58 protein-coding genes, 1 tRNA gene and 1 pseudogene (1 of these 60 only partly in view) are annotated in these 56,084 nt (G+C 58.4%); 22 read left to right on the forward strand and 38 right to left on the reverse strand.

Translation table 11 applies throughout. The annotated features are described in order from the left end of the window. Positions 1-441 precede the first annotated feature (441 nt). Positions 442-2,532: an Ig-like domain-containing protein gene (locus tag QRN38_RS04915; protein ID WP_044393079.1), complete on the forward strand. Its 2,091-nt coding sequence runs from the start codon at positions 442-444 to the stop codon at positions 2,530-2,532. An 888-nt stretch (positions 2,533-3,420) separates the two neighbouring features. Here QRN38_RS04915 and QRN38_RS04920 read toward each other — a convergent pair. From QRN38_RS04920 to thrS, 9 genes are all read right to left on the reverse strand, one after another. After that, positions 3,421-3,497, reverse strand: a tRNA-Pro gene (locus QRN38_RS04920). A gap of 84 nt (positions 3,498-3,581) precedes the next feature. After that, positions 3,582-3,938, reverse strand: a complete 357-nt coding sequence (locus tag QRN38_RS04925) for a MerR family transcriptional regulator (RefSeq protein WP_003382396.1) — start codon at positions 3,936-3,938, stop codon at positions 3,582-3,584. Continuing rightward, on the reverse strand, positions 3,919-4,221 hold the full coding sequence (gene ihfA / locus QRN38_RS04930) for an integration host factor subunit alpha (protein ID WP_002553164.1): 303 nt from the start codon (positions 4,219-4,221) through the stop codon (positions 3,919-3,921). The genes QRN38_RS04925 and ihfA overlap by 20 nt, the downstream gene beginning before the upstream one ends. Before the next feature lie 3 nt (positions 4,222-4,224). Then, positions 4,225-6,603 (reverse strand): phenylalanine--tRNA ligase subunit beta, encoded by a 2,379-nt coding sequence (gene pheT, locus QRN38_RS04935; RefSeq protein WP_057419218.1) that lies wholly within the window; start codon positions 6,601-6,603, stop codon positions 4,225-4,227. Positions 6,604-6,631: 28 nt separating this feature from the next. Then, complete coding sequence (pheS, locus tag QRN38_RS04940) at positions 6,632-7,648, reverse strand: phenylalanine--tRNA ligase subunit alpha (protein WP_003382398.1); 1,017 nt, start codon at positions 7,646-7,648, stop codon at positions 6,632-6,634. A gap of 103 nt (positions 7,649-7,751) precedes the next feature. Continuing rightward, complete coding sequence (gene rplT / locus QRN38_RS04945; protein ID WP_002553161.1) at positions 7,752-8,108, reverse strand: 50S ribosomal protein L20; 357 nt, start codon at positions 8,106-8,108, stop codon at positions 7,752-7,754. Positions 8,109-8,137: 29 nt separating this feature from the next. Beyond that, complete coding sequence (rpmI, locus tag QRN38_RS04950) at positions 8,138-8,332, reverse strand: 50S ribosomal protein L35 (protein WP_002553160.1); 195 nt, start codon at positions 8,330-8,332, stop codon at positions 8,138-8,140. A 60-nt stretch (positions 8,333-8,392) separates the two neighbouring features. After that, positions 8,393-8,944: a translation initiation factor IF-3 gene (gene infC / locus QRN38_RS04955; protein ID WP_170846037.1), complete on the reverse strand. Its 552-nt coding sequence runs from the start codon at positions 8,942-8,944 to the stop codon at positions 8,393-8,395. Continuing rightward, the gene (thrS, locus tag QRN38_RS04960) at positions 8,944-10,866 is read right to left on the reverse strand and encodes a threonine--tRNA ligase (protein WP_005738829.1); all 1,923 of its coding nucleotides are present in this window, start codon (positions 10,864-10,866) and stop codon (positions 8,944-8,946) included. Before thrS ends, infC begins: the two co-directional genes overlap by 1 nt. Positions 10,867-11,228: 362 nt before the next feature. Here thrS and QRN38_RS04965 point away from each other — a divergent pair, with 362 nt between their 5' ends. Together QRN38_RS04965 and QRN38_RS04970 are read left to right on the forward strand one after the other, a co-directional pair. Then, positions 11,229-11,534 carry a hypothetical protein gene (locus tag QRN38_RS04965; protein ID WP_044393072.1) on the forward strand — a complete coding sequence of 102 codons (306 nt, stop codon included), beginning with the start codon at positions 11,229-11,231 and terminating at the stop codon, positions 11,532-11,534. A gap of 305 nt (positions 11,535-11,839) precedes the next feature. Further along, positions 11,840-12,052, forward strand: a complete 213-nt coding sequence (locus QRN38_RS04970) for a cold-shock protein (RefSeq protein ID WP_002553156.1) — start codon at positions 11,840-11,842, stop codon at positions 12,050-12,052. 65 nt (positions 12,053-12,117) lie between these two features. Here the strand turns inward: QRN38_RS04970 and QRN38_RS04975 are convergent, their stop codons facing one another. Further along, entirely contained in the window at positions 12,118-12,453 is a 336-nt protein-coding gene (locus QRN38_RS04975) for a lipoprotein (protein WP_007246354.1), read from the reverse strand. Positions 12,454-12,770: 317 nt separating this feature from the next. On the opposite strand from QRN38_RS04975, the gene QRN38_RS04980 reads away from it, so the two are divergent. Further along, positions 12,771-12,965, forward strand: coding sequence for a hypothetical protein (locus QRN38_RS04980; RefSeq protein WP_080898792.1), 195 nt, complete (start codon positions 12,771-12,773; stop codon positions 12,963-12,965). Between the two features lie 23 nt (positions 12,966-12,988). On the opposite strand, the gene QRN38_RS04985 is transcribed toward QRN38_RS04980, so the two are convergent. The 8 genes from QRN38_RS04985 to QRN38_RS05020 form a co-directional block, all read right to left on the reverse strand. Next, a complete protein-coding gene (locus QRN38_RS04985) occupies positions 12,989-14,014 on the reverse strand; it encodes a nucleoside hydrolase (RefSeq protein ID WP_007246356.1) in 1,026 nt (341 codons plus the stop codon). A gap of 39 nt (positions 14,015-14,053) precedes the next feature. Then, positions 14,054-14,458, reverse strand: coding sequence for a D-ribose pyranase (gene rbsD / locus QRN38_RS04990; protein WP_285362371.1), 405 nt, complete (start codon positions 14,456-14,458; stop codon positions 14,054-14,056). Next, the gene (gene rbsK / locus QRN38_RS04995; RefSeq protein ID WP_007246357.1) at positions 14,455-15,375 is read right to left on the reverse strand and encodes a ribokinase; all 921 of its coding nucleotides are present in this window, start codon (positions 15,373-15,375) and stop codon (positions 14,455-14,457) included. Before rbsK ends, rbsD begins: the two co-directional genes overlap by 4 nt. 30 nt (positions 15,376-15,405) lie before the next feature. Then, a complete protein-coding gene (locus QRN38_RS05000) occupies positions 15,406-16,422 on the reverse strand; it encodes a substrate-binding domain-containing protein (RefSeq protein WP_007246358.1) in 1,017 nt (338 codons plus the stop codon). A gap of 1 nt (position 16,423) precedes the next feature. Then, the gene (locus QRN38_RS05005; RefSeq protein ID WP_003382415.1) at positions 16,424-17,416 is read right to left on the reverse strand and encodes an ABC transporter permease; all 993 of its coding nucleotides are present in this window, start codon (positions 17,414-17,416) and stop codon (positions 16,424-16,426) included. Further along, positions 17,413-18,966: a sugar ABC transporter ATP-binding protein gene (locus QRN38_RS05010; RefSeq protein ID WP_005765642.1), complete on the reverse strand. Its 1,554-nt coding sequence runs from the start codon at positions 18,964-18,966 to the stop codon at positions 17,413-17,415. Before QRN38_RS05010 ends, QRN38_RS05005 begins: the two co-directional genes overlap by 4 nt. A gap of 53 nt (positions 18,967-19,019) precedes the next feature. Then, positions 19,020-19,940 carry a sugar ABC transporter substrate-binding protein gene (locus tag QRN38_RS05015; protein ID WP_375232249.1) on the reverse strand — a complete coding sequence of 307 codons (921 nt, stop codon included), beginning with the start codon at positions 19,938-19,940 and terminating at the stop codon, positions 19,020-19,022. A 222-nt stretch (positions 19,941-20,162) separates the two neighbouring features. Continuing rightward, on the reverse strand, positions 20,163-20,387 hold the full coding sequence (locus QRN38_RS05020; RefSeq protein WP_005765645.1) for a YgdI/YgdR family lipoprotein: 225 nt from the start codon (positions 20,385-20,387) through the stop codon (positions 20,163-20,165). Between the two features lie 136 nt (positions 20,388-20,523). Here QRN38_RS05020 and QRN38_RS05025 point away from each other — a divergent pair, with 136 nt between their 5' ends. From QRN38_RS05025 to QRN38_RS05035, 3 genes are all read left to right on the forward strand, one after another. Then, the gene (locus tag QRN38_RS05025; protein ID WP_005765646.1) at positions 20,524-20,775 is read left to right on the forward strand and encodes a DUF1654 domain-containing protein; all 252 of its coding nucleotides are present in this window, start codon (positions 20,524-20,526) and stop codon (positions 20,773-20,775) included. A 4-nt stretch (positions 20,776-20,779) separates the two neighbouring features. Further along, positions 20,780-21,481, forward strand: a complete 702-nt coding sequence (locus tag QRN38_RS05030; RefSeq protein ID WP_005765647.1) for an endonuclease — start codon at positions 20,780-20,782, stop codon at positions 21,479-21,481. A 205-nt stretch (positions 21,482-21,686) separates the two neighbouring features. Next, positions 21,687-21,926: a DUF6555 family protein gene (locus QRN38_RS05035; protein ID WP_007246362.1), complete on the forward strand. Its 240-nt coding sequence runs from the start codon at positions 21,687-21,689 to the stop codon at positions 21,924-21,926. A 76-nt stretch (positions 21,927-22,002) separates the two neighbouring features. On the opposite strand, the gene map is transcribed toward QRN38_RS05035, so the two are convergent. The 4 genes from map to QRN38_RS05055 all read right to left on the reverse strand — a co-directional run bounded on the left by map (position 22,003) and on the right by QRN38_RS05055 (position 24,464). Then, positions 22,003-22,794, reverse strand: coding sequence for a type I methionyl aminopeptidase (gene map, locus QRN38_RS05040; RefSeq protein ID WP_005765650.1), 792 nt, complete (start codon positions 22,792-22,794; stop codon positions 22,003-22,005). Further along, positions 22,791-23,048, reverse strand: coding sequence for a ParD-like family protein (locus QRN38_RS05045; protein WP_005617470.1), 258 nt, complete (start codon positions 23,046-23,048; stop codon positions 22,791-22,793). The genes map and QRN38_RS05045 overlap by 4 nt, the downstream gene beginning before the upstream one ends. An 85-nt stretch (positions 23,049-23,133) precedes the next feature. Further along, complete coding sequence (locus QRN38_RS05050; protein WP_005765651.1) at positions 23,134-23,331, reverse strand: hypothetical protein; 198 nt, start codon at positions 23,329-23,331, stop codon at positions 23,134-23,136. A gap of 101 nt (positions 23,332-23,432) precedes the next feature. Then, positions 23,433-24,464: an Ldh family oxidoreductase gene (locus QRN38_RS05055; protein WP_057419217.1), complete on the reverse strand. Its 1,032-nt coding sequence runs from the start codon at positions 24,462-24,464 to the stop codon at positions 23,433-23,435. A 229-nt stretch (positions 24,465-24,693) separates the two neighbouring features. Here QRN38_RS05055 and QRN38_RS05060 point away from each other — a divergent pair, with 229 nt between their 5' ends. Both QRN38_RS05060 and QRN38_RS05065 read left to right on the forward strand, forming a co-directional pair. Further along, the gene (locus QRN38_RS05060) at positions 24,694-25,722 is read left to right on the forward strand and encodes a FecR family protein (RefSeq protein WP_007246365.1); all 1,029 of its coding nucleotides are present in this window, start codon (positions 24,694-24,696) and stop codon (positions 25,720-25,722) included. A gap of 202 nt (positions 25,723-25,924) precedes the next feature. Beyond that, positions 25,925-26,314 carry a hypothetical protein gene (locus QRN38_RS05065; RefSeq protein WP_005765654.1) on the forward strand — a complete coding sequence of 130 codons (390 nt, stop codon included), beginning with the start codon at positions 25,925-25,927 and terminating at the stop codon, positions 26,312-26,314. A 29-nt stretch (positions 26,315-26,343) separates the two neighbouring features. Here the strand turns inward: QRN38_RS05065 and QRN38_RS05070 are convergent, their stop codons facing one another. Further along, positions 26,344-26,532, reverse strand: coding sequence for a hypothetical protein (locus QRN38_RS05070; RefSeq protein ID WP_005765655.1), 189 nt, complete (start codon positions 26,530-26,532; stop codon positions 26,344-26,346). Between the two features lie 244 nt (positions 26,533-26,776). On the opposite strand from QRN38_RS05070, the gene QRN38_RS05075 reads away from it, so the two are divergent. Continuing rightward, positions 26,777-28,585, forward strand: a complete 1,809-nt coding sequence (locus QRN38_RS05075; protein WP_057419216.1) for a monovalent cation:proton antiporter-2 (CPA2) family protein — start codon at positions 26,777-26,779, stop codon at positions 28,583-28,585. A 47-nt stretch (positions 28,586-28,632) separates the two neighbouring features. Here QRN38_RS05075 and QRN38_RS05080 read toward each other — a convergent pair whose 3' ends face one another. From QRN38_RS05080 to moaB, 3 genes are all read right to left on the reverse strand, one after another. Continuing rightward, positions 28,633-29,559 (reverse strand): glycosyltransferase family 2 protein, encoded by a 927-nt coding sequence (locus QRN38_RS05080; RefSeq protein WP_007246368.1) that lies wholly within the window; start codon positions 29,557-29,559, stop codon positions 28,633-28,635. An 89-nt stretch (positions 29,560-29,648) separates the two neighbouring features. After that, positions 29,649-30,860, reverse strand: coding sequence for a molybdopterin molybdotransferase MoeA (locus tag QRN38_RS05085; protein WP_024666483.1), 1,212 nt, complete (start codon positions 30,858-30,860; stop codon positions 29,649-29,651). A 6-nt stretch (positions 30,861-30,866) separates the two neighbouring features. Next, positions 30,867-31,406: a molybdenum cofactor biosynthesis protein B gene (gene moaB / locus QRN38_RS05090; protein ID WP_005617455.1), complete on the reverse strand. Its 540-nt coding sequence runs from the start codon at positions 31,404-31,406 to the stop codon at positions 30,867-30,869. A gap of 75 nt (positions 31,407-31,481) precedes the next feature. Here moaB and mobA point away from each other — a divergent pair, with 75 nt between their 5' ends. Further along, entirely contained in the window at positions 31,482-32,087 is a 606-nt protein-coding gene (gene mobA / locus QRN38_RS05095) for a molybdenum cofactor guanylyltransferase MobA (RefSeq protein ID WP_007246369.1), read from the forward strand. Positions 32,088-32,182: 95 nt separating this feature from the next. Further along, positions 32,183-32,407, forward strand: coding sequence for a YgdI/YgdR family lipoprotein (locus QRN38_RS05100; protein ID WP_003315600.1), 225 nt, complete (start codon positions 32,183-32,185; stop codon positions 32,405-32,407). Between the two features lie 76 nt (positions 32,408-32,483). Here QRN38_RS05100 and QRN38_RS05105 read toward each other — a convergent pair whose 3' ends face one another. Beyond that, positions 32,484-33,374, reverse strand: a complete 891-nt coding sequence (locus QRN38_RS05105; protein WP_011103962.1) for a pseudouridine synthase — start codon at positions 33,372-33,374, stop codon at positions 32,484-32,486. 185 nt (positions 33,375-33,559) lie between these two features. Here QRN38_RS05105 and QRN38_RS05110 point away from each other — a divergent pair, with 185 nt between their 5' ends. After that, positions 33,560-34,414, forward strand: coding sequence for a shikimate dehydrogenase (locus QRN38_RS05110; RefSeq protein WP_057419215.1), 855 nt, complete (start codon positions 33,560-33,562; stop codon positions 34,412-34,414). A gap of 3 nt (positions 34,415-34,417) precedes the next feature. On the opposite strand, the gene QRN38_RS05115 is transcribed toward QRN38_RS05110, so the two are convergent. After that, entirely contained in the window at positions 34,418-35,089 is a 672-nt protein-coding gene (locus tag QRN38_RS05115) for a TetR/AcrR family transcriptional regulator (protein ID WP_057419214.1), read from the reverse strand. A gap of 104 nt (positions 35,090-35,193) precedes the next feature. Next, positions 35,194-37,101, reverse strand: coding sequence for a 3-dehydroshikimate dehydratase QuiC (gene quiC / locus QRN38_RS05120; protein ID WP_005738807.1), 1,908 nt, complete (start codon positions 37,099-37,101; stop codon positions 35,194-35,196). Positions 37,102-37,718: 617 nt separating this feature from the next. Between quiC and QRN38_RS05125 the strand changes: the two genes are divergently transcribed. Then, positions 37,719-39,038, forward strand: coding sequence for an MFS transporter (locus tag QRN38_RS05125; RefSeq protein WP_007246373.1), 1,320 nt, complete (start codon positions 37,719-37,721; stop codon positions 39,036-39,038). A 107-nt stretch (positions 39,039-39,145) separates the two neighbouring features. Here QRN38_RS05125 and QRN38_RS05130 read toward each other — a convergent pair. Further along, positions 39,146-40,034 (reverse strand): annotated as a pseudogene (locus QRN38_RS05130) (DMT family transporter). Between the two features lie 222 nt (positions 40,035-40,256). Between QRN38_RS05130 and QRN38_RS05135 the strand changes: the two are divergent. Further along, positions 40,257-41,513, forward strand: coding sequence for an OprD family porin (locus QRN38_RS05135; protein ID WP_007246374.1), 1,257 nt, complete (start codon positions 40,257-40,259; stop codon positions 41,511-41,513). A gap of 489 nt (positions 41,514-42,002) precedes the next feature. Here QRN38_RS05135 and pcaC read toward each other — a convergent pair whose 3' ends face one another. The 8 genes from pcaC to QRN38_RS05175 all read right to left on the reverse strand — a co-directional run bounded on the left by pcaC (position 42,003) and on the right by QRN38_RS05175 (position 49,021). Next, a complete protein-coding gene (gene pcaC, locus QRN38_RS05140; protein WP_057419213.1) occupies positions 42,003-42,401 on the reverse strand; it encodes a 4-carboxymuconolactone decarboxylase in 399 nt (132 codons plus the stop codon). Beyond that, positions 42,398-43,759, reverse strand: a complete 1,362-nt coding sequence (locus QRN38_RS05145; RefSeq protein ID WP_005765672.1) for a 3-carboxy-cis,cis-muconate cycloisomerase — start codon at positions 43,757-43,759, stop codon at positions 42,398-42,400. The genes pcaC and QRN38_RS05145 overlap by 4 nt, the downstream gene beginning before the upstream one ends. Positions 43,760-43,783: 24 nt before the next feature. Beyond that, entirely contained in the window at positions 43,784-45,133 is a 1,350-nt protein-coding gene (gene pcaK, locus QRN38_RS05150) for a 4-hydroxybenzoate transporter PcaK (RefSeq protein ID WP_007246376.1), read from the reverse strand. Positions 45,134-45,200: 67 nt separating this feature from the next. Then, on the reverse strand, positions 45,201-45,803 hold the full coding sequence (pcaG, locus tag QRN38_RS05155) for a protocatechuate 3,4-dioxygenase subunit alpha (protein WP_057419212.1): 603 nt from the start codon (positions 45,801-45,803) through the stop codon (positions 45,201-45,203). A gap of 11 nt (positions 45,804-45,814) precedes the next feature. After that, positions 45,815-46,534, reverse strand: a complete 720-nt coding sequence (pcaH, locus tag QRN38_RS05160) for a protocatechuate 3,4-dioxygenase subunit beta (RefSeq protein ID WP_003373348.1) — start codon at positions 46,532-46,534, stop codon at positions 45,815-45,817. 127 nt (positions 46,535-46,661) lie between these two features. After that, positions 46,662-47,591 carry a pca operon transcription factor PcaQ gene (gene pcaQ, locus QRN38_RS05165; RefSeq protein WP_005765677.1) on the reverse strand — a complete coding sequence of 310 codons (930 nt, stop codon included), beginning with the start codon at positions 47,589-47,591 and terminating at the stop codon, positions 46,662-46,664. Between the two features lie 38 nt (positions 47,592-47,629). Next, positions 47,630-47,878 carry a glutaredoxin family protein gene (locus QRN38_RS05170; RefSeq protein WP_007246378.1) on the reverse strand — a complete coding sequence of 83 codons (249 nt, stop codon included), beginning with the start codon at positions 47,876-47,878 and terminating at the stop codon, positions 47,630-47,632. Between the two features lie 72 nt (positions 47,879-47,950). Next, complete coding sequence (locus QRN38_RS05175) at positions 47,951-49,021, reverse strand: acyltransferase family protein (RefSeq protein WP_007246379.1); 1,071 nt, start codon at positions 49,019-49,021, stop codon at positions 47,951-47,953. A gap of 397 nt (positions 49,022-49,418) precedes the next feature. Between QRN38_RS05175 and QRN38_RS05180 the strand changes: the two genes are divergently transcribed. From QRN38_RS05180 to QRN38_RS05210, 7 genes are all read left to right on the forward strand, one after another. After that, positions 49,419-49,733: an ElaB/YgaM/YqjD family protein gene (locus tag QRN38_RS05180; RefSeq protein WP_003373339.1), complete on the forward strand. Its 315-nt coding sequence runs from the start codon at positions 49,419-49,421 to the stop codon at positions 49,731-49,733. A 4-nt stretch (positions 49,734-49,737) separates the two neighbouring features. After that, positions 49,738-50,130: a phage holin family protein gene (locus QRN38_RS05185; protein WP_003373338.1), complete on the forward strand. Its 393-nt coding sequence runs from the start codon at positions 49,738-49,740 to the stop codon at positions 50,128-50,130. Beyond that, positions 50,127-50,483, forward strand: a complete 357-nt coding sequence (locus QRN38_RS05190) for a hypothetical protein (protein WP_005765681.1) — start codon at positions 50,127-50,129, stop codon at positions 50,481-50,483. The genes QRN38_RS05185 and QRN38_RS05190 overlap by 4 nt, the downstream gene beginning before the upstream one ends. 166 nt (positions 50,484-50,649) lie before the next feature. Beyond that, on the forward strand, positions 50,650-51,981 hold the full coding sequence (locus QRN38_RS05195; protein ID WP_005765682.1) for a deoxyguanosinetriphosphate triphosphohydrolase: 1,332 nt from the start codon (positions 50,650-50,652) through the stop codon (positions 51,979-51,981). A 251-nt stretch (positions 51,982-52,232) separates the two neighbouring features. Further along, positions 52,233-52,625, forward strand: a complete 393-nt coding sequence (locus tag QRN38_RS05200; RefSeq protein WP_003373331.1) for a response regulator — start codon at positions 52,233-52,235, stop codon at positions 52,623-52,625. Positions 52,626-53,028: 403 nt separating this feature from the next. Next, positions 53,029-53,655 carry a response regulator transcription factor gene (locus tag QRN38_RS05205; protein ID WP_005765684.1) on the forward strand — a complete coding sequence of 209 codons (627 nt, stop codon included), beginning with the start codon at positions 53,029-53,031 and terminating at the stop codon, positions 53,653-53,655. A 56-nt stretch (positions 53,656-53,711) separates the two neighbouring features. Continuing rightward, positions 53,712-56,084 carry the 5' portion of a transporter substrate-binding domain-containing protein gene (locus QRN38_RS05210; protein WP_057419211.1) on the forward strand. It continues 768 nt past the right edge of the window, so only the first 2,373 of its 3,141 coding nucleotides appear in the window; it begins with the start codon at positions 53,712-53,714; its stop codon lies beyond the right edge, outside the window.

The raw sequence follows: 56,084 nt of genomic DNA on the forward strand, positions 1-56,084 counted from the left end.
AGTTTAATTCTTATATCTCTAAAATCTCCATTCGAGCTAACGCTCATTCCATATCGGTCCATTTCGTGTCGCGGGCTCAGCTATTGTCCACATACGAAGTGCAAAGCAAGCTGAAAACCGCCGAACAATACTACTGCACCCGTTGATGGCGGCTCAAGCAAGAGTGACCTCAGTTTGTAGGCAAAGTTTTTGCGTAAATTAGTCTAAGATCTCAGGCCTAAAATAAAACAATCGCAAAAAAAATAGATACCTTAAGTGCAATTAAAAACCTACGAATAGTTATTGCCTTTATTTGAGCTTCAAAACTCAAAAAACAACGACGATTTGTCGTACTGACGACACCAGCAAATACTAACGCCGTAGAGAGGCCAGTAATAGAAATACTGCAAAAAACTTACGTACGAGTAGACCTTGAACACCACCCAAAAAAGGAATTTATTCATGACCGCCACACCAACCAACGAGAACAACTTCAGTATAGATGTTCCCACCATAGGCTCCATTATATATATATCGCGCCCTGAATTTCTTGGAAAAGGTGATAAAAATTCAACTGTAGTCATCAAGCTAAGCACTGACAACACAGTCGTTTTAGACAAGGAAGTAACTGTAAATAAAGACGGCCACTGGTTATTGAAAATAGAAAAAGACTTGGCGCCGGGAAATTATAAAATTGCAGGGATGCAGAAGGGCAATACAAACAGCGCCCCACCTGGCGTTGCGCCAACAACATTCACGGTAATGACAGCGTGGGGAAAATACCTGCCGGGTAATGGCAAGCGTGAGCTATTGTCCCTTGAAACCCGAGCCGACAACTCCGTCCCTGCCGACGAAACTATTTATCGCTGGGTAAAAACAGACAAGGCCTTCTCCGCAAAAGATTTAGGCGATATTTATTATGACCAGAGCGAAAATAAATTTGAACACCCAGCTATTGTACCGGAGCGTCTTCATTTTATCTCTGAACTTCCGGAGCCGAAAGAAAAAGAAGACGAATTTGTTCCGGATCAGGTAATCAAGGTAAAAATGGACACAAGATCAACCATCAGAACCGACTATAGCAACTTTAGTTTTACTGAAGCCATCAAAACCTTGGGAGTGGCTCTCAAAGACCCTTTTGGAGATTTATTTCAACAAATTGCATTGATAACTGATCAATCAGAGGAAGCCACAAAAAAGATGAAAGCCGCCGGCAGCCTGATATCGCAAGCCGTTCAAATGATTGGTGGAAAGAGAGCAAGTATCATGAATGCGGCGGGAGTTGCCCTGAGCCAATTTGCTAAAATCCTTGAAAAAAAACCAATAGAATTAAGCGATGTAACTGAGTTCTTAACTGCAATGAAGCCTTTTACTACGCCCGAAGGGAAATTAGTAGAAAATGCATTCGGAGAGAGCTCAGAGCTTCCGACTGAACCCGCCCAGCCAAGCAAACAAGAAGTTATTCCTACGTGGACGAATGAAGGCAGGTTTGTTGCCGAACCTGAAGAGATATCAGGAGGATTAAAATGGTCTAAAAATGACATCTATGAAAATTCAAAAGGGGATACTTTTGTTAAAGTTGACGGAAAATATTGCAGGATGAATGGTTTATATCCAGATGGAGCGCCAGTATTAATTGATAAAAACTTTAAGGCTATCACTACCGAGATCCCGAAAATAGTTCGTGCTGTCAACGGAGATTATACGACACTCAGACTTAAAGGAGGGGTAGGCACAACAACACTCGGTGCTGAGAGTGATTACAAGGTACCTTTCGACTGGCAGTTACACGCTGACAGAAATTGGTTAGGATCTGGGGAATTAACATCATCGAAATACATTGACTTTAATCTTGTACCATACGATAGACCCTTGACATTTACTTTCATAGAGGGCACTGACAGTGCCTCTACCACAGCAGGAAAAACGCTCCTCGAACCAGGAATATATGAATTTACCGTATCTAACAATACAGCCACCCCCCCTAGGAGTGTACCAAATCGCCAGGCTATAAGCTTTACTACAATCGAGCTAGCTTCACCTGATGCACCCTTTCCGTCTCCATCACCTGTTAAGGCCTATTGGGTACCACAAGGTAAGTTTATGGACATACCCATTAAACCCGGAGAAAATGATCCACAGGTAGTTTTCACCCCAGACTTCACAGGGTGTCACTTTGTAGCGGACAAGCTTGACACTAAATTTCGAATTTATCATGTTGAGGGAGGTCGTATCGAACAGCAATATGAGAATCTCACAGAACACGGCGAAGGTCAGGCGGCAAGATTTACAAGTAACGATTACAAGGTAAAAATCGAAGAACCTGGGCCATCCAGAAACCCTGAAACGCCACAGGTAACGAAGTATAATCATGGTGCATTTATGTACATGAAATACGATAGAAAAGAAAATAGTTGGTTTATGCAAATGATAAAGCAAACTAACCCGCCAAAAATATCAAAACATATTAATGGAACAGTTCTTGGAACGGTTCATTTTGCCCTCCACAAGCCCAGAGTCCTAGGCGGATGGATTAACTATCTCTCTAAATAAACGTTTTAGCGATAAATAATAGCTAATCGTACATGCTACCTGCTTAATTTACTTTAAATCAAACTTATTGCATCGCCTGACAATCAGGGACAAGTGCCAAGATAACAGTCGAATACAAGCTTGACTCTCCATTGCCTATCACAAGGAAGCCGACCCCAAAGGGTCGGCAGCGATGTGCCAAGTACGACTAGCTCGGCTTTCCATATCCACCACAATCTCACTTAGTTCAAAATGATTACCTGACTTACCGCGACATTTTTGGCGAGCGGTTTCACGGCAACAAGACTAATAACTTTTAACGAAGAGGCATGCAGCAACTACCCTTGAGTTTGGCAAGCTCGATTGAGCGGTAGGTTTAATCTTCTACTTATCTTACGCTCTCCACATCGCGATTAAAGATGATCACGCATCCATTTCTGTAGCTGAACAATCCTCAGTGTTAACATGGACTGATCCGTCACTTTAATAGGCTTTGCCTATCTAAATTCTTTCTGTTTTCTGTGAATTCAACGCCTATCAGTCACTCGTTTTCAACTACTTGGGCCTTGTGACGCACTCAGCCGCCGTTACGAAGCCAGCTTTATCAAGCGGTCCAGTACCACACTCCCCCTGCGACAGCGCTCGCCGGTGTCTAGGCGGTGTCTAGGCGGTCTAGGCGGTCTAGGCGGTCTAGCGACCAGAACTACTATCCCTGCCCTATGAGTCAAGCTCCAGATGTAAGGTAGCTAAATGGAGAAGCGTCAAACACATGTCTGTGACCGACTCACGCGCACCAGAGTCCGTGATCATAAAGAAGAGGTGAACATCAGTGAAAAACCGAATTCACTTGAAACTCGCCAAGGCAGAAATGAAAAAGCCACCCGAAGGTGGCTAAGTCATTGAAAAATATGGTCGGGACGGAGTGATTCGAACACTCGACCCCTAGCACCCCATGCTAGTGCGCTACCGGACTGCGCTACGCCCCGACTAGGCGTGTATCTGTTTTGCAACCTGCGAAAACGTTGAGAAATATACCCTAAGCATTTGAATTTTGGAAGTATCTTGCTCGATTAAGCCTTGAGCATGACCAGTACGTCTTCCAGTTCGGCGATCATCTCCCGAATCATCTGCTTGTACTGCTGGGTATCGTCCTTCGGTTCGCCGGCGGTGAGGCGCAAGCGGGCTCCACCGATGGTGAAGCCCTGATCGTAGAGCAAACCGCGGATCTGGCGGATCATCAGCACGTCGAGGCGCTGATAATACCGGCGGTTTCCGCGTCGCTTGACGGGGTTGAGCTGAGGAAATTCCTGTTCCCAATAACGCAGAACGTGCGGTTTTACCGCGCAGAGCTCGCTGACCTCACCGATGGTGAAGTAGCGTTTGCCAGGGATCGGCGGTAGCTCGTCGTTATGACTTGGTTCCAGCATATGCCTCAACTCGGGCTTTCAACTTCTGCCCTGGACGAAAGGTGACCACACGGCGCGCCGTGATCGGGATCTCTTCTCCGGTCTTGGGATTTCTCCCAGGCCGTTGGCGCTTGTCTCGCAAGTCGAAATTGCCGAAACCTGACAACTTCACCTGCTCGTTATCTTCCAGAGCGTGCCTGATTTCTTCAAAAAACAGTTCGACCAATTCCTTGGCTTCCCGTTTATTCAGGCCCAGCTCTTCGTACAGACGTTCGGCCATCTCAGCTTTCGTCAGAGCCCCCATACGCTACTTCCTTAACGTGGCGTTTAACCTCTCCTCCAGCGAGGTGAGGATAGCAAGTGTCGTTGCGTTTACCTCATCGTCATTAAGAGTGCGCGATGGATGCTGCCAGGTCAAGCCGACTGCAAGGCTTTTTCTATGTGGATCAATGCCTTTACCCTGGTAAACATCAAATAACCTGAGGTCCGTGAGCCACTCGCCTGCATTTTCACGGATTACGTCCAGAACCGCACTGGCGGAAACGTCGCGATCGGCAAGCAGCGCCAGGTCGCGGCGCACTTCAGGGAAGCGTGACAGCTCGTGGAATTTCGGCAAGCGGCCTGTGGCAACCTCGGCCAGCACCAGCTCGAAAACGAACACCGGACGATCCAGCCCCAGGTTTTTTGACAACTCCGGATGGATGGCACCCAGGAAGCCGACTTCACGACCGTCGCGCAAAATGCGCGCAGTCTGGCCAGGATGCAAAGCCGGGTGCTGACCCGGCGCGAACGTAAACTCACCCAGCGCACCGGCAAAACCCAGAACCGCTTCGACATCGGCTTTGACGTCGAAGAAATCGACCGCATCGCGACCTTGCGCCCAACCTTCCGGCAGACGGCTGCCACATACCACACCGGCCAGCATCGGCTCTTGCTTCAAGCCGTCAAGCTGACCGACGAAGCGCAGGCCGCTTTCGAACATGCGGACGCGGTCCTGCTGGCGGTTGAGGTTGTGCTGCAGCGCTTTGACCAGACCCGGCCACAACGAGGCGCGCATGGCGGCCATGTCGTTGGAGATCGGGTTGGCCAGCAACAGTGGCTTGACGCCCGGCGAGAACAGCTCGAACCACTTGGGGTCGATGAAGCTGTAGGTGATCGCTTCCTGATAACCACGCGCAACCAGCAGACGACGCAGCTCGGGCAGATCGCCTTTGGCTTCGGCATTAGCCTGCGGGGCCAAACGGGCTTGCGGGTAACGAACCGGCAGGCGGTTGTAGCCGTAAAGACGTGCCAGCTCTTCGATCAGATCGACTTCAAGGCTGATGTCGAAACGATGACTTGGCACGTCTACACGCCACTGGCCGTCAGCTTCGGCAGACACTGTCAGGCCAAGATCGGTCAGCAGGCGCTCGATCTCGGCGTTTTCGATGACCAGACCGAGCATTTGCTCGACACGGCTGGCACGCAGCGTGACCGGCGCAATCGACGGCAGGTGCTGTTCGCTGACCACTTCGATCACAGGACCGGCTTCGCCACCGGTGATGTCCAGCAACAAGCCAGTGGCCCGCTCCATTGCTTCACGGGCCAGTTGCCAGTCAACACCACGTTCATAGCGGTGCGAGGCATCGGTGTGCAGGCCGTAGGAGCGCGCCTTGCCCGCCACCGAAATGGTGTCGAAGAACGCGCTTTCAAGGAAGATGTCGCGAGTACCGGCCGTTACGCCACTGTGCTCGCCGCCCATCACGCCGGCGATTGCCAGTGCGCGCTGGTGGTCGGCGATGACCAGAGTGTCGGCACGCAGGCTGACTTCCTGGCCGTCGAGAAGAACGAGCTTCTCGCCCTCCTCGGCCATGCGTACGCGGATCCCGCCGTTGATTTCAGCCAGGTCGAACGCATGCAGAGGCTGGCCCAGCTCGAGCATCACGTAGTTGGTGATGTCGACAGCGGCATCGATGCTGCGCACATCGGAACGACGCAGGCGCTCGACCATCCACAGCGGGGTCGGACGCGACAGGTCGACATTGCGAATCACGCGGCCGAGGTAGCGCGGGCAGGCAGCTGGCGCCAGCACTTCAACCGGACGCACTTCATCGTGTACAGCGCTGACAGCAGCGATTTGCGGGCGGGTGACGTCGGCGGCGTACAGCGCGCCGACTTCACGTGCCAGACCGGCAACAGACAGGCAATCGCCACGGTTCGGGGTCAGGTCGACCTCGATGCTGGCGTCGTCCAGGCCCAGGTAGACACGAATGTCCTGACCGACCGGCGCATCAGCCGCCAGCTCCATCAGGCCATCATTGCCTTCACCGGCCTGCAATTCGGCAGCGGAACACAGCATGCCGTTGGACTCGACGCCGCGCAGCTTGGCCTTCTTGATCTTGAAGTCGCCCGGCAGCTCGGCACCGATCATGGCGAACGGAATTTTCAGGCCCGGGCGCACGTTTGGCGCACCGCAGACGACCTGAAAGGTTTCGCTGCCATTGCTGACCTGGCACACACGCAACTTGTCGGCATCAGGGTGTTGCTCGGTGCTCAGCACCTCGCCCACCACGACACCGGTGAAAACGCCGGCGGCCAGCGTCACGCTGTCAACCTCAAGACCGGCCATCGACAGACGAGCAACCAGCTCGTCGCGGGAAACCTGCGGGCTTACCCAGCCGCGCAGCCATTGTTCACTGAATTTCATCCTGCTCTCCTGAAAGGTTCGTTACGACTTAGCGAAATTGCGCGAGGAACCGCAAATCGTTGTCGAAGAACAGGCGCAAATCATTGACGCCGTAACGCAGCATGGCCAGACGTTCTACGCCCATGCCGAACGCGAAGCCCTGAAACTCTTCAGGGTCGATGCCGGACATGCGCAGCACGTTCGGGTGAACCATGCCGCACCCCATGACTTCCAGCCAACCGGTCTGTTTGCAGACGCGGCAGCCTTTGCCACTGCACATCACGCATTCCATATCCACTTCCGCTGAAGGCTCGGTGAACGGGAAATACGAAGGACGGAAGCGCACAGCCAGCTCTTTCTCGAAGAACACCCGCAGGAACTCTTCGATGGTGCCTTTCAGGTCGGCAAAATTGATGTCGCGATCGACCAGCAGACCTTCGATCTGGTGGAACATCGGCGAGTGGGTGATATCGGAGTCGCTGCGATACACACGGCCTGGGCAGACGATGCGGATCGGCGGCTGTTGCGATTCCATGGTGCGGACCTGTACCGGCGAGGTGTGGGTGCGCAACAGCATGTTCGCGTTGAAATAGAAGGTGTCATGCATCGACCGGGCCGGATGATGGCCCGGGATGTTGAGCGCCTCGAAATTGTGGTAGTCGTCTTCGACTTCCGGGCCTTCGGCAATGCCGTAGCCGATGTGCGTGAAGAATTGTTCGATACGTTCCAGAGTGCGGGTAATCGGGTGCAGACCGCCCGAGGTCTGGCCACGGCCCGGCAGGGTCACGTCGATGCATTCGGCGGCGAGTTTGGCAGTCAGTTCTGCCTGCTCGAAAGATGCCTTGCGTGCATTGAGGACCTCTGTGACACGCTCCTTGGCAACATTGATCAGCGCGCCGACGTGCGGACGCTCTTCAGCCGGCAGGTTCCCCAGGGTCTTCATCACCTGAGTCAACTCGCCTTTCTTGCCGAGGTAGTGAACCCGGATTTGCTCCAGGGCATTGATATCTTCGGCGCTTTGCACAGCCTCAAGAGCTTGAGAGACCAGCGCGTCCAGGTTTTCCATGTACAGACTCCAGATACAAAATAGGGGAAGAGCTGAAGGCTCTTCCCCTATTTATGACGTTTAACACCGACCCCGGAAACCGGGGCCAGTGATTGTCGGGGACTTAGGCCAAAGTGGCTTTAGCTTTCTCGACAATCGCAGCAAACGCCGCTTTTTCGTTCACTGCCAGATCAGCCAGAACCTTACGGTCGATCTCGATGGACGCTTTTTTCAGGCCAGCAATGAAACGGCTGTAGGACAGACCGTTAACACGAGCACCAGCGTTGATACGAGCGATCCACAGAGCGCGGAACTGACGTTTTTTCTGACGACGGTCACGGTAGGCGTATTGGCCTGCCTTGATTACCGCTTGCTTGGCAACACGGAATACGCGTGAACGCGCGCCGTAGTAGCCTTTTGCAAGTTTCAGAATTTTTTTGTGACGCTTACGGGCAATGACGCCACGCTTTACACGAGCCATGAGTTACTTCCTCTATATCTTGATCAAAATTAACGAAGGCGCAGCATGCGCTCGACTTTTGCCACGTCAGACGGATGCAGCAAGCTGCTACCGCGCAGTTGACGCTTACGCTTTGTCGACATTTTGGTCAGGATGTGGCTCTTGAAAGCGTGTTTATGCTTGATGCCGTTAGCAGTTTTCAAAAACCGCTTAGCTGCACCACTTTTAGTCTTCATCTTTGGCATGTTCGGATACTCCGCATTCAGTTGATAAATATAACCGCAAGGCCTGCCGTGCCCTGGTGGTTATTTCTTCTTTTTCGGGGCGATGACCATGATCAGCTGGCGTCCTTCCATCTTAGGATGCTGTTCGACGGAACCGTATTCAAGAAGGTCACCTTCAACCCGCTTCAACAATTCCATACCCAGCTCCTGGTGGGCCATCTCACGACCGCGGAATCTCAACGATACCTTGGCCCTGTCCCCGTCACTCAGGAAACGTACCAGGTTGCGTAGTTTTACCTGGTAATCCCCTTCCTCCGTCCCTGGACGAAACTTGATTTCTTTAACCTGGATCTGCTTCTGGTTCTTCTTCGCTGCAGCAACCTGCTTCTTCTTCTCGAAGATCGATTTGCCGTAGTCCATCACACGGCAGACCGGAGGTACTGCGTCGGCAGAAATCTCTACCAGATCCAGCTTGGCCTCTTCGGCTATACGAAGCGCTTCATCAATCGAGACGATGCCAATCTGCTCGCCGTCAGCGCCAATTAAACGAACCTCGCGGGCCGAGATATTCTCATTGATCGGGGCCTTGGGTGCAGCTCGTTTATCTTGTCTCATTTCACGCTTAATAATAATTACTCCGTATCTTGGCGACCACGCCGGGAAACCGCTTGTGCGAGGAATTCAGCGAACTGGGCGACCGGCATCGAGCCAAGGTCAGCGCCTTCACGTGTACGCACAGCGACAGTTTGCATTTCAACTTCCCGATCTCCAATCACGAGGAGATAGGGAACCTTGAGCAAAGTATGCTCACGGATTTTAAAGCCGATCTTTTCATTTCTCAAGTCGGACTTGGCACGAAACCCGCTTTCAGCCAGAGTTTTTTCCACTTCAAGGGCAAAATCGGCCTGTTTGTCAGTGATATTCATGATCACTGCCTGGGTTGGCGCCAGCCAGGCTGGAAACGCGCCTTCGTAATGCTCGATCAGAATTCCGATGAAACGCTCGAACGACCCAAGAATTGCGCGGTGCAACATGACCGGATTCTTGCGACTGTTGTCTTCCGAAACGTACTCGGCACTCAGACGGATCGGCAGATTGAAGTCCAGCTGCAAGGTGCCACACTGCCATACCCGACCGAGACAATCCTTGAGGGAAAACTCGATTTTGGGACCGTAGAACGCACCTTCGCCCGGCTGCAGGTCGTAAGGCAGGCCTGCGCTGTCGAGTGCGGAAGCCAGCGCCGATTCGGCACGATCCCAAAGCTCGTCGGAGCCTACACGCTTTTCAGGGCGAGTGGACAATTTCAGTTCGATATCCTTGAAACCGAAATCGGCGTAGACATCCAGCGTCAGCTTGATGAATGCGGCGGACTCGGCCTGCATCTGGTCTTCGGTGCAGAAGATGTGCGCGTCGTCCTGAGTGAAACCACGTACGCGCATGATGCCGTGCAGGGCACCCGACGGCTCGTTACGGTGGCAGGCACCGAACTCGGCCAGACGCAGCGGCAGCTCGCGGTAGCTTTTCAGGCCCTGATTGAACACCTGCACGTGGCACGGGCAGTTCATCGGCTTGATGGCGTAGTCGCGGCTTTCGGACTGCGTGGTGAACATGTTGTCGGCGTAGTTGGCCCAGTGCCCGGATTTTTCCCAGAGCGAGCGATCGACCACTTGCGGGGTTTTGATCTCAAGGTAGCCATTTTCGCGCTGCACTTTGCGCATGTACTGTTCAAGCACCTGATACAGTGTCCAGCCCTGCGGGTGCCAGAACACCATGCCCGGCGCTTCTTCCTGGGTGTGGAACAGGCCGAGGCGCTTGCCGATCTTGCGATGGTCGCGCTTCTCGGCTTCTTCGATCCGCTGGATGTAAGCTGCCAGTTGCTTCTTGTCTGCCCAAGCGGTGCCGTAAACGCGCTGCAATTGCTCGTTCTTGGCATCGCCGCGCCAGTAGGCACCCGACAGTTTGGTCAGCTTGAACGACTTCAGGAAGCGGGTGTTCGGCACGTGCGGACCGCGGCACATGTCGACGTATTCTTCGTGGTAATACAGGCCCATGGCCTGCTCATCCGGCATGCCTTCTACAAGGCGCAGCTTGTAGTCCTCGTGACGGGCGGTGAACACCTCGATCACTTCGGCGCGCGGAGTGACTTTCTTGATGACGTCGTAATCTTTTTCGATCAGCTGCTGCATGCGCTGCTCGATCGCCGCCAGGTCGTCAGGCGTGAACGGGCGCTCGTAGGCGATATCGTAATAGAAGCCGTCGTCGATCACCGGGCCGATGACCATTTTCGCAGTCGGATACAACTGCTTGACCGCATGCCCTACCAGGTGAGCGCAGGAGTGACGGATGATTTCCAGTCCTTCTGCATCCTTGGGGGTGATGATCTGCAGACTGGCATCGTTTTCGATCAGGTCGCAGGCGTCGACCAGCTTGCCATCGACTTTACCGGCAACGGTGGCCTTGGCCAGACCGGCACCGATTGAAAGCGCGACATCGGCTACGGAAACCGCATGATCGAATGAACGTTGACTGCCGTCGGGAAGAGTAATAGTTGGCATGGCGCCTCCTCTCCTAGTGGTGACCCCTACCAAAGGTCACGTGGGTTGGGATGAGCCAGTACGTGATCCGGTGGTATGCCTGCCTCACAGTGGCAGGAGCCTTGGGGCCAACCTTGAACCGGACCAGATGACTGGAATGTACGAAAACCCTGCTTGCGCTGCACTAAAAGCTACTGGCCAAAGCCGCTCGCCAAGGCGCACTTGAAAATAACAGGACGCGCATCCTAACACAGTGCTGCCGGCGCAGGATGTACATCGACGCAAAAGAAGCGGAATTAGCACGCCACCTGAACTGACAAGCCCTGCAGGCGTCAGAACCCATCGAGATCCTGTACGTTTTTTCCAGCCAATAGGAGAACACCATGAAGTTTTCGAATCTGACCACCCTCCTCGCCTGCGCCGCCGCCCTGATACCGCTGGGCGCCCAGGCCGCCATGGACGGCGCCACACGCAGCACGTTCACTCAGGAATGCGTTGCAGCGGCCAAGCAACAGAAGCTGGATGACAAGACTGCCAAGGCCCACTGTGAGTGCGGAGCAAAACAGGTAGACAGTCATTTTACCGACAAGGAAATAGCCTCGCTCGGCGCAACCGACGTCGCACCACCCGCCGCATTGACCGCAAAACTGCAGAAACTGGTCGCGAAAAACTGCACCGCAGCAAAATAATCATTTTTTTCTGCCGGGGTAAAACAAGCGATTCAAACGCTTGTAACAGCAAGCTCCGGCGCGGCTCAACACCGCTGAAAGCCAATGAAATCATGGCTTTCAGCGGTGTTGGCATCGGCCGACTGGAACCCGGCTCACGGGGTCACTCGGGCGTTTTCAGTGCATGACCCGCTGCCTGCACGAGACCTTTACGCAAAGTACTGACCTTAGTAGCTGTTTTTTTGCGCATTTCGACTATGATACCCCGGTGTGCCCAGTTGGCCTGAGCAGCACGTTATTGAAAATTATGTTTCTGGAGATACACCATGTCTAATCGCCAAACCGGCACCGTAAAATGGTTCAACGATGAAAAAGGCTTCGGCTTTATCACTCCACAAGGTGGCGGTGACGACCTGTTCGTACACTTCAAAGCGATCGAAAGCGACGGTTTCAAAAGCCTGAAAGAAGGCCAGACCGTTTCTTTTGTTGCTGCTAAAGGCCAGAAAGGCATGCAAGCAGAACAAGTTCGCGTTGACTGATTCATTCGGCGCAAAAAAACCCCGTCACTGACGGGGTTTTTTATGCGCGACAGAAAAGTGCCGACTCAGCCGCAATTGATGCGCGTCACTTTACCCGAAGCGTCGGTATTGACGTTTACCCGCTCGGACCGGTATTCCAGCGTGACCATGTCGTCTGGCCCGAGAATGCGCGCATCCTGCGAGCCGGTACGTGTGCGCACTTGTGACAGAAGGTCGATGGACGCCGGCTTGCCAACTGCGAACTGACCCAGCCCTGCATCACAGCGGCCCGGTATGGCGTTGCTGGCTGGCGCATCGGCCTTGACTGCCGATGCAGCGCCCGAATCGGAGGCAGTGCTGCTGCAACCTGCCAATACCGATGCCATGACCACAAAACCTAGTGTTGCGAACTTCCGGGGCATACACCCTCCTCTGCCAATAAACATTTCCAGACCTCGTCCGACCGCACCCAAGCGCGTTGGTTGCACATCACGACGAGCATGCCGCAGGTAACCTGTTGATCTGCCTGGGCGAAGAGTCTGCACTGCCACCACGCAGGCTGCGCGATGAAATCGTCACAAAACGTTTAGCGTCGGCATCCATTGAATTAATGCATCAAGGCAATGTGCAAGTAGAAGTGTCAAAACGCGCGCGGAGTGGTTTACTGCCACAAGAGCAAGCGCCAGGAAGCGAAGAGCGTGGCTACCCAATGGAGAGCAGTGGTGGAGGTCAGACAGACATGACAAGCATATCGATAGATGCGGACATAAAAGCCAAATGGCCCCAAGGCCATTGCTCGCACAGTCCGGGAACCCCGGAAGAGTTGATGATCATCGCTGTCGACCTGCTGATCAAGGAGCTGGGCACAGACGGTGCCCGCTCCTTCATCGGCCAGGTGCTGAGCCGCTATGCCGCGGCAAAGTTGCCTGCCTGACAGGCGTCATCCAGAGACTGTGATTACTTGAGTCGTTTCAGACGCTCGGTCAGCAGGTCGAAAAACCCCTGAGCGTTGCCGTCTTCGACCCAGAACACGTTCTGTGGCTGTTTCAGCGTGCCGTACCAGTCGGCGACTGTCTGACCGAAACCGATGCCCTCGCGCGTGTCAATGGCGACATTGATCTGCCGGCCGGAAAACAGCTCAGGCTTGAGCAGCCAGGCAATGACGCTGGCGTCGTGAACCGGCCCACCCGGCAAGCCGTAGTGCTCCATGTCCAGCTTGACGTATTCATTGAGAATCCCGTCCACCAGCTTGCCAGCGTTGTTGCCCAGCGCAGCGATCTGCTTGAGGCGCTGTTCGCTGGTGAGAATTTTGTGGGTCACGTCGAGCGGCACGTAGGTGAGCTTCACGCCACTGGCCAGGACGATCTGCGCGGCGTGCGGGTCGGCGAACAGGTTGAATTCGGCAGCCGGGGTGATGTTACCGCCGTTGAAATGCGCCCCGCCCATGACCACCACTTCCTTGATGCCCTGAGTGATTTCCGGAGCCTGCACCAGCGCCAACGCCAGATTGGTCTGCGGACCGAGCATGGCGATGGTAATGCTGTGTGGCTTGGCCTGGGTCAATGTGCGAATCAGATAATCGACCGCGTTGCCTTCGGCAAGCCCTTTGGCTGGCTCATGAATGGGCACACCCGGCAAGCCTTCCTGACCGTGAACGTTCTCGGCGTAAATAGGTGTGCGCACCAGTGGCTTGGGCGCACCGGCATACACCGGCACTTCTTCGCGCCCGGCCCATTCACGCGCCAGTCTGGCGTTGCGCGAGGTCTTGTCCAGCCTGACGTTGCCGGCCACGGTAGTGATGGCCATCACGTTCAGCTCTTCGGGTGACGCCAGCGCCAGCAGCAGTGCGACCACGTCGTCCGCACCAGGGTCGGTGTCGATGATCAGATCACGTTTTTCTGCCGCCTGAACGGCAGCGGTACTCAGGAGGGACAAGAGCAATGCTCCACGAATGAATTGCCTGGAAAACTGTATCAACGTCATATGAAACTCCCTTTCTTGGTAGCTTGAAAAGCTTGATAGCTAGAAAACGACTCCGGACACCAGCGCCAGATTACTGTACGGCTGACATTCTCCGGTGCGGATGATCGCCTTGGCCGTGCGGCTCAGGGCTTTGAGGTCTTCGTGGCTGATCCTGCGCTGCTGCCCCAGTTGATCGTCGAGATTCAGGCTTTCGATGATCTGCAAGGCAGGCGGCTTGATATCGGCCATTTCTCTGGCCAGCACGTGGCTTTCAACCTGCATTTCACTCAGCACCACGTCCAGCACACTGACGAAATCAGGTACACCGCGGGTCAGCGCCAGGTCGATCAGCTCAACGCCCGGCGGCACGGGCATTCCGGCATCGACGATCATCAGGATGTCGCCGTGCCCCAGCGAAGCAATGACGCGGGACAGGGCGATATTGAGTAGCGGTGTCTTTTTCATAACGAATTGAGTTCCTGTACTTCCTCGAACGTCGGTATGGACGGCTGGGCACCCGCGCGGGTGACGGATATGGCCGCCGCCGCCTGACCGAAGCGAATGGCTTGCGACTCGCCCTGACCAGCGGCCAGTGCTGCCGCAAAACCACCGACAAAGGTATCACCTGCAGCGGTGGTGTCCACGGCCTGTACACGACGCGCAGGAATATGCTCCACGCCAGCGGCATTGGCGAACAGAGTGCCGCGCTCGCCGAGGGTGATGATCACGTTGCGCGCTCCGGCCGCCAGCATTGCCATGGCAGCCTGTTCGGCAGAGGCGGCTGAATCGACATTCACACCCGTCAGGGTCTGCGCTTCGCTTTCGTTGGGGATCAGGTAATCGATCAGGCCGTACCAGCTTGCGGGCAATGGCTCGCTGGCCGGGGCCGGATTGAGAATGACGGTCTTGCCCAGCGCACGGGCCCTGGACAGAGTATGGAAAACGGTTTCAGTCGGGACTTCCAACTGACAGATAACGATCTCGGAGCCTGCCAGCAACGCATCGAAACGCTCGATCAGCGCCGGGGTGAGCCGACCATTGCCGCCAGCCACAATGACGATGGCATTCTGGCTGTTGGCGTCGACCACGATCGATGCAATGCCGGTGGAGACGCCCTCCACGACGGTCACCGCCTGGCAGTCGATGCACTCGGCCAGCAGCGCCGCCCGCAGTTGCTGCCCATAGGCATCGGCGCCTACGCAACCGATCATTGCCACGCTGGCACCCAGGCGCGCCGCAGCAACTGCCTGATTGGCGCCTTTGCCGCCGGGCACGGTGTCGAAGGTTTCCCCGCTGAGTGTTTCACCGGGGCGTGGCAAACGCTGGGCGCGGATGACCAGATCCATGTTCAGACTGCCCACTATCACTACTTTTGCTTGCATGGCTCATTCACTCATTGCTGTGCGTGCGCGTCATTCATTGGACGACGTGTTCGGCGCGGCCGTGGATTCACGCACCACGACACATGGCTTCACAAGTCGTTTCTCGATAGGGGTTGCATGGGGGCTGGCGATCCGGCTCAGGAGCATCCCGGCGGCGGTTTCACCCAGTTGCATGATCGACTGCCCGACGGTGGTCAGCGCCGGATAAACGTAGCGACTGATCTGGATATCATCAAAACCGATCACCGACAGGTCCTGTGGCACGCGAATCGAACGCTCGGCTGCCGCCCGCAGCACACCGATGGCGATCACATCGTTACCGGCGAAGATTGCAGTCGGCGCATGCTCAGCCAACAGCCGGCCCGCCGCTTCATGGCCGGCCGGGCTGGTGAACTCGCTGTGCACCGCCCAGCCTGCACCGACTTCGATGGACGCCTGCTGCATGGCGCGCCGATAACCGGCCAGACGCAGTTCGGCGACCGCACTTTCGCGCGGCCCGGCAATACAGGCAATGTGCCGATGCCCGAGGTCCAGCAAGTGACGAGTGGCCAGCCAGGCGCCCTGCTCATGATCGATGCGCACCATGTCGGCGTCGATGCCCTGCAGCTCGCGGTCGACGATCACCAGCGGTGTGCGCACCTCGGTCAGCCCGCAGGTGACGCTGGTATCGCCAGCCACCGACGAGACAATCAGGCCGTCCACGCGTTTTTCCAGTAATACGCGCAGGTAACTGCGCTGTTTTTCCGGGTTGTCGTCGGAGTTGCAGAGGATCACGCAGAAGCCGTTACGCTCGCAGTAATCCTCGATGCCCCTGGCCAGCTCGGCGAAGTAGGGGTTCATGCCGTTGGGAATCAGCAGGCCGATGGTTGAGGTGGTCTTGGCCTTCAGCGAACGCGCCACGGCGCTGGGCACGTAATCCAGCTGCGCAATGGCCGCTTCGACCTTGAGCCTGACCGGCTCGCTCACCGGCCGGGTCTTGTTCAGCACATGGGAGACCGTGGTGTACGAGATCCCCGCCAGCGCCGCGACATCCTTGATGGTCGCCATATCAGCCCTGGCGCCGTGCCCGGTGGCTGCGATAGGTGTCCAGCACCACCGCAATGACGATCACCGCACCGGTGATGATGCGCTTGGTCGGCTCGGTAGCACCGATTTGCGCCAGGCCTGCGGCCAGCACCGAAATGATCAGCACACCAAAAAAGGTACTGATGATCGAGCCGCGCCCGCCCATCAGGCTGGTGCCGCCAATCACCACTGCGGCAATCACCTGCAGCTCAAGCCCGGCACCGGCATTCGGATCAGCCGCTTCCAGTCGCGAGATCTGAAACAGCGCCGCCACACCGGCCAGCAGGCCCATCAGCGAGAACACCAGAATCTTGTAGGGCTTGGGATTGATACCGGCCAGACGCACGGCTTCTTCATTGGTGCCGATGCCGATCAGGTATCGGCCAAAGACGGTACGGGTCAGCACGGCCTGGGCAACGAAGATGACCAGCAGCGCGATGATGAACGACGGCGCAATGCCGAACGCAATCGGGTCGGACAGCCAGGCAAAGGAGTCGCCAATGTAGGCCGTGCGCGAATTGGTCATCTGGTATGCCGCGCCACGGGCCATTTCCAGCACGCCGAGAGACACGATGAACGAGGGGATGCGCCACGCCACGGTAATGGAGCCGGTGATCGTACCGGCCAGGGTCGCACAGGCGATGCCGAGCAAGGCGGCAGGAAACACGCTCCAGCCCCAACCCAGAATGGCCACGCTCACAGCCGAGGCCGCCAGCGCCAGTACCGACCCCACCGACAGGTCGATCCCCCCGATGATGAGGATCAGCGTCATGCCGACCGACAGCACCATCAGGTCAGGAATCTGGTTGGCCAGCATGCTGAACGTCTGGTAGGACAGAAAGTGATCGCTGAGCAGCGAAAACAGCACAATCATGACCAGCAACGCGCCCGCCAGCCCGATGTAGGTGCCGAGACCAAAATAGTTGCCGCCACGACGGGCCGGCACGGTCAGTGTCGGGGAAGGAGTATTTTTCATGAGTCGTTCCTGGGCGCTGCGTCGTTGAGCAGCGCGTCACGTTTCTGATAACCGGCGAAGGCTGCGGCAAGCAATTGGTCCTGAGTCCAGCTGTCACGCTCGAACGTATCGATCAGGCGACCGGCAGACAGCACGCCGATACGGTCACAGATCAGCATCAGTTCGCGCAGATCACTGGACACCACCACCAGCGCCCTGCCCTGACGGGTCAACTCGGCCAGCAGCGCGTAGATATCGAACTTGGCTCCGACATCAATGCCTCGAGTCGGCTCATCGAACAGCATCACCGGGCAATCACGCTCCAGCCAGCGACCGATCACGACCTTCTGCTGATTGCCGCCGGACAGCTCGGACACCAGTTGGGTGGGACTTGAACTGCGAATGCGCATGGCGGCCACTTGCCGTTGCGCCAGCTTCAACTCCTCGTCGGCATTGACCATGCCAGCGCGGGAGATGGAATGCATGTTGCCCAATGCGATGTTGGCGCTGATGGATTGTGACATCAGCAGACCTTCGCTTTTGCGGTCTTCGGTGATCAGCGCAATGCCATGCGCCACAGCGTCGGCCGGCGAGCGAATGGTGACGGCCTGCAATGGCTGGCCCACTTCGATTGCGCCGCTGTCGGCGATGTCCGCGCCGTAGATCAGGCGCAGCAATTCGGTTCGTCCGGCACCAATCAGCCCGGAGATGCCAAAAATTTCACCCCTTCGCACATCGAACGAAACATCCTGAACCTTGCCGGTACGACTGAGCCCCTTGACCGACAGGGCCACTTCGCCAATCTGCCGAGCGCCCATGTCCATGTGCTCGCCCAGTTCGCGGCCAACCATCAGCGTCACCAGTTGCTCGCTGTTGTAGCGGGCAATCGGCTCGACACAGACCAGCTTGCCATCGCGCAGCACTGCGATGCGCTGGGAAACCCTGGCAAGCTCTTCAAGCCGGTGCGAGATGTAGATGATCGAAACGCCACGCGCCTGCAGGCGCGTGATCTGCTCGAACAGCATTTCTACTTCGCGAGAGGTGAGCATGGCGGTAGGTTCGTCGAGGATCAGCACGTGGCAGTCGCCGACCAGATTGCGGGCTATTTCAACCATCTGCTGATGGCCAATACCCAGCTCGCCCACCAGTGTGTCAGGGTCGATGGCATCCAGCCCGACTTGGGCCATGGCTTTGATTGCGTTTTCACGCAGACGCTTGCGATCGATCCAGCCCGCGCGACGCGGCAGATCGTCAAGAAACAGGTTTTCGGCGACGGTCAGGGTCGGCAGCAGGTTGAGTTCCTGCATGACCATGCGAATCCCGAGCTTTTCAGCCTGGGTGCGGCTCGCAGGTTCATAAGGCTGCCCCTGAAACTCCATGCGCCCGGTAGTCGGCGTGACCAGGCCGCCAATGATTTTCGACAAGGTGCTTTTACCGGCACCGTTTTCCCCGGTCAGGGCCAGCACTTCGCCACGCATCAACGTCAGGTCGACGTCACCGAGCACGGGTTGAGCGTAGGTTTTGCCGATGCCACTGACCGAAAGAACAGCTGTCTGAGCAGACGCTGACATACATTTCTCCCAGTGCCCGTCCTGCAAGGACGGGCACCTTTACGCGGCGTGGATCAAGGTTTGGTAACGAGTTCTACTGGCGTTTCGATGACGCCTTTTTCGTTGGTGTCGACCTTCTCGCCTTTGACCAGCTTCAACGCAGCTTCAATACCAAAGACCGCTTGTTTGGCTGCAAACTGGTCAGCGGTGGCCAGCACCCGGCCATCCTTGAGCATCGGTTTGATCGCGTTGATGTTGTCGTAACCGACCACCATGACCTTGCCTGCCTTGCCTGCTGCACGCACGGCAGACACTGCACCCAGCGCCATGCTGTCGTTGCCGGCCAGCAGCGCTTTCAGGTTCGGGTATTCATTGAGCATCGCCGAGGCCACTGCGTTGCCCTTGTCGATTTCCCAATTGCCGGACTGCGTGGACACCACTTTCATTTGCGCCTTGTCCATAGCGTCTTTGAAACCGGCGCTACGCTGCTGCGCATTGGTGGTGGTGGACACACCTTCTATGATGCCGACTTCGTCACCGCTTTTCAGTTGCCTGGCCAGGTAGTCGCCCACCAGCTCGGCACCTTTGCGGTTGTCCGGGCCCACGAACGGGATCATCAGGCTTTTGCTCTTGAGCACATCAGGGTCAAGCTGGTTGTCGATGTTGACGACCTTGATTCCGGCGTCGGTGGCTTTCTTGAGCACCGGCACCAGGGCCTTGGAGTCGGCAGGCGCGATAACCAGCGCATCGACTCTGGAAACGATCATCTGCTCGACGATGCGGATCTGAGCCGAGGTATCGGACTCGTCCTTTATGCCGTTGGAGATCAGGTCGAAGTCGTTGGCGTGTTCTTTCTGGTAGGCCTTGGCGCCATCTTCCATGGTCAGGAAGAATTCGTTGGCCAGCGATTTCATGACCAGTGCGACCTTGGGCTTTTCAGGCGTCTGGGCGTATGCAGCAGAAAGGGGCATGACTGCCGTGACGGCAGCAAACATGGCGACAGCGAGAAGGCGTCCAGCAAATGGCAGCTTCATGAGTTCATCTCCGATCTTGTGATTATTGTTCGGGCGAACGACGCAGGGTCGATGCAGTGCATCGACACGCAAACGTTTGCGAGGAGCGAACTATGAAAAAAGCCGCAGGATTTGTCAATCCGTCAGAAATGAAATCTGTGGGTGCTGATCGCTTTTTACCGCGCGCAAGCGATCAGCCCTCACTCACTCCTCAGGCTTGACCGTGGCCACTTCGTCGGCCTTGATTCGGATGGTCTTGCCGGACAGGTCTTCGAACTCGTAAAAACCATCACGGCTTTTGGTTTTGGGCATGTCTTTGGTGATGTATTGTGTGCCGTTTTGCAGGGTCACCACCGAGGGCGTGGAACAGCCCGCCAACAGCACAAAGGCCGAGGCCAGTACCGGGAATGCCAGAGACTTGATATTCATGCGCTACTCCAGAAGCAATACGTGTTTTTTCGAGACGACATTGTGCCACTTCCAGGGCTTTGTCTTACATAGGTGTTGCGAAAGATCCGACACTGAAATACTGTATGCCCGTACAGCTCACTCAGGGAACTTTTCCGTGGCAAAACAAACCGCAGCGACCCCCTCCATTCCCGGCCCTTACGAGCGTATGGGCATGCGGGTACAGAAAATCATCAACTCGCCTACCGCACAGAAATCCAGGGCCGCCCTGCTTTTTCGTCTGCCGGACGAGTCGGAGGACGACTGGGCGCAGCTCCTTGAAGAGATAGCCGAGAACGATAATGTCACCCTCGCCTGGCGCGACGACGGTGGCGTACAAATATTCTGGACGTTGCCGAAGGAAGACTGACGGCATGACGTTTCGATTTTTTGCATTGTTTTGCACCACCCTGCTCATCACCGCTTCACTCCCGGCCCAGGCCCAAGCCCCGCGTACATTCAGTGAAGCGAAGAAAGTCGCCTGGGGTTTGTATGCGCCGCAGTCGACCGAGTTTTACTGCGGCTGCAAATACACCGGCAAGCGGGTCGATCTCGCCGGCTGCGGCTATGTACCGCGCAAAAGCGCCAAGCGCGCCAGCCGCATCGAATGGGAACACATCGTCCCGGCCTGGCAGATCGGCCATCTGCGTCAGTGCTGGCAGAACGGCGGTCGCAAGAACTGCACGAAGTCTGACCCCGTTTACAAACGCGCCGAAGCAGACCTGCACAATCTGGTGCCCAGCATCGGTGAGGTGAACGGTGACCGCAGCAACTTCAGTTTTGGCTGGGTTCCCGAGCAAAAAGGCCAGTACGGCTCATGCCTGACTCAAGTGGACTTCAAGGCCAAAAAGGTTATGCCGCGCCCATCGATACGCGGCATGATCGCGCGCACTTATTTCTACATGAGCAAGCAATACAACTTGCGCCTGTCGCGTCAGGATCAACAGCTTTATCAGGCCTGGGACAAGACCTACCCTCCCCAGATCTGGGAGCGCCAGCGTAACCAGCAGGTTGCCTGCGTAATGGGGCGCGGTAATGAGTTTGTCGGCCCGGTGGACTTGAAAGCGTGTAAATAGCCCTCGCCTATGGGCGCAAAAACACTCGTTTGAAGGGTCTTTTCCGAGGGGTTTTATGCATTCGAGTGCCCCGCAAAACCACTCATCGGACAACCGTTAACTCAGGCGTAGAACGAAATAATTTCGCTCTACGCTGTGCAGACAGCGGCTTGATTGAAGGAGGCTTTCCCGTGCGTGCGCTGAATAATAATCACAGGCAGGGATCATGAATCATCAAACGGAATTTGAAATTCATTATGAATTCAATGGCGAGCTTCGCTGTTTTCTGCATCGGACAATGCAGCTGTGTCAACGCGAAGCGCTGCACTGTGCAACGCTGCACGCAGGCGTCGGGACCATCAGTGGCAATATGTCCACGGGGCCAATACGCCTGGCGACCTTGCACGCCGAACGGTGCGGCATAACGCAGGTGCATTGGAAAAGAGCGATGCTGCTGGAAGCGTGAGAGACCGTCCCTTCACCAAAAATAATGGCCTTTAAGCAAGGCCATTATTCATGCGCACGCGAATCTTAAAACCGCCTCAAATGGCCGGGTAGTCGCCCGTACCGTCAGGCCACGGTGTCAGCAGCTCGAACCCGGTCGCGGTCACGGCCACCATGTGCTCCCACTGCGCAGACAGCGAAAGATCGCTGGTCAGAACAGTCCAGCCATCCGGCAGTGTCCGGGTACCGGCCTTGCCTGCGTTGATCATCGGTTCAATGGTAAATACCATGCCCTGCTTCAACTTGAGGCCCTTGCCCTGAGTGCCGTAATGCAGGACCTGCGGCTCTTCGTGGTACTTGCGGCCGATGCCGTGCCCGCAATATTCACGTACCACGCTAAAGCCTTCACGGTGCGCGACACTTTGTATCGCATAACCGATATCACCCAGCGTTGCACCGGGGCGCACCGCGTGAATACCGGCGCGGGTGGCCTCGTACGTTGTCTCGACCAGGCGCCTGGCCAGAGGGCTGACCTCACCGACCAGGTACATACGGCTGGTGTCGCCGTACCAGCCATCCTTGATGACCGCGACGTCGATATTGACAATGTCGCCCTCTTTCAAGATGTCTTTGGACGAGGGTATGCCGTGGCAGACCACCGCATTGGGAGAGATGCAGGTGGTTTTGGTGAAACCGTGATAACCCACGTTCGCGGGGATCACTTTCAGCTCTTTGACGATGTATTCATTGCAGAGATCATCGAGCGCTTCGGTGCTGACGCCTGCTTTAACGTACGGCGTGATCATCGCGAGCACATCGGCAGCCAGCCTGCCGGCTATGCGCAATTGCACCAGGTCCTGTTCGGTCTTGATACCGATGGCGCTGCTCATGAGGCTGCCTTCGACAGGCTGGCCGCAGACAGATCCGACACATTGAAATTCGACGCGGTCAACACGGTGTCACCGGCGTTCTCGAGACGGATCAGCATCTGGCAGATCTCGCTGTAATCCAGCGCCGGGTGCAACTCGGCAAGCATGCCGATGCGCATCCAGTGCTCGGCCTGGGCATTGATGGAGCGGCTGAGCGCAACACTGGCGGAGCGCAGATTGGCGTGCATGTTTTCGGAAATTTTTACCAGACCCATGTTTCACCTCACATTGAATATATGAAGCATATACGCTTCGTATACTCACAATCAAGATGAGGCATGCAGGCTGACGGCAGGCGAGCTATTCCACCGCGCTGGCCTGGCGATACTCGCCACCGGCACGCGCCGCCGCAATGGCAATGGACACATCTGGCTGGTAAGCGTTGAACTGACGCAGCGCAGCCGCCAGCCTGAGAAAATCTTCACGCTGCATTTCATGGGTAGCAGAGAGCGTGCGATGTTGTTGAGCAATCGGGCTTTGCGCTGACTTCAGGGACATGACAGACCTCATTCGTTCTTACTGTTCATGCATACAGTATTTATATCCGGTCCCGGACACAAGACTGATCACGACGAATGGTCAGCGAATATGTAAATAGCTCAGTGGCCTGCCAGCTCTTGCAAACGCTCAATGTCGGCCTGGGCAATGACTATTCCGTGCGCCATCGAGCGTGCCCGCTCCAGGTAACGCCTGTCGCCGGGCAATCGTTCCTGGCCGACCCCATGAAGCTGGCGCACCAGTTCCTCGCTGCGCTGCGCAAAGTGCTGACCGGCACCTTTGTCGGGATCAATGACGATCAGCAACTGGCCGGTCCAGGGCGTCTGTGCGCCGGGATGCTTCGACCAGTCGAACTCGAACGAGAAATTGCCACCGGTCAGCCCTGCCGCCAGCAACTCGACCATCATCGACAAGGCCGAGCCCTTGTGCCCGCCGAACGGCAACAGCGCCCCGCCGTCGAGAATGGCGCGAGGCTCCTGCGTCGGCAGCCCGTCACGATCAACACCCATGCCCGCCGGCAGCAACCGCCCTTCACGCGCAGCAATCTGCACGTCACCGTGGGCAATGGCGCTGGTGGCCAGGTCAAAAACGATGGGCTCGCCACCTGCGCGCGGCGCACCGAAGGCGATCGGGTTGGTGCCGAACAAGGGCTGCCGAGCACCGTGGGGTACAACGCAGGTCATGCTGTTGACCATGCTCAGCGCAACCAGCCCCTGCTCGGCAAACGGTTCGACATCTGGCCACAGCGCGGCGAAATGATGCGAGCCCCGAATGGCCAGAATCGCGACCCCGGCACTGCGCGCCTTGTCGATCAACAGTGACCTGGCCGCCGCCAGTGCCGGCTGGGCAAAGCCGTTGCAAGCATCGACCCTGACAAATGCCGCGCCGACATCCTCGACCACCGGCACCGCCTTGCCATCCACCCAACCGCTGGCCAACGAAGACAGATAGCCGGGAATGCGAAAGATGCCATGACTGTGCGAACCGTCGCGCTGGGCACTGGCGCAGTTTTCAGCGAGTACATCGGCGACCTCCGGTGAGGTCCCGTGGGCCACGAAAATCCGGCGCAGCAGGTCGATCAGTTGCGGGTAAGAAACGGTTTGAGTGGGCTGGTCAGCGTGGCTGGCGGACATTTGAAACTCCTGTGCGTGGCAACGGGGCGGGAGACTGCAGAAGCGAGAATCAGATGCCCAGCGTAGCGCCGCAGGCCCTGCAAGAACAGCCACGGTCACGGCCCTATCAATGAGAGCAGCTTGCATTCACACGGAAATAAGCAACCCATTGATGGGTAATAGCCAGCGAATGTTCTCTCTGCTTGAAATCAGAGGGTAGAATGCGCCAACGGCATTGACCGGAGCGCCCATGAGCGACCCTCTTTTCAGCAAGGCAGAACACGATGCAATCACCGATGCAGCCGCGCATTGGTGCATGCGGCTGCATGCTGATGACTGCACGGCCGCTGAAAAGAAGGCGTTCGATCAATGGCTGAAGGCCCACCCTCTGCATGCGGCTGAATATCAGGCCATGGCAGAAATCTGGGACATCACCGGGCAGATCGAACCGCTCAATCCGCCTCCCCTCCTGCCGAGCGTGGCATTACAGGCCAGTCCGGGATTACCACGCCGCCAGCGCCGCTGGGCACCGCTGGCTGCTGCCGCAGCCATCATCGCATTGGCGGTGCCGGTGGCAGGTGTCGTTGGCTGGAATCAGGGCTGGTTGCCGAACGCCTATGAGTCGTACAGCGCCGACACCGACACACGTCTGGTGGTGCTCTCCGACGGCAGCCGCGCAGAGCTGAACCTGGGCACCGAACTGACGTACGCCAATTACAAGGATCGACGCAGCGTCACGCTGAGCAAGGGCGAGGCGTTCTTTGAGGTCAGCCACGACAGCACGCATCCGTTTGTGGTCGATGCTGGCCAGGGCAGCATCAGGGTCACCGGCACGCGCTTCAATGTGTGGACGTATCAGGATCAGGTGCGCGTACTGCTGGTAGAGGGCTCGGTGCTGGTCAATAGCGACCGCACGCACCCGGAGGGCGGCCATCATCTGGACCCAGGCATGCAGGCCAGCTTCAAGACCGGCGACGACAGCCCGCTGATCAGACAAACCAAAGCGCGCGACACCAGCCTGGCGTGGCGTAACGGCAAGCTGATTTTTGACGACCTGCCGCTCAGTCAGGCACTGCCGCTGATCAATCGCTACCTGCCAACGCCTATTCTACTGGCCGACAGCGCGACCGGTGCCATGCGCCTGGGCGGCAGTTACAACACCCGCGACCTGTCCAGCCTGCTGACCTCCCTGCCCAAGGTACTGCCGGTCTATGTGACGCAGAACCAGAACGGCAACCCGGTGCTCAACCGCAAAGTGCCTGACGCACCGAAAGGCTGACACTGCCCGCGTCGCCTGTAAATCTTCATCTACCCTGAACCCCACAACAGTGCGGCGAACCCATGTGCGTGGGAAATTTCTGTTTTTTTTCATCCATGACTGAGGTTTTGCGGCGCTCGTTCGTCTTAGTACTGAGATTATTTAAAATGCATGGTTATTTAAAAAGCATGATGTGCTTAAAAGCCTGAAAAGGAGTTTGTGGATGTTCAATCGCCAAGGAATCACGACTCGCACCTTGCTGCGGCAGACGGCGCTGGCTGCGCAGGCACAGTCGCCCGCTCTGGAAACCGAGCGGCCCGGCAACGAACACATCCGGTTGCTGCTGAAAAGTTTTGGCCTGCGCACCAGCCTGGTTCGGCTCAAGGTGCTGGACGCGCTGCTGGTATCGAGCGACGAAGGTCAGCCATTGGGCGTGCGCGGTGTGCACAGCCAGCTGTTGAGGCTGGATGTGCCGCTGTCGTTTCTGAGCGTGCGCGAAGTACTCAAGCGCTTGTGCGATGAAGGGGTAATCAACCTCAATGACGACAAGACCTACAGCCTGCACCCTCGTGCCCGTGAGTGGCTCGGCGAAGCGAAACATCACGCGCAGTGAGTTGCGCCTGAGCTTTGTCAGCAAAGCTCCTAGCGCTTGACCTTGCGACGCATGATCCCGTTGAGTATCACGACCAGTACGGCCACGCTGATGGCAATGTACTGAAAGGTCTTTTCAGTGATGACGCCGCTGTTTTGCAGATGCGACAAGCCGAGCATGATCGCCAGAACGCCGAGGGCGATCAGAAGCGAGTAAATCAAACGCTGTTTGTTGGTCATAACGATTTCCTGAAAGCTCATGACGGGCAGTTGGCGCTGCCTGTTTGCGCGCATAGCTTACGCCGATGCGCGGCGATTCGCATCGTCAGGCTGCCCTGCCCCTCTCCTGCCTGCACCCCTCACAGACGCTTTATCAATCGCGTTGATGACTGTCATGCTGCGATGAACGTTGCCGTGTAAAACTCACATGCTTTAATGGCGCCCTGTTTCAACAGTGTGTTCAATGTTTACCAAGGAGTTTTACATGCCCCATGAAGGCAGCCTGTTGCAGGCCGCGGTGGTGTTCTTACTCGCGGCGGTGCTGACCGTCCCGCTGGCCAAGCGCCTGAAGCTGGGCGCTGTCATCGGTTATTTGTTAGCGGGCGTGATCATCGGCCCCTCGGTGCTGGGGTTGATTGGCGATACGGAGAGTGTCAGCCATATTTCCGAACTCGGCGTGGTGTTGCTGTTGTTCATCATTGGCCTGGAGCTGTCACCGAAGCGCTTGTGGGTGATGCGCAAAGCGGTGTTTGGCGTGGGCATGGCGCAAGTGATGCTGACCGGTCTGGTGATCGGCGCAATCGCGCTGTTTGCCTTCGGCCAGTCACTGAACACCGCGGTCATTCTCGGGCTGGGCCTGGCGCTGTCGTCCACCGCTTTCGGCCTGCAAAGCCTGGCAGAGCGCAAGCAGCTGAATAGCCCGCATGGGCGGATGGCGTTCGCGATTCTGCTGTTTCAGGACATTGCCGCGATTCCGCTGATTGCCATGGTGCCGTTTCTGGCCGGCGCTGATCACGCCATGAACACGGGTGAAAGCGTGAATCATGGCCTGCGCGTGCTCGGCAGTATTGCCATCGTGGTGATCGGCGGGCGCTACCTGCTGCGCCCGGTGTTCCGGATTGTCGCCAAGACCAAAATCCAGGAAGTCTCGACTGCCACCGCCTTGCTGGTGGTGATCGGTACAGCGTGGCTGATGGAGCTGGTCGGCGTGTCGATGGCGCTCGGCGCGTTTCTCGCGGGCCTGTTGCTGGCCGATTCCGAATACCGTCACGAGCTGGAAGCCCAGATCGAGCCGTTCAAGGGTCTGCTGCTGGGGCTGTTCTTTATCAGCGTCGGCATGGGCGCCAACGTCGGCCTGTTGCTCAGCTCGCCGCTGGCGGTGCTGGGCCTGACCCTGCTGCTGATCGCCATCAAGCTGCCGATGCTGTTCATCATCGGTCGCACCGCGGGCGGCCTCAATAACCGCAGCGCATTGCAGTTGGGCCTGGTGCTGGCCGCCGGGGGCGAGTTTGCCTTTGTGGTGTTCAAGATCGGCAGCACGCAAGGGCTGTTCGAGGCCGGGCTGTACGACATGCTGGTGTTGACCATTACCTTGTCGATGGCCATTACCCCGTTGCTGTTCATTGCGCTGGCACGCTGGATCAAGCCCAAGGCCAAGGTGGTGAATGTGCCGGACGAGTACCGCGACATTCAAACCGACAAACCCCGAGTAGTGATTGCCGGCATGGGCCGTATGGGGCAGATCGTCGCGCGGATCCTGCGAGCGCAGAAAGTCCCTTTCATCGCCCTGGATACCGCCGTGGAGTCGATTGAATTCTCACGCAGTTTTGGCAACGTGCCAGTGTTCTATGGCGACCCGTTGCGCCCGGAAATACTGCGTGCCGCCAAGGTCGATGAAGCGCAATACTTTGTCATCGCGACGGATGATCCGGACACCAACATCAAGACTGCCGAGTTGATCCGCAAGCTGTATCCGCACATGAAAATCATCGCCCGCGCACGTAACCGCCAGCACGTTCACCGGCTGATGGACATCGGCGCGCATGCTGTGCGCGAGACGTTCTATTCAAGCCTGGAAATGAGCCGTCAGACCTTGATGGGCCTGGGCCTGACCGAGGCGCAGGCCGATGCCCGCATCAGCCGCTTCAAGCGTCACGACGAACAGGTGCTGGCTGCCCAGCACGAAGTGTATGACGACGACGCCAAGGTGCTGCAGACTGCCCGCGAAGCACGCGCCGATCTTGCGCAACTGTTCGAGGCGGACCGTCTGGACGAAGAAGCGGCCAAAGGCTGATTAGCCAGCGCACCGGGCCGCCTGGCCGCCCGGTGCACTGGCCAGCTTCACGCGTAAGGGCTGTCCCAGTAGCGCTTGTACATCCCGAGCTTTTTCTTCAAACCACGGGGCAAGCGTTTCTCCTGTTTGCTCAGCTTGTAGGCCAGCAGTTTCAGCGCATTGCGTACAAACGACATGGGCCACCAGAGGAGGCGCCGCGGGCCGAGGAATTTCAGCTCGGATTTCACGTAGCGCATGCCCTCGCCGCCAATCCCGCCGAACGTCTCGTAGATCCAAGCTTCTCGGGACTGAAACACGCCAATGTCGAAGTAGCGGCAGAACTCTTCGCGCAGGCTGTAGTTGTGAGAATGACGGCACACGGCAGAGCCTTCGTAGGCCACTTTCCAGCCATCGATGAGCATTTTCGCCGTGACATACATGTCTTCGGAGAGGATCACATGCCGAGGAAAGCCACCGATCGCCCGCAGCGCCTCGCCACGATAGGCCGAGAAGGAATTGGACATGAACGGCGTCTTGATCCCCAGGGTGCCAGCGTCTGCCAGGGTCTTGATCTGAGAAGTCGGCGGGTAGTTGAACAGCCGTGCATGCTGGGCCAGCAGGTTAGCGTTCTTGTGCGGCAATTGACGGCCACACACGGCACCGACTTTCGGGTCGGCGAAAGGCAGCAGAATATTGGCGATGGCGTCGATGTCTTCGACGTAGGCGTCCTGGGTCATGTAGACGTAGACGTCGTAGTCCGGGTGCACATCGACCATCATCTGCCGGGTGCCGCCGTGGTTGAAATCCTTGCTGTCAATGCGCAGCACAGTGGCGCAGCGGGCTTGCGCCAGTTCCAGCGTGCCGTCCGAAGAACTGGAATCCACGATCAGCGTGTCGAAGCTGGCCGTCTGCGTGGCCAGTGAATCCAGTAGCCGCTCCAGGTCCTTGCGGCCGTTGTAGGTCGGAATGACACAAGCCACTCTCAATGACGCCATAACAATACTCCAGGGCGAAGTCCGGTTGCCCACTTTGTCAGCGTTGTTGAGGGTAGCTCATGTGCATCGGGCCCACCATTTGAATACATTCAACCGAGCAGTTCACTCAGCGGAATGAAGCTCACCCAGTCGCCCTCGGCCACTGTCGTGCCCTCACGCACTTCGATCAGACCGTCAGCCCACGCAGCACTGCGCAGCACGCCAGAACTCTGGTTGCGATAGACAACGGCCCGGCCCTGTTCCAGACGACCGCGCAGGTACTCGCGACGATTGCCGGGACGCGTCCAGACAAACCCCGCCGGCACGGGAAACTGCATCGGCGCGACCTCCATCACCCCCTGACGACGCAGCAGGTAAGCGCGCGCCAGCAAGGCGAACGTGACCAGCGTCGAGGCCGGATTACCGGGCAGGCCAATCACCGGCACACCACGGAAATGCCCGAAGGTCAGCGGCTTGCCAGGTTTTATCGCCAGCTTCCACAGCGTCAGTTCGCCCTCTTCGCGCAAAGCATGGCCGAGAAAATCCGCTTCACCGACCGAGACGCCACCGGTTGAGAGGATCAGATCGACGTCGTGCAGGTTTGCCAGTGCCGCGCGGGTCTGTAGCAGGTCGTCCGGCAGAATGCCCGCGTCCACCACGTCACAGTGCAATCGCTTAAGCCAACTGCACAGCAACACCCGATTGCTGTTGTAGATCTGCCCCGGCCCCAGTGGCTGGCCGGGCTCGATCAATTCATCACCGGTGGACAGCACCGCCACGCGCACGCGACGAATCACTTCCAGCTCGGCAAGGCCCAAAGAAGCGGCCAGGCCCAGCTCGATAGGACCCAGGCGCGTGCCGGCTGCCAGTACGCTGTCGCCGATACGGGTTTCCTGGCCCTGCGGGCGAATGTTCTGCCCGACGCTCAGCGGCTCGCTGAAGCGCACACGCTGGTCTGCCAGCACGTCGGCGTTTTCCTGCATCTCGACGCAATCAGCACCCTCGGGCATCGGCGCACCGGTGAAGATCCGTGCGCAGGTGCCGGGGGCCAGTGGCTCGGGTGCCTGGCCGGCAAAAATGCGCTGGCTGACGGTCAGCGGCTCGCCGGTCCAGTCCGTATGGCGCAAGGCATAACCGTCCATGGCGCTGTTCGGCCAGGGCGGCAGGTCCAGCGTGGAAACCAGATCCACCGCCAGCACGCGGCCTTCGGCATCGGCCAGCGAGACGCGCTGGCGTTCGGTGATTGGCGTGGCCTCGGCCATTGCCAGCAGTCGGGCAATGGCCTCTTCAACCGGCAACAGGGTTTTTGGCTCGTTGTTCATCAGCACTCAACCGCGGGTCGCGCAGGGCTCGGCCTGCTTGAGGTGCGGCACGAAGTTGCAGGGCCGGAAGCGCGAGTCCAGTTGCTCGGCGAGAATCCCGTCCCATGCGGTGCGCACGGCATTGGTCGAACCCGGCAGGCAGCAAACCAGCGTGCCATTGGACAAACCGGCCAGCGCGCGGGACTGAATGGTCGAGGTGCCGATGTCCGGCACGGATATCTGCCGGAACAGCTCGCCAAACCCGTCGACCTGCTTGTCCAGCAGGCACGCCACGGCTTCGGGGGTGCTGTCACGGCCGGTAAAGCCGGTGCCGCCGGTGATCAGCACGACCTGCACCTGATCGTCGGCAATCCAGGTGGCGACCTGAGCACGGATTTTGTACAAATCATCCTTGAGCAGGACGCGTTCGATCAGGCCATGACCGGCGTCGGTCAGGCGGTCAACGAACATCTGCCCCGAGGTGTCGGTTTCGCGGGTGCGGGTATCGCTGACGGTCAGTACGGCGATATTCAGGGGTACGAAAGGTGTGTCAGCCTTGGCTTTCATGGCCTCATCCAGTTGTGAAGGAAACAGGCCGGTGTTATATCACAGCACTCCTTTTGCCTGCCCGCCGAGTGTTTGATGAATGTCCGTGCCGCACTGCCCCCCTGCTCTATCCTGCTGCTGGCCGGAGGTCGCGGGCAGCGTATGGGCGGGCGTGACAAGGGCCTGATCGAGTGGCAGGGCAAGGCGCTGATCGAGCATTTGCACACCCTGACCCGGCCCCTGACTGACGACCTGATCATTTCCTGCAACCGCAACATCGAGCGCTATGCGCAATACGCCGATCAACTGGTCAAGGATGACGACACCGACTTCAACGGCCCCCTGGCCGGGATTCGCGCCGCACTGCCGCGCGCTCGTCATCAGTGGTTGCTGGTGCTGCCCTGCGACGGGCCTCTGGTCGATGAGCCATTGCTGCGGGCGATGCGCGAAAAAGCGTTTGAATATCCGCAAAGACCCGTCATGGTGCGCGAAGGTCAGCACTGGCAGCCACTTTTATGTATGATCCCGGTCGCTTGTGCCGCAACGCTGGAAGCCGCATGGCTGGCCGGCGAACGCAGCCCGCGGCGGGCCATGGAGCCACTGCAACCAGTCGCTGTACAGCTGGAAGCCAATGATCCACGCCTGGCCAACCTGAACACACCCTGTCTATTGGCAGGGATCAATGAAAATGACCGTAAGTAAGTGGTTATTGAACTTGCGCACGGTGTATACGGAACTTGCGGACGGCGAATACGTCTGAGAGTTCAGTAATCAAGAATCCATCTGGAGACACAGTAATGAAACAACGGACCCTTCCCGCTGCCTTTCTGCTTGCACTGAGCATCGCCTCCCTCGCCGGTTGCGCATCGCCCACTGTGATCACTCTGAACGATGGTCGTGAAATCCAGGCCGTCGATACTCCCAAGTACGATGAAGACTCGGGTTTCTATGAGTTCAAACAGCTCGATGGCAAGCAGACCCGCATCAACAAGGACCAGGTACGTACCGTCAAGGATCTGTGATCCGGGCGTCGCGTGACTGATTCGAAAAAACCCGCCGAGTGCGGGTTTTTTTTGGCCTGCCATTGAGCTTGATGCCTTACCACTCCAGCGTGAGCAGGCTCTCGAACTGACGCGGTTCGCCGCTGAGCGGATCGGTGAAGCGCAGGCTTTTGGCGAGCAATTTCAATGGGTGCCGGTAGTCGTCCACCGGATCCTTCAGGGCATCAGGGTAGAACGGGTCATTGCAGATCGCAGCGCCCAGCGCCGCCATGTGCACGCGCAACTGATGCTTCTTGCCCGTCACCGGGTGCAGCCCGTAACGCCATAATGGCCCGTGCCGCTCCAGCACTTCGATGCGCGTCTGCGTGTTGCTGACGCCCGGCCCTTCCTGCATGCGAAAAAACGGCTCGCCCTCGACCAGACGGCTCTCGTGCAGGCGCGGAAACTCAAGTCCAGGCAGCGCTGGCGCAATGGCTTCGTAGCATTTGTCGATACGCCGGGTGGGGAACAGTGTCTGATAAGCCGAGCGGGTCTGCCGGTTGGCTGAAAACAGCACCAGCCCGGCGGTGTGCCGGTCGATACGGTGCAGCGGCACCAGATCGGGGTTGTCGAGGCGATGGATCAGGCGGCGTAACAAGGTCTGTTCGACGTATTCGCCAGCCGGTGTCACGGGAAGAAAGTGCGGCTTGTCGGCGACGACAAGGTGTTCGTCGGCATAGAGAATGGTCTCGACCACCGGGATCGGCGTTTCATTGGGCACTTCACGAAAGTAATGAATCTTCAGCCCTTCGCGATAGGCCATGTCCGGCGTAATGGTTTTTCCGTCGGCATCCAGCACCCGGTCACGGGCGATACGGTCCAGCCACTGTTCACGGCTGATGGCCGTGAATTTCGCGCACAGGCAATCGAGCACAGTCGCCCACGGACCCGGCGGCAGGTACAAGGTGCTGGCTTGTTGCTGTGCGGCACTGAAAACGGACTCGGACATACGTGGGCTCGGACTCTGGTTTGCCTGAGGCGGCTGGCCGGGGATTATCGCTGATCAGGGCGATCACCGCACAACATCGCTGCATGGCAATCGCCGGCTACCTGCGGCACTATTAACCATCTGGTACATTCGGTTCAACTCCTGCTCGTCACCGGGCAGCGTCACAAAAACAAGAGACATATTTTATGACCCATGCTGAACACACCTCCGTACTCGCCGGCCTGATCGGCTCCGGCATCCAGGCTTCGCGAACGCCCGCCATGCATGAGCACGAAGGCGATGCACAGGGCCTGCGCTACCTGTACCGGCTGATCGATATCGACGCGCTGCAACTGGACATCAACGCCCTGCCCCGGCTTGTCGAAAGCGCGCAGAACTGCGGCTTTACCGGCCTGAATATCACCTTTCCCTGCAAACAGGCGGTCATCCCGTTGCTGGACGAACTGTCCGACGAAGCGCGCGGCATCGGTGCGGTCAACACCGTGGTTTTCAAGGACGGGAAACGCATCGGGCACAACACCGACTGCCTGGGTTTTGCCGAAGGTTTCCAGCGCGGGCTGGACAAGGCGCCACGCCAGCACGTAGTACAAATGGGCGCAGGTGGCGCAGGCGCTGCCGTGGCTCATGCGCTGCTGAGCGCGGGCGTCGAGCGCCTGACCGTGTTCGAGGTCGAAACGCAGCGTGCGCAAGGCCTGGTGGATAACCTCAATGAGCATTTCGGTGCCGGACGCGCGCAGGTCGGTCTTGACCTGCCTGCGGCAATGGCCGAAGCCGACGGGCTGGTCAATACCACGCCGGTGGGCATGGCCAAGCTGCCGGGCACGCCGTTGCCGGTTGAACTGCTGCGGCCCGCGCTGTGGGTGGCTGAAATCATTTACTTCCCGCTGGAAACCGAGCTGCTCAAGCACGCCCGCGCACTGGGCTGCCGCACGCTGGATGGCAGCACCATGGCGGTGTTTCAGGCGGTCAAGGCGTTCGAGCTGTTCAGTGGCCGGTCCGCTGATGCGCAACGGATGATGGCGCACTTCCACACCCTGTAAGCCTCAGCGCTTGAGGTAACGCAGCACAGCGTCGCAGATCATCGCCTTGTGACGCTGCTTGACCTCATCGCTCCACAGCTCGATCTGGAAGATCTCGCTGAACGTGTGGCGGTTGGAGATGCGGTAGAAGCAGAACGAGCTGATCATCAGGTGCAGGTCCACCGGATGAACGCCGTCGCGGAACAGGCCGCTGGCTTCACCGCGGCGCAGGATGCCGTCTAGCGCCCTGATGATGTTCTGGCTCTTGGCCTGGATCGTATCGGACTGCTTGACGTTCTCGCCGTTATGAATGTTTTCGATGCACACGATGCGCACGAAATCGACATTGCTGTCGTGGTGATCGAAGGTGAACTCGACCACCCGATGGATCGCCTCCAAAGGCTCCAGCTCGCCCAGATTAAGCTCGCTTTCGGTGTTGCGAATCGCCCCGTAGAGCTTTTCCAGCACTTCGACGTACAACTGCTCCTTGCTGCCGAAGTAGTAATAGATCATCCGTTTCGAGGTCTTGGTGCGTTCGGCAATGGCATCGACGCGCGCGCCCGTCAGGCCGTGCGCGACAAACTCGGCGACAGCGGCCTTGAGGATATCCTCACGGGTTTTTTCCGGGTTGTTCTTGCGGCCCTTGGGCACTGTGGCGGCAGGTTCAACGGCAACAGCGGAGTCGATTTTTTTCATTGTTGGCTCATGACCACGGGTAATGCGCGGAGTATGAAGCTGACCGTGAATGGAGGGAAGCTGCGAGGGCTCCGAACCCTCGCAACATTTGCATCAAGCGTTTTCTACAAACGTGCCTGACGCGCCGCCACGTTACGCGCCTTGGCCATTGCGGCCAGACGCACCGGCACGTTGGCGGCGCCGTAGCCCACATAGCCATTCTTACGCTGCAGGATCTCGAAGAAGAAACGCCCGTCAAATGCATCGGTGTAGACGTGAAACAGTTCGCCACCCTGCGCATCGCGGTCATAAAGCACGTTGTAATACGCCAGTTCGCTGAGAAACTCTTCGTCGAAATCGAAGCGCGCTGCCAGGTCGTCGTAGTAATTGAGCGGGATGTCCAGCAACGGCACACCGGCTTCCTTGGCGCGGCTGACCTCGGCAAAGATGTCCTCGCAGGAAAACGCAATGTGGTGCACACCAGAACCGCGATAACTCGACAGCGCGTGGGAAATGGCCGTATTGCGGTTCTCGGAAATATTCAGCGGCAGGCGAACGGTGCTGCAACGACTGCGCAGCGCTCGGCTTTTGACCAGGCCATAAGGGTCGGGCAGCACCACTTCGTCATCAGCTTCGAAATCCAGAATGCTTTTGTAGAACAGCACCCAGCTGTCCAGGCTGTCGGCGGGCAGCGCCATGGCCATGTGGTCGATACGCTGCAAACCGCCCTTGGCGACCGCTTGAGTGTCGACGACAAAATCACTGTCGTAGATCGAGTCACCCGGCGAGGCGTTGTCGACCAGGTAGATCAGGCTGCCGTCCGGCGCACGCACCGACGGAATCTCCCGCTCATTGGGGCCGACCAGACCGCGATAAGGCTGCCCTTTGAACGCACGCGCACGCTCCAGCGACTGATGACCGTCATCGACACGCAGGGCGGTGGCGCACAGCGAAGGCCCGTGCGCCTCGAAAAAACTGTGGGCAAACGAATACGGCTCGGCGTTGAGCACAATCTTGATATCACCCTGCCCCAACAGGCTGACAGCTTTGGAACGGTGCTGCCCCAACTTGGCGAAACCGAGCCGCTGCAACCAGCCTGACAAGCGAGCCGCGTGGCTCTCATCGACTGCGAATTCAAGAAACTCGACACCGTTATAGCTGCTGGCAGGCGGCGGATTGAACAGCACCTCGGGAACCGCCACCGGCTCGTCACGCGCCAGCAACTGGCGGGTTTTTTCTTCCAGGTACAGCAACGAACGCAAGCCGTCTGCTGCGTTGGCGCGGGTCGGGGCGGCACGGAAGCCATCATTGAATACTTCCAGCGACAACGGGCCGGTGTAACCGCTGCGCAGAATCGGCGCAAGGAACCCGGCCAGATCGAACTCGCCTTGCCCTGGGAAACAGCGGAAATGGCGGCTCCATTCCAGCACGTCCATCGCCAGAATCGGCGCATCGGCCATCTGCACGAAGAAGATCTTGTCGCCGGGGATCTGCGCAATCGCGCTCGGGTCGCCCTTGAGCGACAACGTGTGGAAGCTGTCGAGCAACACACCCAGCGCAGGATGATCAACCTGACGCACCAGGTTCCAGACCTGTTGCCAGGTATTGACGTGCTTGCCCCACGCCAGCGCTTCATAACCGACACGCAGGTTGCGGGCGCCAGCACGCTCGGCCAGCAAACTCAGGTCATCAAGAAGAATGTTTTCATCGCCCACCGAGTCGGCAGACGCATTGCTGCAGACCAGCACCAGATCGGTGCCCAGCTCCTGCATCAGGTCGAATTTGCGTTCGGCGCGATCCACATTGCGTTGCAGTCGGTCGCGACGGCAGCCTTCAAAATCGCGGAATGGCTGGAACAGGGTGATGGCGATACCCAGGTCGGCGCATAGCTGCCTGACGTTGCGTGGGCTACCGTCGTAATACAACAAATCGTTTTCGAAAATCTCGACGCCGTCAAAGCCGGCTGCGGCGATGGCTTCGAGCTTTTCGGGCAGAGTACCGCTCAAGGATACGGTAGCAATTGAACGCTGCATGCTTTTCAGCTCCTGGATGAACGCGACCTCTACGGGTCGCGACTGGACAGCACCGCATTCCGGCCTTTCCCGGCCTTATTCAGAGGTGCGAGTAAAGTATTTGCCTGTCAAAATACTACAGCAACATAAAGTGTACGAACCGGTTAGTTTTACGTTCGATTATCGAACAAAAGCCGTTTTACTCAATTGACGCTGTATCGCGTAATGCTCACCATCAGCATCACATTGCAGGATAGCCCCGGCAGTCGAACGTACGACATTTATGCTTCATCAGCAGCAACCCATAACAATCAAAAAAACAGGAACATTGCTCATGCGCACCCTTCTCGCTTTGCTCACCCGCTCGCCCGCCCGTCCTACCAGACGTCATGCCCGACGAACCGAACAGGCCAAAAGCCCGCTTCAGGTTCGCGTCGCCTGAAACATTCCAACGCACTTGCGCGGCCCAACCTGTAAATTGTCGGCCCGACGGACCGTCTCGATGAAAGCCTGAGTCAATCGGCCAGTCGATTCACGGTACTACGACTTCACTTTACCTGCACAACGCCTGCATCGAGTGGACTTCTCAGTCCGACTGTTGCCAGCAGCACAGTCCTGGAACGGATGGTTAGATCATCATGCTCAATACCCAGAACAACCCTGTTACCCGTGCCGGGATGGGCGAAAAGATTCGCGGCGCTCTTGCCGTGGGCAAGACCCGCTGGGGCATGCTCGCCCTGGTGTTCTTCGCCACCACGCTGAACTACATCGACCGGGCGGCGCTCGGGGTCATGCAGCCGATCCTGGCCAAGGAGATGAGCTGGACGGCGATGGACTACGCCAACATCAACTTCTGGTTTCAGGTCGGCTACGCCGTCGGTTTTGTGTTGCAAGGCCGTTTCATCGACAAGGTCGGCGTCAAGCGCGCGTTCTTCCTCGCCGTGCTGTTGTGGAGCCTGGCGACCGGTGCACATGGCCTGGCGACGTCTGCGGTCGGCTTCATGGTCTGCCGCTTCATTCTCGGCCTGACCGAGGCGGCCAACTACCCGGCCTGCGTGAAAACCACGCGCCTGTGGTTCCCGGCCGGTGAGCGTGCGGTGGCGACTGGCATCTTCAACGCTGGCACCAACGTCGGTGCGATGCTGACGCCAGCGTTGCTGCCGCTGATCCTCACTGTCTGGGGCTGGCAGGCGGCGTTCGTGGCGATGGGTTCGCTGGGGCTGATCTGGGTGATCATGTGGCGCTTGAAGTACTACAACCCTGAAGAGCACCCGACCGTCAGCAAAACCGAACTGGACTACATCAATCAGGAGGTCGAGCCTGCGCCGGTCAAGGTGCCTTTCACCGGCATTCTGAAGATGCGCGGCACCTGGGCATTCGCGCTGGCTTACGCGATCACCGCGCCAGTGTTCTGGTTCTACCTGTACTGGTTGCCGCCGTTTCTCAATCAGCAATACAACCTGGGCATCAGCGTGACGCAGATGGGCATCCCGCTGATCCTGATCTGGCTGACCGCCGACTTCGGCAGCGTGGGTGGCGGTATCCTGTCATCGTGGCTGATCGGGCGCGGCATGCGGGCGACCAAAGCGCGTCTGCTGTCAATGCTGATATTCGCCATCACCATCTGCAGCGTGGTGTTCGCCGCCAACGCCAGCGGCTTGTGGGTCGCGGTGCTGGCCATCTCTGTGGCAGTCGGCGCGCATCAGGCCTGGACCGCGAACATCTGGAGCCTGGTGATGGACTACACGCCCAAGCACATGATGAGCACGGTGTTCGGCTTTGGCGGCATGTGCGCAGCCGTCGGCGGCATGTTCATGACCCAGATCGTCGGTGCGGTGCTGACCGCGACCAACAACAATTACAACGTGTTGTTCACCATGATCCCGGCGATGTACTTCATCGCGCTGATCTGGCTGTACTTCATGGCTCCGCGCAAGGTGCCTACGCTGAGCGAGTAATCGTCTGACGGCATCAGAAAGGCCCGGCTCACTCAGTGACCGGGCCTTTTTGCTATGGGTGTCCGCGAGGTCAGTGAGATCGGTGCCACAGGTTTCAGCGCCAGACGCTATCCACCCTTGCGCCGCTGTTGCCATGCCGCCGCCAGGCCACTCAGGCAGATAATCGCGATGCCGGCCTGTGCGGTGGGCGATGGCATGTGGTCGAACACCAGAAATCCCAACAGCCCGGCGAAGACGATCTGGCAATAGCTGAACGGCGCGAGCATGGCGGGCGCAGCGAAGCGGAAGGCCTGGGTCAGCAGCAGGTGCGCGGACATGCCGCACGCACCCAGTGCGAGCAGAAACGGCAGATGCTTGAGCGCCGGTACTTCCCAGAAAAATGGCACCAGCGCGCTCATCACCAGCGTGTTGAACAGCCCGGCGAAAAAATTGCTGGTGGTCGGGCTGTCGAACGGGCTGACCAGCCGCGTCAGCAGTTGATAAAGCGCAAAGCACAAGGCCGACGACAACGGCAGCAGAATCGCCGGCGTGAACAACTCGCCGCCCGGATGAATGATGATCATCACCCCCGACAAACCCGACTACCACTGCAATCCACTGCCCACGCGTCACTCGTTCATGCAGCAGCGGCACCGACAATGCGGTGACCAGCAGCGGCGCAAGAAAGTTGACCGCCGTGGCTTCTGCCTGCGGAATGAACATCAGGCTGCTGGTGAACAACAGACTGGTGCCCAGCAAGGCCAGCGCGCGCAGTGCCTGTAAGCCGGGGCGTTTGGTGCGCAGCACGCGCAAACCCGCCGATGGCATGAAGATGCAGGCCATGAGCAACGTGTGCACCAGATAGCGCGCCCAGACCACCAGAATGATCGGGTAGAAACCGGACAGGTATTTGGACAGCGTGTCGTGACTGGCAAACAGAAAGGTCGCCAGAAGAATGAAGCCAATTCCTTTCAACGGTTGATTGACGCCGGACAACGGCGTGCTGGCAGGGCTCATCGGGCTTCCTTGTTCAAGTTTCAGGCTGTATACGCCGCCTGTATCTACAGATCAGTGAGCATCGCACACGCTTTTGCAACGTCCTGCACAAAATGTTCGGACCAGTACATTAACGTTCGGTAACCGCCCAAAACAGATGTTTCACAATTGCACACCGCGCCCCGGCATTTCACTATCGCAGCCAGCTACAACGACTCAATAACTACAAAAAAGGTCTGTTCCATGCGCTCGAACGTCTCTTGCAAAATCGCTTGCGGCCTCTCTGCGGCCATCGCCTCCACCCTCGCCCCTGCATTGAGTCACGCCGCCGGGTTCGTCGAAGACGCCAAGGTCAATCTGAACCTACGCAACTTCTACATCAACCGCAACTTCGTCGACCCGGCCAACGCGCAGAATTACGCCGAGGAATGGACGCAGAACTTCATTCTCGACGCACGCTCCGGTTTTACCCAAGGCACCGTGGGCTTTGGTGTCGATGCGCTGGGGCTTTACTCGCTCAAACTGGACGGCGGCAAAGGCACGGGCGGCACACAGCTGCTGCCGATTCACAGTGATGGACGCCCGGCCGACGACTTCGGGCGTCTGGCCGTGGCAGGCAAGGCGCGTTTCTCGAAAACCGAATTGAAGGTCGGCGAATGGATGCCGGTGTTGCCGATCCTGCGCTCCGATGACGGCCGCTCGCTGCCGCAAACCTTTCAGGGCGGGCAGATCACCTCCAAAGAGATCGACGGGCTGACCTTGTACGGTGGCCAGTTCCGCGCCAACAGCCCGCGCAACGACGCCAGCATGCAAGACATGTCCATGACTGGCCGCGCCGCGTTCACCTCCGACCGCTTCAACTTCGGCGGCGGCGAGTATGTGTTCAACGAAAAACGCACTCAGGTTGGCGTGTGGTACGCCCAGCTTGAAGACATCTACCATCAGCAGTATTTCAACCTGCTGCACAGCCAGCCGCTGGGCAGCTGGACGCTGGGAGCCAACCTCGGCTACTTCCAGGGCAAGGATGATGGCCAGTCGCTGGCGGGTGATCTGGACAACAAGACCTGGTCCGCCCTGCTCTCGGCACGACACGGCGGCAACACTTTTTACGTGGGCCTGCAGAAGGTCAGCGGCGACAGCGCGTGGATGCGCGTCAACGGCACCAGCGGTGGCACACTGGCCAACGACAGTTACAACTCCAGCTTCGACAATGCCAGAGAGAAATCCTGGCAGTTGCGTCACGATTACGACTTCGCAGCCCTCGGCGCGCCTGGCCTGACCCTGATGAACCGCTACATCAGCGGCGACAACGTGCACACCGGCGCTATCACCGATGGCGAAGAATGGGCACGGGAAACCGAGTTGGCCTATGTGTTTCAGAGTGGTGCGTTCAAAAGCCTGTCGCTCAAGTGGCGCAACTCGACCATGCGCCGTGATTACAGCACTAACCAGTTCGACGAAAACCGTATGATCGTCAGCTACCCGCTGTCGCTGCTCTGAAAACCTGAAAAATAGCCGCCACGGCTGAGTAACGTGGCGGCGTTGACTATCGTGCCGACGCTCCCGCGTCGCATGCCGCTCTGGACGCTCTGCGTCCGATCTTGAGTATGCGGCGCGGCTCAGATCTATGACGCTCCGCGTCACACTGCGGTTCTGCGATGTCAGCTGGATGTGTTTACGGCTCAAGTCACCTTTTCGCCCCTCGGCGACTGACTTTGAAGGATCAAAGTAATCAAAATCCCCGCTCCGTTTCCGGCCCGACTTCGTCGGGTTCCTTCGCCCTGTCACTTACGTCGCACTCTGCGTCGTCAGTGCCGTAGCGGTAAAAAAGCGCTTTGATTATCAACTATCGTACGACGCTCCGCGTCGCATGCCGTTCTGGACGCTCTGCGTCATCTTTGTGGCGCTACGCGCCGCATGTTGGTTCTGCGAGTCAGTGAGATTCGGGCAAGGCATGACATTTCGCAGCACTCCTCGTTAGGCGACTTTTCATTCCTCCTTCAACGACTCCACACCCATCTCGTCCCACACCGCTTCGGCGAGGTGAAACGTCGCGTTGGCCGCCGGAATGCCGCAGTAGATCGCGCTCTGCATCAGCACTTCCTTGATCTCTTCGCGGGTCACGCCGTTGTTTTTTGCAGCTTTGAGGTGCAGACGCAATTCGCCCTCACGGTTCATGCCGATCAGCATGGCGATGGTGACCAGGCTGCGTGTGTGGCGGGGCAAGCCTGGGCGGGTCCAGATATCACCCCAGGCGTGCCGGGTGATCATTTCCTGAAATTCTTCGTTGAAGGGCGTCAGTTTGCTCAGGCTGTTATCGACATGTGTGTCGCCCAGCACAGCGCGGCGCACCTGCATGCCAGCTTCGTAACGTTCGTCTTCGGTCATCGGGAAATCCTTGTGTGTTCAGCCACGGCACGTTCGACCCACAGGCGGGCCTGGCCAAGGTAATGGGCCGGATCGAGCAGGCGATCCAGCTCGGCGCAAGTAAGTTGCTCGCTGACCTGCGGGTTGTCTCCGAGCACCTGACGCAGATGCGCGCCCTGCTCCACCGCACGCCGACAGCATTGTTCGATCAGATGATGGGCCGCGTCACGGCCGATACGCTGGGCCAGCGCAATACTCACAGCTTCGGCCAGCACCAGGCCTTGGGTGGATTCCAGATTGACCCGCATGCGCTCGGCGTCTACTTGCAGACCGGGTATCACCTGCAATGCCTGTTGCAGCGAACCGGACACCAGGCAGCACAGCTCAGGCAGGGTTTCCCACTCGGCGTGCCACAGGCCCAGGCTGCGCTCGTGCTCCTGTGGCATGGCCGACAGCATCGTCGCAACCAGCCCCGGTGCCCGAGTGGCTGCGCCGATCATCACCGCTGCACCCACCGGGTTGCGCTTGTGCGGCATGGTCGAAGAGCCACCTTTGCCCGGTGCGGAAGGCTCGAATACCTCACCCACTTCGGTCTGCATCAACAGGCTGACGTCACGCCCAAGCTTGCCGAGGCTGCCGGCGATCAAGCCCAGGACGCTGGCAAACTCCACCAGACGATCACGCTGGGTGTGCCAGGGCTGCTCGGGCAGTTCCAGCTGTAATTCACCCGCCAGTGCTTGCGCCACCGGGAAGGCCCGGTCGCCCAGCGCCGCAAGGCTGCCGGACGCGCCGCCGAATTGCAGGCACAGCAGGCGCGGTTTGATCTCGTTCAGGCGCTGGCGATGGCGAGTGATGGCGCCCAGCCAACCGGCGATTTTCATCCCCAGCGTGACCGGCGTGGCCTGCTGCAACCAGGTGCGCCCGGCCAGCGGCGTAGCAGCATGGCGCTGCGCCTGTTCAGCCAGTGCCTTGGCCAGTTGCGCAAGGTCACGCTCCAGCAAGACGATCGCCCGGCGTATTTGCAGCACCAGCCCGCTGTCCATCACGTCCTGACTGGTCGCGCCCATGTGCACGTAACGCTCGGCTTGCGGGTTGCGCGCAGCAATCTGCCTGCCGAGCGCCTTGACCAACGGGATCGCCGAATTGCCGGCGCTGCCTATGGCAATGGCCAGTTCGTCGAAATCGAACAGCTCGGCGCGGCAGCTCTGCTCGATATCAGCCACGACCTGTTGCGGGATCAGGCCGACTCGCGCCTGCGCCCGAGCCAGCGCAGCCTCGAAATCGAGCATGCCCTGCACCCGGCCTTCGTCCGAGAAAATGTCGCGCATATCGGACTGCGTGAAATAGGCATCAAACAGTTGATTGCTCGGTCTGTTCACATCAACGCTCCAGATTGAACGGTTTCAAGTGGCATCGGAATGACTGACCCACCCCTTGATCAGGATCGCCAGCGCCGCCAGTGCCGCCGGGATCACCAACGCAGTCAGTACCTGCTCGAAATTCCAGCCCAGGCCCAGCAACGTGGCACCGGCCCACGCGCCCAGAATGGCACCGAAACGGCCGATCCCGAGCATCCACGATACGCCCGTGGCGCGGCCCTGCGTGGGGTAGAAACGTGCCGCCAGCGACGGCATCGCCGACTGCGCGCCATTGATGCACATACCCGCGAGCAGTACCAGTGTGGCCAGTACCGCGACATTGCCCAGACTCTGCCCGACCAGGTACGCAAACACCCCAGCCAGCGCATAGGCGAAGCCGATGACTTTATGCGGGTTGTAACGGTCCATCGCCCAGCCGACACCCACGGCGCTCAACACGCCGCCAAACTGAAACAACGCCCCGATGAACGCCGACTGCTCCATGCTCGCGCCGCTGTCACGCATCAATGTGGGCAGCCAACTGGTCAGCAGATAAACGATCACCAGCCCCATGAAATAGGTCAGCCACAACAGCAAGGTGCCAGCGCTGTACGTACCGGAAAAAATCACTTTCAGAACGTTGCGGCTGCTGACGGTTTTCTGTTCGGGAACCGTAAACGCAGTCACCCCCGCCACTGCTTTGGGCGCAATCGGCGCAAGCACCTTGCGGATCTGCTCGGCCCCGCGATTGCGCACCACCAGAAAGCGTGCCGACTCCGGCAGCCAGACCATCAGCACCACCGCCAGTACCAACGGCAGGATACCGCCGAGCATCAGCAGGCTGTGCCAGCCCATGCTGGGGATCAGCTTGGCCGACACAAAACCGCCGCAGGCCATGCCCAGATTGAACCCGCAGAACATGCTCGTCACCAGCAAGGATTTGAGCCGCTCCGGGGTGTATTCCGAGAGCAGCGTGGTGGCATTGGGCATCGCAGCGCCCAGCCCGAGGCCGGTTAGCAAGCGCAGCACCAGCAACTGGTCGATGTTGCTGCTGTAGGCTGACGCCAGGCTGAAAATCCCGAACAGGAACACCGCCACCACCAGCACCACCTTGCGCCCGAAACGGTCAGCCAGCGGGCCGGAACCCAGCGCACCGAAGACCATGCCGATCAGCGCGGCGCTCATTACTGGGCCGAGGCTGGCCCGGTCGATGCCCCAATCCTGACTGAGCGCCGGCGCGATAAAGCCCATCGCCGCGGTGTCCAGGCCGTCGAGAAACACGATCAGAAAGCACAGCGCAACGATCCGCCACTGATACCCGGATAACGGCTGCGCGTTGATGAAAGCCTGTACGTCGAGCGTGCCGGTTGCAGGGCCGCTGGCTGTAAGCGTCATGAAGGTGTCCTTTTATTTTTATAAGGGCGCCTGCCGATGCAGGCGCCGTGAAACGCACGCACATGCTTCAGAAATCGAAAAACACCGTTTCGCCTTCACCCTGCACGCGGATGTCGAAACGATAGGCCGATTGGCCCTCGTGCGTACAACGACGCGCAATCAGGGTTTCGCGACGCGGCGGCTGCTCGATAAGGTTCAGCACCGGGTCGATGGCATTGGCCTGTGCTTGGTCATCGAAATACAACCGCGTCTGCAGATGAATATTGATGCCACGGGCAAACAGCGACACATTAATATGCGCAGCCATCGGCACACCCGCCGCATTGCGCACCGAACCCGGTTTTACGGTCTTCAACAGCCACTGACCGTCATCGGTGGTTGCGGTGCGGCCAAAGCCGTTGAACGGCCGGTCGGGATGAAATTCGTGGTCATAAACGCCCTGATGATCGGCCTGCCAGAACTCCAGATAGGCATCGCGAATCAGGTGGCCGTTGCCATCGAAGACATTGCCCAGCAGCACGATGTGCTCACCCGGCGCTTCGGGCCTGGCCATCTCGTTCCAGATTTCCAGCTCGCGGGTCGGGTTGCCGGCCACTTGCGGGGCCAGACCAATGTGCACGTAAGGGCCAGCGGTTTGCGAAGGGGTTTCCTGCAGCAATTGAACGGGCATGTCGGGCCTCCTCAGCAGTTTTCGAAGTGCGTCTTGCGCTGACCGCGCAACACGATGTCAAAGCGATACGCCAGGCAGTCCATCGGGTTGCCCAGTGCCAGATCAAGCCGGGCGATCAGGCTCTGCACCGCATCCGGGTTGGTGATCGACTTGACGATCGGGCAGATCGGAATCAACGGATCGCCTTCGAAATACAGCTGGGTGATCAATCGCGTGGCAATCGACGGGCCGCTGATCGACACGTGAATGTGCGCCGGACGCCAGTCGTTGGGGCCGTTGCGCCACGGGTACGGACCCGGCTTGACGGTGCGAAAGCTGTAATTGCCTTCGCTGTCGGTCAAGGTGCGGCCGACACCGCCGAAATTGGGGTCGATCGGGGCCAGGTACGCATCACGTTTGTGACGGTAGCGCCCGCCGGCATTGGCCTGCCAGATCTCTACCAGAGTGTGCGGAATCGGTTTGCCATACTGATCACAGACCCGACCGGCGAGCAAAATGCGTTCGCCGATGGGCAGCCCGCCGTTGTTGAAGTTGAGCAGCAGGTCGTTGTCGTGCTGGCCAAACTGCAAATGCGAGAAATCCGGCCCGGTGGTTTCGGAAATGGATTGCGGAATACTGACTAGCGCCTGACGCGGCGAACGGAGTATAGAGGTCTTGTAATCAGGCGTCAGGGCTTTGGGGTGCCAGTTTCGATCACGAATGACAAAGCGGCTATTGTCCACGGCGGACATGGCGTTCTCCTTGTTTTTCTTATGGACGCGCAGGCGTCGATCACTTGCGCTACAGGCTGCGGCGAAGTGTCGCGCTATTTATGCTTACAGAGAACTGAAATAAAACCACGCATCCATAACCAATTGGTTATGCATACTGCCCTTCCCGGTACGCCGCACCGACGGTTCGCAACTCATCCACGCACCACTGCGCTGCGCGCGTCAGTGGCAAGGCCGGGTTGCTGCACAGGCCAACCGAGCCGCCCGGCTCGCGAATTCCCATATCCAGTTCGACCAGAGTGCCGCCTTTCAACTCCAGCAACACAGCGTCCAGCGGTGCAATCCAGATCGCATTGCTGCACTGCACGTAACGGCGGCTCAGGGTCAGTGAAAGGGTTTCCAGGCGCTGGCGCGGCATCTGAATACCGCACTGCACGAACAGGCTGTCGGCAAACTTGCGGATGGTGGTGCCCGCCAGCGGCAGCACCAGCGGGAACTGCTCCAGGCTTTCACGCTTGAGCGGCGCAGCCAGCAGCGGGTGGTCATTGCGCACCACCAGCGTCATTGACTCGTGGTACAAGTGCTCGAAAGTAAGCCCCTGAATCTGCGGGCTGTCGGTCATGCGCCCGACCACCAGGTCCAGCTCGCCGACACGCAATTGCGAGAGCAGATAGGCGCTTGGGCCAGTCATCACACTGACGATCAACGCCGGGTGGCGCGTGTGCAGGCGCTTGACGACCTCTGGCACCAGCAGGCTTTCGGCGGTGGACAGCACGCCCAGCCGCGCCGTAACGGTTTCATGCTCGCCGGAGCGCAAGCTGCTGACCCCGTCGCGCAACGCCTGGACGCTGGGCCCGGCGAAACGCATGAACGCCACGCCCGCGTCGGTCAGCGCCGCACCGCTCTTGCTGCGCACGAACAAGGTCGTGGCCAGCAGGGTTTCCAGCTCCTTGAGGCTTTTGGACAAGGCAGGCTGACTGATCGCCAGCGCATCGGAGGCCCGCGCCAGACTGCCCTGCCGTGCCACTTCCAGAAAGCACACCAGATGGCGAAATTTGATGCGGGTGTCGATATTCAAGGCGCGTCGGGTCCGGGAATGGTGGAGAAAAATGCCGTTCAACGGCTGAGAAAAGAAACCACTTGAGGCGCTTCAAAGGGCCACTCCAGTTCCTCGCCCGTGTCGATGCGGCGCAGCACTGGAACGCGCAGTTCATAACGCTCTAACAGTTGCTCATGCTCGCCGATGTCGATCAGCTCGACCATCAGGCCATGCTCGATTGCAAACGGCAGCAGCACCGCTTCGGCGACCTCGCACAACGGGCACCCCAAGGTGCTGAACAGCTGGCATTCGGGTGGCATGAGCATAATTGACCCTCGACGGCTACGTGACAAGCCTCTACGTGACAACCAAAACCTGATTCTAGGCCTGACGCCATATCACGTCGACACCCGAAAATGCGTCTTGCTGAACGCGTTGGCGCGGTCCAGCACAGGCTTCTCGAAACAGCGATAGCCGACCCAGCCGTAACATACCGCCGCCGCCATCATCAGCACGGCGAAAAACAGGTTGTCCAGGTAACTCTCGGGCCAGGCCCCCACCAGGCTCCAGACCCGCCCGATCACGCCGAGCACCAGCAGATGTGACAGGTAAATGGTGTAGGACATGTCACCTGTAGCGACCAGAAAACCCGGCACGACGAGCCGCCGGCGCCGCTCCAGCAAGGCCAGCGTCAGCACCAGTGTGCCGAACGTCCCGCCAACCATCAGCATGCGCAACAAACCCTGACTGTCGTAAAGCCGGTAAACACCTATCAGCGGCACCGCCACCAACAGCGCGACCGCCAGCAAGGCGCAGACGGCAACCGATGGCAACCTTGCACTGTGGCGACCATAGAAGAACAGCGCCAGCGCAGCGCCGAGGATGAACTCCAGCGAATAAGGATGCAGGATGATTTTTAGAGCGGAAGAATAGTCCTGCCAGTCTGCCAGTGCGTTGAAAACGACAATGATCAATGCCCAGCCGCCGAGCAGCAGCGGCAGGCTGCGTTCACGAAACAGTAGAAAACCGGAGAACACCACGTAGAACCACAGCTCGAAAAGCAGTGACCAGGCGACCATCACCAGCAACACCTTGTCATTGGGCAGCAGCAGGAAGGACATGAGCAGGTTGGACCCACCGTGCCCACTGTTGACCATCCCCGGCTGTACCAGAAACACCGCCAGGGTGATGAAAAAATACAGCCAGTACGTGGGATAGATCCGCGACACCCGATTGAACAGAAAGCGCCGGGCCTCTGCGCCACTCTGGAAGCGGCCACGACTGACAATCACCATCACGAAACCGCTGATGACAAAAAACAGATCCACACCCAACTGAAAAAAATCGAGCAGCGGCGGCAGAAGAATATCACCCCCGGAAAACTTGCTCTCGACCGACATCATGTGAAACAAAACCACACCCAGGACTGCAACGCCTCTGAGCCCCTGCAGGGAATACAGCCGCTCCATGCCTCTCTCCGTTCGGCTCGATGCGCTCATCTTCAGTGCCTTCTCAATTACCGTGCACAGGCTCGCGCGTTTCAAGCATAGCCAAAGGCCAGAAATACGGAACCCTCAACGTGTGGTTTTTCCTGGCGGGTGCTTTTGGAGTAAGGTGCAGCGGCCCAGACTGTGTAAAAACTACTGCGCTCGGCAATACTGCGTTAAAAACAGGCGAAAAATGCTCATTTAGAACACCTAGACTCCGCTTTTTCGCCTGTTTTTGCCTTGTCTTGCCTTCGCTCGTGACGTTTTTACACACTCTGAACAGCGGACGGCCTGATCGAACACGATACGGCAATCGAAGTGAACCTTCAGGAATCACCTGTACTCGAAACACCCATATGCCACCTAAACGGAGAAAACCATGGCTCGCCAAACCGCACAGAATGCTCAGGAAATCCTGAGGGCCGACTTCCAGGTACTGGTTGCAGATACCGAGAAACTGCTGGCACACACCGCCTCTCTGGCAGGTGATCAGGCCGACGAACTGCGTGCCCAGATTCGTGAAAGCCTGTTGCGTGCCAAGGAAACACTTAAAACCACCGAAGATTCGCTGCGCGAGCGCGGTGAAGCGGCAGTGGTTGCTACAGAAGACTATGTCCAGAACAACCCCTGGCAGTCCGTCGGTATCGCCGCAGGTGTCGGCTTTCTGATCGGTCTGCTGGCCACAAGGCGCTAACATCATGACTCTGGGAACGGAATCAGCACCGCCCGAGGGAACTCCGGGCTCTACACCGCGGCGCCTCGGCGCCGCCTTCCTTGGTCTGTTGCACAGCCACGTCGAACTGTTCGGCATCGAGCTGCAAGAGCAGAAGGCGCGCACTGTCAGCCTGTTGCTGTTCGCAGGGCTGGCGCTGGTTTTCGGCCTGCTGTTGCTCACGGGGCTCTCGGCGCTGCTGCTGATCGTTCTGTGGGACAGCTATCGACTGGCCGGGATCATCGGCCTGTGCACGTTCTACTTTCTGGCCGCGATCTTCTGCGGATTGCGCCTCAAAGCAGCGATTTTCGATGAGTCGTCGCCGTTTCATGCGACCCTCGAAGAACTGGCCAACGACCGTGAGCGATTGATGCCATGAGTGAACCCAAATCGCACCAGAGCAATACTCGCCGTGAACTGCGCAAGGCCTTGATACGCCTGCGCATGGAAATGCACCGTCAGGAAATACGTCACGAATCGACGCAACTACTGCAGCCGTTGCAACGCTTTCGTGGCATCCGCCACGACTGGAAAAGCGCACTGGGCTTTCGCCACGCGCCGCTCTGGGGCGTGGGTTCGGTCGCCCTGCTGGGCTTTCTCAGTGGCAAGCGCGCCAGGACCGGGCGTACCAGCTTTCTGGGCCGCCTGTTGAAACTCGGCATCACCCTGACGCCGCTGATCAAGGTGGCCCTGCAGCGCCGCGCTATACAGAACCGCAACCACAGGCTCTGACTGCGCCCTGATATGAATCAGGCTTGAAACCGAATGCCCGTCCCGATGTTTCGCGGCGGGCATTTGTTTTTCATGCGTGCCTGTTTACCTCTCTGCATACTTAAGGCCTTGCGGCAGGCCCGTCGAACCGGGAAGCTAAGCCACTATCATTGATGGAGTGACCGCCTTGGATTGGCAGACCCTGCTTAACCGCGAACGACTCGGCAAAACCCTGCACAGCCCCGAAGAACTGGGGCGCAGCCCGTTTCACAAGGACCACGACCGGATCATCTTTTCCGGTGCCTTCCGCCGTCTGGGGCGCAAGACGCAGGTCCATCCGGTGTCCAGCAACGACCACATCCATACTCGGCTGACCCACTCACTGGAAGTCAGCTGCGTTGGCCGCTCGCTGGGCATGCGCGTCGGCGAGACCCTGCGCTCTGCCCTGCCCGACTGGTGCGACCCCAGCGACCTGGGCATGGTCGTGCAGTCGGCCTGCCTGGCCCACGACATCGGCAACCCTCCGTTCGGCCACTCCGGCGAAGATGCGATTCGCAACTGGTTCAACCTGGCGGCCGGACGAGGCTGGCTCGATGCGATGAGCGAGACCGAGCGCAACGACTTTCTCAACTTCGAGGGCAATGCGCAGGGGTTCCGGGTGCTCACGCAGCTGGAATATCACCAGTTCGACGGCGGCACACGCCTGACCTACGCCACGCTGGGTACTTACCTCAAATACCCGTGGACGGCTCGCCATGCCGATTCGCTGGGGTACAAGAAGCACAAGTTCGGCTGCTACCAGAGCGAACTGCCGATTCTTGAGCAGATCGCCAGCAAGCTTGGCCTGCCGCAACTTGAAGAGCAGCGCTGGGCACGCCATCCACTGGTCTACCTGATGGAAGCCGCCGACGACATCTGTTACGCGCTGATCGATCTGGAAGACGGTCTGGAAATGGACCTGCTGGACTACGCAGAAGTCGAGTCCCTGCTGCTCGGGCTGGTCGGCGATGACCTGCCGGAAACCTATCGGCAACTGGGCCCCGGTGATTCACGCCGACGCAAGCTGGCGATCCTGCGCGGCAAGGCCATCGAGCACCTGACCAACGCGGCCGCGCGAGCCTTTGTCGAACAACAGGACGCACTGCTGGCCGGCACCCTGCCCGGCGACTTGGTCGAGCACATGCACGGTCCGGCCAAACGCTGCGTGCTGAACGCCAAGGACATGGCTCGCAAGAAGATCTTTCAGGACAAGCGCAAGACGCTGCATGAAATCGGCGCCTACACCACGCTGGAGATCCTCCTGAACGCCTTTTGCGGGGCAGCCGTCGAACAGTTTGGTGGCCGCACGCCCTCCTTCAAGCACCGGCGTATTCTCGACCTGCTGGGCAACAGCGCGCCCGACCCCAAAGCGCCGCTGCATGCCTCGTTCCTGCGTATGATCGACTTCATCGCGGGGATGACCGACAGCTACGCAGGCGAAATGGCCCGGGAAATGACCGGACACTCCGGGCACATCTGACCGGCAGCGGCCAGCCAGCTTCCCGGACAGAACCGGGAAACTGGCCAGCCTGACTTGCTTGCAACGCAAAATTCAGACAAGCCCTACACGCATGTCAGACGAGTCCTATCGCAGGTTTTCTTGCATCCCTCAATAATTCCAGCCACTTCAACCGCCGCACCGGCACGTCATCCATCCGCCTGCGACACTTACGGGTCCGCACGCAGCCTGCCGATGCCTGAACGCCTCGCCAGGTTTTTTCCGGAAAACTCATGTCCAAACACAGCCTGCGCATCCTGCTGGTGGAGGATCACCCTTTTCAACTGATCGCCACTCAGGTGCTGCTCAACAATCAGGGCTACTTCCTGCTGACTCCCGCACTGACCGCAGCAGAGGCGATGGACGCCATGCACCGCAGCCCCGAGCCTTACGGGCTGTTACTGTGCGACCAGTGCCTGCCGGACATGGCGGGCATCGAACTGATCAGCGAAGCGGCAAGACAAGGTCTGCTGCGACAGGCCATCCTGCTCAGCGGCGTACCCGACGCGCAGCTTGAAAGCCTGCAGCAACTGGCGATGGAACGCGACCTGCCGCTGCTCGGCTGCCTGAGCAAACCCCTGAACGGCGCCGACCTTAGCCGCTTGCTGGAAAACATTCCTGCCTGAGGCCCGCCACTTGGCTTTATCCGCACCCGCTTGGCCTGCCTTTGCTGCCAGCACCTGAAGCGGAACCGCAACACTCTTGTACGCGGCGATTAACAAAAGATGCAACAGACGACACGCTGAAAGCTGTGAATTCGCGTTCAGACGTGTAGGAAAGTTTCAATAAACAGGCCTGATGATTCCAGGAAGTTATAAACAACCTGCACATCAATAACCCATCATCACACCGAAATGCGCGTTAACGTTTAAACACACTTATGTTCATCGTAGGCTTTTACGTACTCCGATACGTTAAATATTGTAGGACTTTTCCTATATATGCCTGCCGAGCAAGTCTCTTCATGTGCCTGCCCGAACATCTGAGCTAAGGTGCGCGCTTTCTTCGCTGCTTGTTATGGAATGGAATATGAACTCAGTTTTTATCATCGATGACCATCCGGTTATTCGAATGGCTGTAAGAATGCTGCTGGAAAACGAAAACTACACCGTGGTCGGCGAAACCGATAATGGTGTCGACGCTATGCAAATGGTTCGCGAATGCATGCCCGACCTGATCATCCTCGACATCAGCATTCCCAAGCTGGACGGGCTCGAGGTGCTGGCGCGGTTCAGCACTATGGGGCTGCCCTCCAAGATCCTCGTGCTGACGTCACAGACCCCCAACCTGTTTGCCATCCGCTGCATGCAATCCGGTGCTTCCGGTTATGTATGCAAACAGGAGGACCTCAGCGAGCTGCTCAGTTCGGTAAAAGCGGTATTATCCGGCTACAATTACTTTCCCAGCCAGGCATTGGCGTGCGCGGTTCGTGAAGACGGGATGACCAGCGAGCTAGAGCTGTTCAAGTTGGTCAACGACCGCGAACTGATGGTGTTGCAATTGTTTGCGCAGGGACGCTCGAACAAGGAAATAGCTAAAGGCATGTTTCTCAGTAACAAGACCGTCAGCACTTACAAGACACGGCTTATGCAAAAACTGAAAACCAGAACCTTGGTAGAACTTATCGAGATGGCAAAACGCAACGCGCTAGTGTGAGAGACCGGATGCCCACGCGCTTCAGACAATTATTAATACTGGCCACAGGCCTGTGCATGAGCTGGAGCAGCGCTCAGGCCGGCCCCGGCGCGGCCGATCACTACACCCTGCTCGGCCGTTCGAGCCCGGCGCACATGGACGTGAAGCTGGACAGCAGCCAGTGGCAGTGGGTACGCGCCCAACGTGAACTGATTCTCGGCACGTCAAGCCCCGACTATCCGCCGTTCGACATCACCATTTCAGGGACTGATTACGAAGGCATCACTGCCGATTACGCGGGCATTATTTCGGATGCACTGGACCTGCCTGTCAGGGTCCAGCGCTTCGACAGCCGCGAGGCCGCCATGAAGGCGTTGATCGCAGGTCAGGTCGACCTGCTGGGCACCGCCAACGGTTTCGAGGCCGTCGAGCGCGATATCAAGCTTTCACAACCTTATTCGGTGGACCAGCCCGTGCTGGTCACCCGGGTGGGCGACACACGGCCGTTGAACGAAGGCCTGCAAGGCATGCGGCTGAGCATGGTCTATCACTATCTGCCGCCTGCCGATGTCGTAACCACCTACCCCGGCGCCATTCTCAAAACCTATCCTTCGTTTCAGAATGCCATCAATGCCGTGGCCTTCAACCAGGCCGATGTGTTTCTGGGCGATACGATTTCCACCCAATACATCATCAACAAGGGCTATCTGAACAATGTGCAAATGTCCAGTTTCGGCAAGCACGAGGCCAATGGTTTCAGTTTTGCCGTCAGCGGCCAGAACACGCAATTGCTGGGCGTCATCAACCAGACGCTGAAGGCGATTCCCGTCGATGAGCGCATCGACATTTCCAGACGCTGGAGCACCGGCAGCGACCTGATGCTCACCGACCAGAAACTGCAACTCACCCAACGTGAAGAACGCTGGATTGCCCAGCACCCGGTCGTGCGTGTGGTGGTCAACGAAGCTTACGCACCGCTGACATTCTTCGATGCCAAGGGCAACTTTCGCGGCATCACTGCCGACTTGCTTGAACTGGTGCGCCTGCGCACCGGGCTCAAATTTGATGTCAAACGCTCGCCGAGCCTGACCGACATGCAAAACCAGATCAGCGAGGGTCAGGCAGACATGATCGGCGCGCTGGTGTCCAGCGATGTGCGCGAAGACCGTCTGAGCTTCAGCCGGCCTTACATCGACAACTCGTTCGTACTGGTTACCCGCAAGGACAAGGGCTCACCCAGCTACCTGGAACAGATGGACGGCAAACGCCTGGCCATCACTCAAGGCAGCCCGATGCTCGACTGGCTGCGCCGCAAGTACCCGAGAGTCGTGCCACTGGAAATCGACAACCCGTTTCAGGCGCTGGACATGCTGGCAGTGGGCAGAACGGAAGGTGCCGTCGTCTCGTTGCTGAGCGCGGATTACTTCCTGTCTTCCGGGATCTTCGAGGAACGCTTGCAGATGACGGCCACGGTCGGCGAGGACCCGGCATTGATCTCCATGGCCACGTCGCGCAACGCTCTGGAACTCAGCTCGATTCTCGACAAGGCGCTGGCGAGCATCGCGCCGCAGGATCTGGCTGCGATCAACAACCGCTGGCGCGCCTACACCCCCTCAAGCGCCAGCTGGCACGACTACCAGCGGCTGATCTATCAGATTGTGATTGGTGCGGGCCTGTTGCTGCTGGGCCTGCTGGTATGGAATGCCTGGATGCGCCGGCAGATACGCCAGCGCGAAGCCGCAGAGCGTGCCCTCAGCGATCAGTACGAGTTCATGAGGGCACTGGTCGACGGCACGCCTCATCCGATCTACGTGCGCGATCGCGATGGTTTGCTGCAAATGTGCAATGACAGTTACCTCAGGGCCTTTTCCGCGCAGCGCGAAGACATCATCGGCAAGAGTGCTACCGAAAGGGTGCTGGGCAATGCTTTCGAGGCACGCGAATACGCTGCCGATTATCAACGGGTCATGGCCAGCAACACCGCGCTGATTCTTGACCGCCCGCTGCACATCGGCGACCGCCAACTGACCATCTACCACTGGATCCTGCCCTTTCGTGACTCGCTGGGCGAGGTACAGGGCATCATTGGTGGCTGGATCGACATCAGCGATCGTCGCCAACTGATCGAAGACCTGCAGGCGGCCAAGGAACAGGCCGACGCCGCCAGCCGTGCCAAGAGTACTTTCCTGGCGACCATGAGCCATGAAATCCGCACGCCTATGAACGCCGTGATCGGCATGCTGGAGCTGGCGCTCAAGCGTGCCGATCAGGGCGAGCTGGATCGCTCCGCCATCGAAGTGGCTTACAGCTCGGCCAACGATCTGCTGGACCTGATCGGCGATATTCTCGATATCGCGCGGATCGAGTCCGGAAGGCTGGCGCTGAACCCCGAACGGGCGAACCTGCGGCAACTGGTCGAGTCGGTGCTCAGGGTATTTGACGGCCTGGCG

The organism is Pseudomonas sp. CFBP2511, from assembly GCF_030209255.1.
GTDB classification, from domain to species: Bacteria; Pseudomonadota; Gammaproteobacteria; order Pseudomonadales; family Pseudomonadaceae; genus Aquipseudomonas; species Aquipseudomonas avellanae.

Bases quoted from the DNA above. Each gene is read 5' to 3' on its own strand.
- QRN38_RS05185 (WP_003373338.1), top strand. From the start codon at position 49,738: ATGACTCTGGGAACGGAATCAGCACCGCCCGAGGGAACTCCGGGCTCT.
- rpmI (WP_002553160.1), bottom strand. From the start codon at position 8,332: ATGCCAAAGATGAAGACTAAAAGTGGTGCAGCTAAGCGGTTTTTGAAA.
- rplT (WP_002553161.1), bottom strand. From the start codon at position 8,108: ATGGCTCGTGTAAAGCGTGGCGTCATTGCCCGTAAGCGTCACAAAAAA.
- QRN38_RS05115 (WP_057419214.1), bottom strand. From the start codon at position 35,089: ATGAAAAAAATCGACTCCGCTGTTGCCGTTGAACCTGCCGCCACAGTG.
- QRN38_RS04915 (WP_044393079.1), top strand. From the start codon at position 442: ATGACCGCCACACCAACCAACGAGAACAACTTCAGTATAGATGTTCCC.
- map (WP_005765650.1), bottom strand. From the start codon at position 22,794: ATGAGCAGCGCCATCGGTATCAAGACCGAACAGGACCTGGTGCAATTG.
- QRN38_RS05045 (WP_005617470.1), bottom strand. From the start codon at position 23,048: ATGGGTCTGGTAAAAATTTCCGAAAACATGCACGCCAATCTGCGCTCC.
- QRN38_RS05070 (WP_005765655.1), bottom strand. From the start codon at position 26,532: ATGACCAACAAACAGCGTTTGATTTACTCGCTTCTGATCGCCCTCGGC.
- QRN38_RS05015 (WP_375232249.1), bottom strand. From the start codon at position 19,940: ATGTTTGCTGCCGTCACGGCAGTCATGCCCCTTTCTGCTGCATACGCC.
- moaB (WP_005617455.1), bottom strand. From the start codon at position 31,406: ATGAAAGCCAAGGCTGACACACCTTTCGTACCCCTGAATATCGCCGTA.
- mobA (WP_007246369.1), top strand. From the start codon at position 31,482: ATGAATGTCCGTGCCGCACTGCCCCCCTGCTCTATCCTGCTGCTGGCC.
- QRN38_RS05100 (WP_003315600.1), top strand. From the start codon at position 32,183: ATGAAACAACGGACCCTTCCCGCTGCCTTTCTGCTTGCACTGAGCATC.
- thrS (WP_005738829.1), bottom strand. From the start codon at position 10,866: ATGCCAACTATTACTCTTCCCGACGGCAGTCAACGTTCATTCGATCAT.
- QRN38_RS05010 (WP_005765642.1), bottom strand. From the start codon at position 18,966: ATGTCAGCGTCTGCTCAGACAGCTGTTCTTTCGGTCAGTGGCATCGGC.
- pcaH (WP_003373348.1), bottom strand. From the start codon at position 46,534: ATGTCCGCCGTGGACAATAGCCGCTTTGTCATTCGTGATCGAAACTGG.
- QRN38_RS05200 (WP_003373331.1), top strand. From the start codon at position 52,233: ATGTCCAAACACAGCCTGCGCATCCTGCTGGTGGAGGATCACCCTTTT.
- QRN38_RS05030 (WP_005765647.1), top strand. From the start codon at position 20,780: ATGACGTTTCGATTTTTTGCATTGTTTTGCACCACCCTGCTCATCACC.
- QRN38_RS04965 (WP_044393072.1), top strand. From the start codon at position 11,229: ATGAAGTTTTCGAATCTGACCACCCTCCTCGCCTGCGCCGCCGCCCTG.
- QRN38_RS05005 (WP_003382415.1), bottom strand. From the start codon at position 17,416: ATGAAAAATACTCCTTCCCCGACACTGACCGTGCCGGCCCGTCGTGGC.
- QRN38_RS05020 (WP_005765645.1), bottom strand. From the start codon at position 20,387: ATGAATATCAAGTCTCTGGCATTCCCGGTACTGGCCTCGGCCTTTGTG.
- QRN38_RS05180 (WP_003373339.1), top strand. From the start codon at position 49,419: ATGGCTCGCCAAACCGCACAGAATGCTCAGGAAATCCTGAGGGCCGAC.
- pcaG (WP_057419212.1), bottom strand. From the start codon at position 45,803: ATGCCCGTTCAATTGCTGCAGGAAACCCCTTCGCAAACCGCTGGCCCT.
- QRN38_RS04985 (WP_007246356.1), bottom strand. From the start codon at position 14,014: ATGACGTTGATACAGTTTTCCAGGCAATTCATTCGTGGAGCATTGCTC.
- QRN38_RS04975 (WP_007246354.1), bottom strand. From the start codon at position 12,453: ATGCCCCGGAAGTTCGCAACACTAGGTTTTGTGGTCATGGCATCGGTA.
- QRN38_RS05135 (WP_007246374.1), top strand. From the start codon at position 40,257: ATGCGCTCGAACGTCTCTTGCAAAATCGCTTGCGGCCTCTCTGCGGCC.
- QRN38_RS05060 (WP_007246365.1), top strand. From the start codon at position 24,694: ATGAGCGACCCTCTTTTCAGCAAGGCAGAACACGATGCAATCACCGAT.
- pheS (WP_003382398.1), bottom strand. From the start codon at position 7,648: ATGGAAAACCTGGACGCGCTGGTCTCTCAAGCTCTTGAGGCTGTGCAA.
- QRN38_RS04925 (WP_003382396.1), bottom strand. From the start codon at position 3,938: ATGCTGGAACCAAGTCATAACGACGAGCTACCGCCGATCCCTGGCAAA.
- QRN38_RS05035 (WP_007246362.1), top strand. From the start codon at position 21,687: ATGAATCATCAAACGGAATTTGAAATTCATTATGAATTCAATGGCGAG.
- pcaC (WP_057419213.1), bottom strand. From the start codon at position 42,401: ATGACCGAAGACGAACGTTACGAAGCTGGCATGCAGGTGCGCCGCGCT.
- pheT (WP_057419218.1), bottom strand. From the start codon at position 6,603: ATGAAATTCAGTGAACAATGGCTGCGCGGCTGGGTAAGCCCGCAGGTT.
- QRN38_RS05175 (WP_007246379.1), bottom strand. From the start codon at position 49,021: ATGGAGCGGCTGTATTCCCTGCAGGGGCTCAGAGGCGTTGCAGTCCTG.
- QRN38_RS05000 (WP_007246358.1), bottom strand. From the start codon at position 16,422: ATGGCGACCATCAAGGATGTCGCGGCGCTGGCGGGGATCTCGTACACC.
- QRN38_RS05085 (WP_024666483.1), bottom strand. From the start codon at position 30,860: ATGAACAACGAGCCAAAAACCCTGTTGCCGGTTGAAGAGGCCATTGCC.
- pcaK (WP_007246376.1), bottom strand. From the start codon at position 45,133: ATGACGCTTACAGCCAGCGGCCCTGCAACCGGCACGCTCGACGTACAG.
- rbsD (WP_285362371.1), bottom strand. From the start codon at position 14,458: ATGAAAAAGACACCGCTACTCAATATCGCCCTGTCCCGCGTCATTGCT.
- ihfA (WP_002553164.1), bottom strand. From the start codon at position 4,221: ATGGGGGCTCTGACGAAAGCTGAGATGGCCGAACGTCTGTACGAAGAG.
- QRN38_RS05190 (WP_005765681.1), top strand. From the start codon at position 50,127: ATGAGTGAACCCAAATCGCACCAGAGCAATACTCGCCGTGAACTGCGC.
- QRN38_RS05050 (WP_005765651.1), bottom strand. From the start codon at position 23,331: ATGTCCCTGAAGTCAGCGCAAAGCCCGATTGCTCAACAACATCGCACG.
- QRN38_RS05170 (WP_007246378.1), bottom strand. From the start codon at position 47,878: ATGCTCATGCCACCCGAATGCCAGCTGTTCAGCACCTTGGGGTGCCCG.
- QRN38_RS05065 (WP_005765654.1), top strand. From the start codon at position 25,925: ATGTTCAATCGCCAAGGAATCACGACTCGCACCTTGCTGCGGCAGACG.
- QRN38_RS04970 (WP_002553156.1), top strand. From the start codon at position 11,840: ATGTCTAATCGCCAAACCGGCACCGTAAAATGGTTCAACGATGAAAAA.
- QRN38_RS05105 (WP_011103962.1), bottom strand. From the start codon at position 33,374: ATGTCCGAGTCCGTTTTCAGTGCCGCACAGCAACAAGCCAGCACCTTG.
- rbsK (WP_007246357.1), bottom strand. From the start codon at position 15,375: ATGCAAGCAAAAGTAGTGATAGTGGGCAGTCTGAACATGGATCTGGTC.
- QRN38_RS05125 (WP_007246373.1), top strand. From the start codon at position 37,719: ATGCTCAATACCCAGAACAACCCTGTTACCCGTGCCGGGATGGGCGAA.
- QRN38_RS05080 (WP_007246368.1), bottom strand. From the start codon at position 29,559: ATGGCGTCATTGAGAGTGGCTTGTGTCATTCCGACCTACAACGGCCGC.
- QRN38_RS05075 (WP_057419216.1), top strand. From the start codon at position 26,777: ATGCCCCATGAAGGCAGCCTGTTGCAGGCCGCGGTGGTGTTCTTACTC.
- quiC (WP_005738807.1), bottom strand. From the start codon at position 37,101: ATGCAGCGTTCAATTGCTACCGTATCCTTGAGCGGTACTCTGCCCGAA.
- QRN38_RS05205 (WP_005765684.1), top strand. From the start codon at position 53,029: ATGAACTCAGTTTTTATCATCGATGACCATCCGGTTATTCGAATGGCT.
- QRN38_RS05110 (WP_057419215.1), top strand. From the start codon at position 33,560: ATGACCCATGCTGAACACACCTCCGTACTCGCCGGCCTGATCGGCTCC.
- QRN38_RS05055 (WP_057419217.1), bottom strand. From the start codon at position 24,464: ATGTCCGCCAGCCACGCTGACCAGCCCACTCAAACCGTTTCTTACCCG.
- QRN38_RS04980 (WP_080898792.1), top strand. From the start codon at position 12,771: ATGACAAGCATATCGATAGATGCGGACATAAAAGCCAAATGGCCCCAA.